Here is a 57,671-nt window from a genome sequence, read left to right on the forward strand (position 1 = left end):
CGGACAGGACCCTCACGGCCAGGACCCCGAACCCCGCCGCGGCCGCCCCCGCAGCGCAGCCGCCGAGCGGGCGATCCTCGACGCCGTCGTGGAGCTCCTGGAGGCCGGTGAACCCCTCGCCGGCCTGTCCATCGAGCGCATCGCCCGCACCGCGGGCGTCGGCAAGGCCACGATCTACCGCCGCTGGAGCGGCAAGGAGGAGCTCTTCGTCGACGTCCTGCGCGACATCGAACCCGCCGACCCCACCGTCTCCGGCACCGAAGGCCTCGCGGACCTCCGCCTCCTGCTGGAATCCATGCGTACGCGTGGCCTCGCCCAGCGCTCCTCCGTACTCCTGCACAACGTGTTCGCGCAGATGAAGAGCCACCCCAAGCTGTGGACCGAGTACCAGTGCACGGTGATCGCGCCGCGCCGCGTCGCCATGCTGGCCGCCGTGCAACGGGCCGTGGACGCGGGCGAGCTCCGCGACGACCTCGACGCGGAGCTGATGGACGACCTGTTCCTCGGCCCCATGCTCGTACGCACCGTCCACCGCCCCGACGCACCCCTGCCCGAGGACCTCGCCGACCGCATCATCGGGATACTGCTCCAGGGCCTCGCACCGAAACCGCAGGTCACAGCAGGGAAGCCGACGACGGCTCCTGTGTGAGCGTTCTGTCACAAGCCACCACAACCACCCTTCCGGCCGGAACCCACGACGCCACATCCGTCGTCCTGATGGCAGTACGGCCGTCGTCGACGGCACGAATAGCGTCGCCCATCGCCTAGGGTCGTGAGGCGCGGCGATGTGTACGGCAAGGCAGTGAGGACAGCGCAATGGTGCAGGCGTACAGGGCGGACACCGAGAACGCCGGCACGGGTCCGCAGGGACCCGGGCCCCGCCTCCGAGCACTGCGCCACAGACTGGCGGCGGACCCCGGAATCTGGCGGCGCGGCATCCTCCTCGCGTTCTGCTCGGTCCTCCTGACCCTGATGATGATCTTCCACGCGGAGATCCCCAACACCATCGGCAACACGGGCAGCCTCATCGAGACCTTCCTGCCCTGGTTCGGCCTCCTCGTGCCGCTGCTGCTGCTCCTCGGCCTCGTCCGGCGTTCGGCGACCGCTCTGATCGCCGTGCTCCTGCCGGCCGTGGTCTGGCTCAACCTGTTCGGCGGCCTCCTGTTCGCCGACAAGTCGGGAACCGGCGGAGACCTCACCGTCGCCACGCACAACGTGAACGCCGGCAACCCCGACCCCGCGGGCACCGCCCAGCAGGTCGCGGGATCCGGCGCGGACGTCGTGGCCCTGCAGGAACTGCCCGGCGGCAAGGTGGCCGCGTACGAGAAGGCCCTCGCCGCCCGCTATCCGCACCATTCGGTACAGGGCACCGTCGGCCTGTGGAGCAAGTACCCGTTGACGAACGCCCGCCCCGTCGACATCAAGCTGGGCTGGACCCGCGCGATGCGCGCCACGGTGACCACGCCGGACGGCCCGATCGCGGTGTACGTGGCACACCTCCCGTCCGTACGGGTCAAGCTGCACGCGGGCTTCACCGCCAACCAGCGGGACAAGAGCGCCGACGCCCTGGGTGAGGCGATCGCCGACGAGCGGATCGAGCGGGTGGCCCTGCTCGGCGACCTCAACGGCACCATGAACGACCGGTCCCTGAACGCGGTCACCGCCCAGATGCGCTCCACCCAGGGCGCGGCGGGCGACGGCTTCGGCTTCAGCTGGCCGGCGTCGTTCCCGATGGCCCGAATCGACCAGATCATGGTGAGGGGCGTCGAACCCCTGTCGTCCTGGACCCTCCCGGCCACGGACAGCGACCACCTCCCGATCGCCGCACGCGTGGAACTCTGAGCCCCGGCGGGTACTTTCTCCCCATGCCCAGCCCCGAGTCCGACAGACTCCCGCCACCGGTCCGCCGGTGGCCGACCCGCAGCGCCGAAAGGCTCTGACCTCAGCGGTCGGTGAGCCTTCCCCCTGTCGCGTCGTCGACCACCGCCGGATTCCGCGGCGGTGTGGGCCGACTCCCCTGTCCGTGAGAACACCGGGCATTCCACCGCGTTGCCGTTCCACGCGCCCCTGCGCGCACGGACGGGCGCGGCCCGCACCCCCGACGAACACCGCTCGTTCCTCCGACGGTTCCGTACAAGGGGTCTTCTTCCCATGCCATTTGCTGTCCACGTGCTCGGGCTGGCGGTCTTCGCCCAGGGCACATCGGAGTTCATGCTGTCCGGCCTGCTCTCGGGCATCGCCACCGACCTCGACGTCTCACTGGCCGCCGCCGGGCTGCTGACCTCGGCCTTCGCGATCGGGATGGTGATCGGCGCACCGCTCACCGCCCTGGCGGGCCGCACCTGGCCCCGGCGCCGTGCGCTGCTGTTCCTCCTCGGCGTGTTCATCGCCTCCCATGTGGTGGGTGCGCTGACCCCCGGCTACGGGGTGCTGCTGGCGACACGGGTGGCCGGGGCGCTGGCCAACGCCGGCTTCTGGGCGGTGGCCCTGGTCACCGCGTCGGCCATGGTCGAACCGCACCTGCGGGCGAGGGCCAGCGCCGTGGTCGTCGGCGGGGTGACCGTCGCCTGTGTGGTGGGGGTGCCGGCCGGTGCGATGCTCGGTGAACTGTGGGGCTGGCGCTCGGCGTTCTGGGCTGTGGCCCTCGCCTCAGTACCGGCGGTCCTCGCACTGTTGTGGACGATTCCCGGCGGGCGCCCGCACGACGTGGCGCAGGTGAGCGCCCGCAGCGAACTGCGTGCCCTGGCCCGCCCCCGTCTGCTGCTCACCCTGCTGGTGATGGCGCTCGTACAGGGGGCGACCTTCCGTACGTTCTCCTACCTGGAGCCGCTGGTCACCCGGGTCTCCGGCCTCGGCGCAGGCTGGGTCCCCGCCGTCCTCGCCCTGTTCGGCGTGGGCTCGTTCGCCGGCGTCACCCTGGCGGGCCGGATCGCCGACGCCAGGCCGGGCGCCGTCGTGGCCGTCGGCATGGTCGCGCCGGCCGCCGGCTGGGCGGCCCTCGCACTGACCGCAGGGAACCCGGTGGCCGCGCTCGCCCTGATCCTCCTCCAGGGCGCGTTCGCCTTCGGTACGGGTACGGCGCTGATCACCCGGGTCTTCCACCAGGCCCCCGACGCCCCGACCCTGGCGGGCTCCTTCGCCACGGCTGCCTTCAACGTGGGCGCCGCGCTGGGCCCTTGGCTGGGCGGCCTGGCCCTCGGAGCGGGCTTCGGCTTCCGCGCACCGGTCTGGGTGAGCGCCCTGCTGATGTGCCTGGCGCTCGCGGGGGCGGTGGCGGGGGGCGCTGTCGCGCGAGCGGTCCCGCTTCCTGCCCCGGACGCGGCACGACTCCACCCGTGATCTTCTTCACCGGGCGGACGAGGTCTCCTCGTTCCCGACCCGGGCAGGCAGGTCACCGCACGTATCCTGACCAGCCATGCCGACGTCACCGAGCAGCGGCGGGGGTGTTCGTTCCGCACCCCGCCGCAACGGCTCGTTCACCTCCGGGCACTAAAGGTCTGCGACACTTTGTTCCGGCTGAATACTTAATCCGGACCGGCAATGAAGCCGACGCTCCCTCCCTCGTTCCGAAAGGCCCCCTCCATGCCCCTGGCCCTGCTCGCCCTCGCTGTGAGCGCCTTCGGCATCGGCACCACCGAGTTCGTGATGATGGGCCTGCTGCCCAACGTCGCGGACGATCTGGGAACGTCCGTGCCCACCGCCGGTTACCTCGTCTCCGCATACGCGATCGGCGTCGTCCTGGGCGCCCCGCTGCTCACCGCCATCGGCTCACGGGTTCCGCGCAAGCGGATGCTCCTGCTGCTGATGGCCCTCTTCACCATCGGCAACCTCGCCTCGGCGTTCGCCCCCGACTTCGGCTGGCTGCTGGCAGGACGACTGCTGGCCGGACTGCCGCACGGGGCGTTCTTCGGGGTCGGAGCCGTCGTCGCCGCGCGGCTCGTCCCGGACGGGCGGCAGGCCCGCGCCGTGGCGACCATGTTCCTCGGCCTGACCGTCGCCAACATCGTCGGCGTACCGGCGGCGACCCTGCTCGGCCAGCACCTCGGCTGGCGCGCCACGTTCGTCGTGGTCTCGGTGATCGGGCTGGGTGCCATGGCCGCGCTCGCCCGGCTCGTACCGCAGATGCCCGTCGACTCCCACCAGGGCCTGGGGCGCGAGATGAAGGCCATGGGCAACCGGCAGGTGCTGCTCGGCCTGCTCACCGCTGTCCTCGGTTTCGCGGGTGTCTTCGCCGTCTACTCGTACCTCTCGGCCATGACGACCGAGGCGATGGGCTTCGGCGAGTCCTCGGTGACGCTCGTCCTGGCGCTCTTCGGCATCGGGATGACCCTGGGCGCCCTGGCGGCCGGACCGCTGACCGACCGGGCGCTGCGGCCCACGCTCTACGGATCACTGGCCGCCCTGGCCGTCGTGCTGGTGGTCTTCCCCTTCACCGTGCACGTGCAGTGGGCGGCGCTGGTGATGGTGGTGCTGCTCGGCGGGATCGGCTTCATGACGACCACGCCGCTGCAGATGCTGGTGATGAACAAGGCCAAGGACGCCCCCACGCTCGCGTCCGCGTCCAACCACTCCGCCTTCAACCTGGCCAACGCGGGCGGCGCATGGCTCGGCGGCGTGGCCATCGCGGCGGGCTGGGGCTGGACGTCACCGGCGCTGGTCGGTGCGGCGCTGGCGGTCGTCGGTCTCGCGGTGGCGGCCACGGCGGGTCTGCTGGACCGTACGCCGGAGGTCTCCCGTGTGGTGGCAGGCGGGTCCTCGGCGCACAACAAGCAGGAGGCCGAGGTGCGCTGACCGCGCACCCCGGCCCGTGGGGGGCGTACACCGGACCGACCCGGTGTACGCCCCCCACGCGCGTGGTCAGCTCGACTCGCGCCAGCGGTTCGTGATCGGCAGGCGGCGGTCCTTGCCGAAGCCCTTCGGCGAGATCTTCGTGCCCGGCGGGTACTGCCGCCGCTTGTACTCTGCGGTGTCCACCATCCGCAGCGTCTTCGCCACCAGCTCCGCGTCGAAACCGGCCGCCACGATCGCTTCCATGCCCTGGTCCCGGTCGACGTACATCTCCAGGATCCGGTCCAGCACGTCGTAGTCGGGCAGCGAGTCCGTGTCCACCTGGTCCGGGCGCAGTTCGGCGCTCGGCGGCTTGGTGATGGACGCCTCCGGGATCGGGGGGACCTGCCCGCGCTCCTCGGCGGCCCGGTTGCGCCACTTCGCGAGGCGGAACACCGACGTCTTGTACACGTCCTTGATCGGCCCGTACGCGCCGACGGAGTCCCCGTACAGGGTGGAGTAGCCGACCGCCAGCTCGGACTTGTTGCCCGGCGCGAGCACGATCTGGCCCTCCTGGTTGGAGACGGCCATCAGCATCGTGCCGCGCAGCCGCGACTGGAGGTTCTCCTCGGCGAGACCGGTGAGCCCCAGCGACCCCATGTACGCGTCGAACATCGGCTCGATCGGCACGGTGCGGAAGTTCAGCCCGGTACGCCGGGCCAGCTCGGCCGCGTCGCCCTTGGAGTGGTCCGAGGAGTACTTCGACGGCATCGAGATGCCGTAGACGTTCTGGGCCCCCAGCGCATCGCAGGCGATGGCCGCGACCAGCGCCGAGTCGATGCCGCCGGAGAGGCCGATCAGCACACTGCTGAATCCGTTCTTCGCGGCGTACGCGCGCAGCCCCACGACCAGTGCGGAGTACAGCTCCTCGTCGTCGTCGAGCCGCTCGGCGTAACCGCCTGCCAGCTCCGCCTCGTACGCGGGCAGGGGCTCCTCGGAGATGACCACGTGGTCGATGCGCAGTCCGTCGTTCACGACCCCGGACGGCGCCTCGGCCGCGGCGGCGGGCAGCTCCAGATCGAGGATCACGCTGCCTTCGGCGAACTGCGGCGCGCGGGCGATCACTTCGCCGTTCCTGTCGACGACGATCGAGTCGCCGTCGAAGACCAGCTCGTCCTGGCCGCCGATCATCGCCAGGTACGCGGTCGTGCAGCCGGCCTCCTGGGCCCGCTTGCGGACCAGCTCGAGCCGGGTGTCGTCCTTGTCGCGCTCGTACGGCGAGGCGTTGACCGACAGCAGCAGTCCCGCCCCGGCGGCGCGGGCGGCCGGCACACGGCCGCCGTCCTGCCAGAGGTCCTCGCAGATCGCGAGCGCCACATCGATGCCGTGGACCCGCACGACGGGCATCGAGTCGCCCGGCACGAAGTACCGGAACTCGTCGAACACGCCGTAGTTGGGCAGGTGGTGCTTGGCGAAGTTCAGCGCCACCCGGCCGCGGTGCAGCACGGCGGCGGCGTTGCGCGGGGACCCCGCGGGCTGCCCGTAGCGCGGTGCGGCGTGCTCGGAGCGGTCGAGGTACCCGACGACGACCGGCAGCTCGCCGAAGCCCTCCGAGTCGAGACGGGCGGCCAGTGCGCGCAGAGCCTCCCGCGAGGCCTCGACGAAGGACGACCGCAGGGCCAGGTCCTCGACGGGGTATCCGGTCAGCACCATCTCGGGGAACGCCACGAGGTGGGCGCCCTGCTCGGCGGCGTGCCGGGTCCAGTGGACGATCGACTCGCTGTTGCCGGCAAGATCACCGACGGTCGCGTCGATCTGATTCAGTGCGAGACGTAGTTGAGGCACGCCGCCCAGTGTAATCGTCTCTCTGACGCGATGTCCTTGAGGGCGGCCAAGAACCGCGACGTTCCGGAACCCGGCGAGCCGGAGGCCCGACGGCCCGACGGCCCTCGGGGGAGGGGCGCCGGGCCGGGACGCCCCGCCCCACGGCAACCGGGAACGGGCGGACGGAGGGCGGGGACGGGGCGCGACGGGGCAGGTACCGGGGTCAGGAACCGGAGTAGACCTGCTCCGCCCAGCCGGCCACCTGCTCGTCCGAGAGGTGCCGCGCCAGGTCCGCCTCGCTGATCATGCCGATGAGCTTCTTGTTCTCGATCACCGGCAGCCGGCGGATCCGGTGGCTCTGCATCTCCTCGAGCACCGCGTCGACGTCGGCGGTCGCCTCGATCCAGCGCGGTGTGCCGTCGCAGAGCTCGCCCGCCGTCAGCTTCGACGGATCGTGCCCCGAAGCCACGCACTTGATCACGATGTCGCGGTCGGTGATGATGCCGACCATCCTGTCCTGCTCACCATTGGCGGACACGGGCAGCGCCCCCACCTTGTGGTCGCGCATCATCTGCGCTGCGCGGTCGAGCGTCTCGTGTGCCGGGATCCAGTGGGCCCCGGTGTGCATGATGTCCTTGGCTGTGGTCATGGGGATTCCTCCTGCGTGCCGATGGGCACGGCCGTACGGCCCGAGCGAACCCATCGTCATGGGTCCGTTCGGAGTACGCGAGCGCTGTCACCCATTCGGGTGCACGCCGAGGGCGCCGGACGCTCAGGGACGGGGTGCCGACCCCCGTGCCGCGAGCATGTCCGCCATCAGGTCGAGCTCGGACTGCTGGGCCTCGGCCATGCCCTGGGCGAGGCGCTTCTCCACCGGCACCGTGCACTGCTCCGCGCAGCCGCGCGCCATGTCGACGCCGCCCTTGTGGTGGTCGGTCATCAGCTGCAGGAAGAGGATCTCGGCCTGCTTGCCACGGGCCGCGCGGAGCCCGTCGAGCTCGGTCCTGGTGGCCATGCCCGGCATGAGGGCCCCGTCGTGGGGCTCGAACCCGGTCTCCGAACCCTCCGTGTGGTGCGCGGAGTGCCGGTGGCCGGGCAGCCACGCCATCGGCTCCTGCCCGGCGGGTGCCGTCTTCGGCAGCTCCCACAGGTCCAGCCAGCCGAGCAGCATGCCCCGCTGGTTGGCCTGCGTGTTGGCGATGTCGTACGCGAGGCGGCGTACGTCCTCGTCCCGCGTACCGTCACGCACGATGAAGGACATCTCCACCGCCTGCTGATGGTGCACGGCCATGTCGCGCGCGAAGCCCGCGTCCGCCGACTCCGCCGAGGGGGTACGGGGGGCCGGGGCCGCCCCGTCGTCCCGGGCGGCGGCGACCGTCGCCGCCCCGGCGCACAGCAGGGCCAGCGCCACGGCGGAGCCGGCCACCCACCGCGTACGGCGCGTGCGTGCCGAGCTCACCCGTCGACCCCGCCCGTACAGGGCGCACCCGGCTCGGGCGTCTGCTTGCCCTGGACGTACTTCGCGAAGAACTGGGCGACCCGCCGGTCGTCCGCACCGTCCACCGTGACCTGCTTGCCCCACGCGCTCAGCATGATCGGGCCGGCCTGTCCCTCGTACGGGCTCATCAGCGAGAACGGGGTGCTCCCGACGCGGGCCGCGAGCTTCTTCACATCGGCGTCGGCCGCCTTGTCGTTGTACGTCACCCAGACAGCGCCGTGCTCCAGGGCGTGCACGGCGTTGACGTTCGGGACGGCTTTTTCGTATACGACGCCGTCGCAGTTCAGCCAGGCCGGATTGTGGTCACCGCCCACCGGCGGCTCCATGGGGTACGTGACCTCGGTCGTGACGTGGTTGCGGGTCAGCTTCTTCGCGTCCCAGGACTTCTCGCCCGCGACCGGCTCGGCGGCCAGCTTCTCCTTCTCCTGCTCGGTCTGCTTGGCGTCCTGGGCCCGCCTCTCCGAGTTCCGGTCGCTCGCCTCCGACCTCTCCAGCAGCATGTACGTGCCGAAACCGAGCAGACCGGTGACCACGACGGCGCTCAGGCCTACGGCGACGACACGGTTGCGGCGATCGCGCGCACGGTCGGCCTTGCGCATCTGCTCTATGCGGGTCCTGCGCTCGAAGCTCATGTCGTCGGGTCCTTCTGCCAAGGGGAGGGAGGGACGGAACGGGCCGGAAAAGCGGGTGCGCGCAAGGCTGTCGGAACGCCTCCGCGCCCCTTGCACACCCTGGCCGCCGATCGTAGTGGGTGGCCGAGTGCTCTCTCTCACACCGTGTGCGTAATCTGGGTGAAATCCCGGGTCGTGATACTGGAGTGTCTCCCCTACCCCGGGCGGTGGTGCACGGACCGTCTGAACTGCAAGGATGTGGCTATGGACAAGCAGCAGGAATTCGTCCTCAGGACGCTTGAGGAGCGAGACATCCGCTTCGTACGGCTGTGGTTCACCGATGTTCTCGGTTACCTCAAGTCCGTCGCCGTCGCCCCCGCCGAGCTGGAACAGGCCTTCGACGAGGGCATCGGCTTCGACGGCTCGGCCATCGAGGGCTTCGCCCGTGTATACGAATCGGACATGATCGCCAAGCCGGACCCCGGCACGTTCCAGATCCTTCCGTGGCGCGCGGAGGCCCCCGGAACGGCGCGGATGTTCTGCGACATCCTGATGCCGGACGGCTCGCCCTCCTTCGCGGACCCGCGCTACGTGCTGAAGCGCATCCTCGCCAAGACCTCCGACCTGGGCTTCACCTTCTACACCCACCCGGAGATCGAGTTCTTCCTGCTGAAGAACAAGCCGGTCGACGGCAGCCGCCCGACCCCCGCCGACAGCTCCGGCTACTTCGACCACACTCCGCAGAACGTCGGCATGGACTTCCGCCGCCAGGCGATCACCATGCTCGAATCGATGGGAATCTCGGTCGAGTTCAGCCACCACGAGGGCGCACCCGGCCAGCAGGAGATCGACCTGCGGTACGCGGACGCGCTCTCCACCGCCGACAACATCATGACCTTCCGCCTGGTCATGAAGCAGGTCGCGCTGGAGCAGGGCGTGCAGGCGACGTTCATGCCGAAGCCGTTCTCGGAGTACCCGGGCTCGGGCATGCACACCCACCTCTCCCTCTTCGAGGGCGACCGCAACGCGTTTTACGAGTCGGGCGCCGAGTACCAGCTCTCCAAGGTCGGCCGCTCCTTCATCGCGGGCCTGCTCAAGCACGCCGCGGAGATCTCCGCCGTGACGAACCAGTGGGTCAACTCCTACAAGCGCATCTGGGGCGGCTCCACCCGCGCCGCGGGAGCGGGCGGCGAGGCGCCCTCGTACATCTGCTGGGGCCACAACAACCGCTCCGCGCTGATCCGCGTCCCGATGTACAAGCCCGGCAAGACCGGCTCGGCCCGCGTGGAGGTCCGCTCCATCGACTCCGGCGCCAACCCCTACCTGACGTACGCGGTGCTGCTCGCCGCGGGCCTCAAGGGCATCGAGGAGGGCTACGAACTCCCGGCCGGCGCCGACGACGACGTCTGGGCACTCTCCGACGCCGAGCGCCGCGCGATGGGCATCGAGCCGCTGCCGCAGAACCTGGGCGAGGCGATCGCGCTGATGGAGAAGAGCGAGCTGGTCGCGGAGACGCTGGGCGAGCACGTCTTCGACTTCTTCCTGCGCAACAAGAAGCAGGAGTGGGAGGAGTACCGCAGCGAGGTCACGGCCTTCGAGCTGAAGGCGCTCCTGCCGGTGCTGTAGGGGCAGTTCAGCCCTGTTCCGGTGAACGCACGCTTCGGGCCGACGGTTTCGTACCGCCGGCCCGAAGCCGTTTCGGACGTGCTGGGCCGTCCGTGGGCCGTCCGGCGTTCCCGGCGGACGGCGTACGCCGGCCCGGTCGTACGGACCGGCGGTCGGGTACGGGGCGTCAGCGGAGTTCGTAGGCGACCGCTTCCCGGATCTCCTCGGGCAGGCCGTCGTACGCGGCGAGCCGGGCGAGGGCCGCGCGGCTCTCGGGCACGGACCTGGTGCAGCTGAGCGCGCCCACGGCCTTCTCGGCGGCCAGGCCGCGCTGGACGTAGAGCTCGGCGAGGTCCATGAGCCACGGTGTGAGGGCGGCCTCGTCGTCGACCATGAGGCCGCACCAGTACAGGGTCCGCTCGGCGATCCAGGCAGTGATGCGGCGGGTCCAGATCTCCTGGAAGCCGGCCGTGGCGAGCCCGCGACGGGCGCACTCGGCCTCGGCCCCGGCCATGCGTTCCGCCGTCACGTGGCGGGCGTAGGGCATGCGCTCGCGCAGGACGGCACGGATCTCGGTCCACTCGGGGTACGCGTCGTCGCCGGAGTCGTGGAGGACCGTCTCCTGCGGCGGCTCCGGATCGGCGAGCGGCTCGGACGGCAGGCAGGCTTCCAGCACGGCCCGCGCGTAGGCGAGGGTCTCCTCGTCCTCCTTCTCCGTGGTCCAGATGAAGCCGTTGTCCCACGGGTACGGGTAGGCCTGCAGCACCCCCGGCAGCAGCGGTGTTTCGTCGGTGGCGGTCACGAGACTCCCAGGTAATCCATCGCGCTCTTGGGGTCGTTCATCTTGCCGGAGTCCAGCGCCGCCCGCTTGTCGGCGTCGCTCTTGGCGTTCCACGCGTCGTCCATGGCCTTGATCTGCTGCGGCGTGAAGTCCTGGCCGGCGATACGGACGTCGAGCCCGTTCTCGGCGAAGGTCTGCGCCGGAGTGCCTCCGGGCGTGACGTTGTTCTTCTTGTCCGTCTGGTAGCCGTCGAAGATCTTGTGCCAGTCCTTCTTCTGCTCGATCTCGTAGCGGGCGGCCCTCGGCGGGGTGGCGCCGTCCTCCTTGGCCCAGTCCGCGAGCCGCTTCGCCTGGGCCGGGACGGTGTACTTGGTGGCGGCGTTGGCGGTGTTCTTCACCTCGACGGCGTGGATGTTGCCGTCCTTCCCCTTGTAGAGGACGTCGACGTCGTCCACAGCACTGACATCGACCGTGGTGCCGTCGCCCATGTCGACGGTCTGGCGGCCCTTCTTGCCGCCGACCGCGCCGTAGACCTTGGTGCCCTCGGCGGCCTCGGATGCCGCGCGCCGGGCGGCGCGGACCTCGGCCATCGACTCGGCCAGCTTGTGCCGGTCGCCGGCCTTGAGCACCTCGGACGCCAACGAGCCCCGGGTCTGGGTGTCGATGGACGGGTCCTTGAGCATGTCGTCGAGGTCCTTCAGCGCGGCTGCCAACTCCTCCTTGCTGTACTCGCCCCTGCTGTAGTCGGGATCGTCCTTGGCCTTCGCGACCAGGTTGTCGATGCCCTTCTCGTTGAGGTTGAGGCGCTCCGACTTGGGCGTCTTGCTCTTGTCGCGGGCATCGAGGATCGTCTTCTTGACCTTGTCGGCCACATCGCCGAGCTCGGCCCCGTCGGCCACCCTGTCCGCCTCGTCCGCCTGCTCCTGAGCCTCGCGGGCGTCGTCCGCCTCGGCACCCTTGCAGGGTTCGGGTCCGCCCTCCGCGACGAAGCCCACCGGAACGGCTGCGGGGGCGGCCGCGAGGACGACGGTGCCGCTGCCGGGCCCGCCGAGTGGGCGTGGGACGCCTCCGCCGTACGGGACGAGGCGCGCGCCGCCCAGAGCGGCGAGCGTGCACTCGCCCGCTTCCTCGACCTTCTTCTTCGCGTCGTCGGCGACGTCCTGGGCTTCGTCCGCAGCGTCCCGGGCGCCCTTGGTGTCACCGGCGCCCACGGCCTTGCGGGCGCGGCCCGCCGCGTCCTTGGCCTTGTCCACGGCCTCGGTGACGGCTCCGGCGATCTTGCCGAGGCGGCCGAGTTTGCCGAGTTTGGCGGCGGCCTTGACCTCGCCGTAGCCGGGGATGAACAGCGAGCCGACGTTCCATATGACGTTGCTGACCGCCTGGGTCTCCTCGCCGCGGTTCCAGCTGTCGCGTACGTCATCGCCGATGAACATGTCGTCCAGCGGCTTCAGGACGACGTCGACGCCGCTCCCGCCCCAGTCGGTGAGCGCATCCCAGTAGTCGCCCCTGTCCCACTTGTCGCCGGCTTCCTGGGTGCCCTCGTGCCAGGGGTCATCGAGCGTCTTGCCGTAGTCCCAAAGGCCGGTGACGCTGTCGATCGGGTGAATGATCGTGTCCCAGGTGTCGGTGACATCGCCCCACAGACCGTCCACGACGATGCCCTCGCCGACCTGGCCGAGCTGGTCCAGGGTGCAGCCCCAGAAGCCGGAGCATTCCTTCTTCTTGTCGCCGTCGCCGTCGCCGTCGCCGCCGTCGTCGTCGTCCTGCGACGCTCCGTCGTCCCCGATCGGCTCGTACGGGTCGGTCGGGTCGCCGCCCTCGTCGTCCTCGGTGCCGGGCGGGCCGCCGGTGGTGCCGCCTGTGTCATCAGTGGTGGTGCCGCCCGTGTCGCCGCCGGTGCTGCCGGCCGGTCCGCCGGTGCTGCCACCCGTGTCGCCGGTGGTGCCGCCCGTGCTGCCGGTGGTGCCGCCCGTGTCACCGCCGGTCACGCCTCCGTCGGTGGAACCGTCCGCGCCGTCGCCCGTTTCGTCGCCCGCCTGGGTCGTGTCGCCCCCACCGTTGTCGGCCGGGCAGGACTGGCCCACCACGGAGCAGATGGCCTCCTTCAGCCGGGCGGACATCTCTCCGCCGACGCCGCTCAGTATCAGCGCGATGATGATGGCGACCACCATCACGACCAGGCCGGTGTACTCCACCGCGGACTGACCGCGGTCCCGGCGCCAGGTGATCATGTGGGGGAGGGAGAAGGGCGGCCGCTCCTCCCGTTCGGACGACGCCGAACGGAACCACTCCCGCGAGTCCTTGGTGCACAGGAAGACCAGGATCACGACGGGCAGCAGGAGTTGGGTGAGGCCCTGGAGCGAGCCGTCCCGCAGGTTGGCCAGGCCGCCGGATATCAGCCAGGCCTGTACGGCGATCAGCCCCCAGCGGACCCCGTTGCCGCCCGTCCACGCCCGGCGTGCGAGCAGCCACCCGGTGACACCGGGCGCCGCCGCGTACAGCAGCATGCCGAACAACAGCCCGCCCAGCGCGTCAACCTGGGCGGCGGAGAGCAGCAGGCCGAAGCCACCCACGACCGTCGCCCCGAACAGCATGTACACGAGCCAGCGCGCGACCACCAGTTGCTGCGGCATCGCGCGTCGCGCGACCCCGCCCGCCCCGGCGACATCAGCATGAAAGGACATACTCATCCACCCCCCGCGGCGAGAGTAGGTCACCAGAGCGATTTCCCAGTGGGCCCTCGGGCCCAAATGGGGGCCCAACTCCCGTTCCACGGAACGTCCTCGGCCCAGGACCCGGGTGTCAGAGGGAGGTGCTACTTTCCGCCGACCGGGGAAAGGGGAGGGCCGATGGGGGCTTCGAGTTGGGACTACAGCGTGCCGTACCAGGAGGACCTGAACGCGGCGCTGCAACAGTTGCGGCGCGAGGTGTTCGACGCGGGGGACTACTACTGGGTCAACGGTGGTGACTGGCTCCCGGAGGAGGAACGGGAGCCCAGGCCCCGGACGCTGGAGGAACTCTGGCAGGACGAACTGGTGCAGGAGGCGGGCACCCACTCGATCCTCGACGTCCTCGAGGTGATCGGCCCCGACGACACCCCGGATCACCGGACCGTGGAACCCGTCCTGGCCGAGGAGGCGCGCGAACTACTGGGCACGGACACGCTGACCCGCGCTCACGTCAAGGACTTCGACGTCTTTCCCCGATCGCGATGGGTCGGCCGGTGCGCGGTGCTGCACGATGAACAGGGCCGGCCTCACGAGATCTGCTTCTGGGGTCACTCGGGCGACTGATCCGCAGGGCCACCGGGCCCGGGCCGGCATCGGCCGCTGAACGTACGCTTCGGGCCGACGGCTTCGTACCGTCGGCCCGAAGGCGTCTCACCGACTCAGCGCGTACGGATCAGCACAGGCAGGGATTCGTGTCCCAGCCCAGGCCCAGCACGTCCCTGTCCCGCAGCGCGCCGGAGTAGGCCTGTACCTCGTCCACGTCGCCGCGGAGGTACTCGCCCCAGCCGTCACCGGCTTTGGCCCGGCCGATCTGGAGGGCACCGGTGCTGTGCCAGCCGTCAGGGAGGCTCGCGGTCGCCCCGGCATTGGTGTAGCCGTCGAGGTAGAGCTTGATCGTGTCGGTCCCGTCGTCGTAGACCACGGCGAGAGAATGGCCTTGGCCCTCGCCGCCGTCCGCGCCCTCGATCTGGGACACCACCGTCTCGGGGGCTCCGGCCTCGTCCCGCTCCGGCATCACCAGTTGCCAGGTGAACGTGGACGGCACATAGCGCACCTTGAACGCGTCGGTGTGCTCGCCGGCCTGCGAGAGCACGGTCATCGGACGGACCGGCTCGGAGTCCGCGAGGCGTACGACGACGCCGAGGGTGAAGCTGTCCCCGGTGTCCACGATCGGCCCGTCGGACGCGGCAAACCCGGTCTCGCCGTCCAGGCGCAGATGCCCGTCGCCGACGAGCGGCGGCGGCACGTACGTGCAGTCGGGGTCGAGGTCCGGGATGCAGGAACTGTCGGAGCCCCGGTAGACGGAAGCTCCCGTGCCGAGCCGCAGCGGCACGCCGCCCGACTGCTCGGGGCTCGCGCCGTCCACCACGCCGTCCATCGACCAGTGGCCGAGCAGCGTCGGCTTGCGCCGTGCCAGTCCGGCCACCTCGTCCGGTACCACGACCCGGTCGTGGACCTGCACGTCACCGATGTCTCCGTGCCACCTGTCGCGATAACCGGTAGCCCCACGGGAGCGTCCGATCTGGAACGCTCCGGCCGTCCCGGCGGGAGTCGCCTCTGCGGCGGTGCCGACCTCATGGCCGTTGACGTACAGCTTCGCGCGACGCGTCTCCGCGTCGTACAGCCCCAGCAGATGGGCCCACTCGCCGGTCTCGGGCGCGCCTCCGGACACCCGCGCGCCCGCGATGGCGAACGACCAGACAGAGCCGGTGTCCTGGCTGCGCAGCCCAAGGCTGAAGCCTGGCTTCCCGTCCGTGTCCTGGCTGGCGACGGTCATGTTCCGACCGGTTTCGGCGGGCCGCACCCAGGCGTTGACGGCGAAGGTCCTGCGGCTGTCGACGGCCGGGGCATCCGTGGTGAGGAAGCCGTGGCCGCTGCCGTCAAGGCTGACCGTGGCGGTGGATCCGGTGCCCGCGGGCGCCGGGCCGCCGAAGGTCACGCCGGTGCCGGCACGGGCGACGGTCCCCGTCACGGCAGAGGCCGAGCGGGAGCCTGCCGGGTCGTCCAGCTTCCAGCGGGCGACAGGGGCACGCCCGGACTGCACGTTGAAGTCGTACTGCGACTGCCCGCTGCTTCGGCCCGACCGGTCGATCGCGCGGATCGTCAGCCACTTGGGCCCTGCGGTGAGCGGCAGGTACGGAATGGTCACAGCTGCGCCCGGCCGCTCGGCGGAGACGGTCCCGTACGGGCCACCAAGGAAGCCGTACGTGTACGACACCACGTCCTCGGAGGGCGAGTCCACGGTGAAGTGGCCGTACACGCCCACCCCGTCCACCCAGAACACGTCCTCGGGCTCGGGGTATTCGGGGGAGCTGATCGTCGCCTTCTCAGGGCTCGCGTCGTCGTACACGAACGTGCAGACCGAGCCGTCACCCTCATCACTCCACGCGGAGGTCGCCTCGCCGTCGTTCGCGCGGACGTGCCACGACACGACCGTGTTCGCCGGGATGTCGTCCGGCATCGTCCAGTACTGGCGCGACCCCGACGTCAAGGTGATGGTGGTGTAGGTGCGGCGCTCCTCCACTCCCGCGGAGTCCGTCCACCAGGCTTCGAACTCGCCCTTGACCGGGCTGCCTTCGGAGGGCTGGTTGTCCTCTTCCGGGTCGTACAGCATGGCGCTGAGCCTGGGAGGCTCCGGGACGTACGGCATGTCGTCGCCGGTCGCGCAGGCCTTGCCCTCCGACTGGAGGTCCTGGACCAGCGGCTGCTTCGGCGGCAGGTTGTCCACTGCGTACGCCGTACCGCCAGACGTGGCCAGCAACGCCGCCACGCAGCTCCCCACGACCATCCGTCTGCGTCTTGGCGTCCTTCCGAACCTGGTCAAGAGTCCCTCCCCTGTGAATGCTCGAGGCTCGTGGACGACACGAGCCGCACGAAGCTAAACAGAGATCACTGACAACGCCGAGCGGGTTTTCCGGCCAGGACGCCCCCGCCTGCCCTGTCGACGGGGATCTTTCGCCGAAAGGTCACTTCTCGTGCATCCAGGCGACGGTGGTCCGTGTCTCGCGGATTCGCCAGCCCGCCTGCGTCCGTACCGCGGTGCAGTCGAGTCGCAGGCCGCTCGTCAGGTGGGGTGCTTGGCCGTCGCGGAAGAAGTACACGAGGGAGTTCGCCGAGGCGGCCGCCCGGTCGCCGTTCACGTCCACCAGCAGGTCGGTCGTCAGGTGCTGGGTGTGCTCCCCCTCGACCTCGGATCGGCGCATGAAGCCGACGAGCTCGTCGAGGCCGCGGATCTCGCCCGAGCGCGGCGAGTGTCCCACGACATCGTCGGTGAAGACGGTGCCTGCGTCCTCCCACCGCTTCTCGTCGAGAAGGCGCGCGAAGCGGGTGAACAGGTCGGTGATCTCGATGCGGTCGGCGACCGGACCGTGCGTGGACATGGATCCCCATTTCGTTGGCGTGCCCAACATTGGCGTCGCCAACTATACAGAGAAATTCGTTGGCGGCGCCAACAATGTAGAGTGACCGTCGTGGAAGAGACCCCCGCGACCCCCGCGACCCCCGCACACCTGACCGCGAAGCCGAGCTGGCTGCTCACCCAGGCGGCCGTGCACGCACACCGGTTGGCGTCCGAGGGCTTCGGCGAGGTGGGCGCGCGCGGATACCACTACCGGATCCTGGCCGCGCTGGACGAGTTCGGGGTGGCCAGCCAGGCCGAGCTCGGCCGCCGGTGCAGCATGGACCGCAGCGACGTCGTGGCGGCGATCAACGAACTGGTCCAGCAGGGCTGCGTCGAGCGGACGCCGGACCCGGACGACCGGAGGCGGAACAGGGTGACCCTCGCCGCGGCAGGTCGTCAGCAGCTGCGACGCATGGACCGAGTGCTCGACAGGGTGCAGGACGACCTGTTGGAGCCGCTTTCGGCAGACGACAGGCAGACTCTGACCCATCTGCTCACCCGGCTGCTCGCGCACCACCAACGGCCCTAGGGCCTGTCTTCAAAGGCTGTTGATGGGGCATCATGTGACGCATGGTGCGGCGGCATGAGCTCTCGGACGACGAGTGGGACGTTCTGTCGGGGCTGCTTCCGCGGACGGGCACGGGGCGGCCCCGGCGGGACGACCGGGTGGTGCTGAACGGGATCGTGTGGAAGCTGCGGACTGGTTCGGCCTGGCGTGATGTGCCGGAGAGGTATGGGTCCTGGCGGACGTTGTACACACGTTTCCGCAGGTGGGCGCTCGATGGCACGTTCACGCGGATGCTTGAGGCCGTTCAGGCTCAGAAGGATGCGGCTGGGGACGTTGACTGGCTGGTATCGGTGGACTCCACGATCGCCCGCGCTCATCAGCACGCGGCCGGCGCCCGTAAAAAGGGGCAGGTCCCGCAGAAACGGCACACGCTCACGCCCTCGGACGATCCCGTGGCGGACTGACGACCAAGATTCACCTCGCCTGCGACGGCCGCGGCCGTCCGCTCGGCTTTGTCGTCACAGGCGGCAACATCAACGACTGCACGCAGTTCGAGCAGATCCTTGCGCAGATCAGGGTCTGCCGTCCAGGCCCAGGTCGACCGCGCAACCGGCCTGATCATCTCCTGGGTGACAAGGGATACAGCAGCCGAGGCATACGTAACTACCTGCGGAAACGCGGTATCCCGCACACCATCCCTGAACGGTCGGACCAGCAGGAGAACCGCCGCCGTCGAGGCAGCAACGGCGGCAGGCCGCCCGCGTTCGACAAGGAGCGCTACAAGCAGCGCAACGTCGTCGAGCGCTGCTTCAATGCGTTAAAGCAGTACCGGGCCATCGCCACCCGTTACGACAAAACCCGCGAATCCTACGAAGCGGCACTCACTATCGCGTCACTCCTGATGTGGATATGACCCTTTGAAGACAGGCCCTAGGCCCAGACATCGGTTCCGGGCCGACGGTTTCGCGCCGTCGGCCCGAAGTCCTCTCAGGCGCAGGTGAGGTTGCCGGGTGCGGTGGTGGGGCTGCCGGTGGCGGTGAAGCCGAACGTGGTCGTGCCGTTGGGAGCGGTGGTGGCCGACCACGGGGCGTTCCGTACCGTGACGGACCCGCTGGTCCCGGTGTTCACTGCGTTCCAGAGGCTGCTGATCGACTGGCCGACGGCCAGGGTCATCGGGTGCGGAGTGCGGATGCGGATTAGGTCTGGCGGGGGACCGCCGGGAGTGCCGTGACCGGGACGGCAGCGCGAGGACTCCCGGTGCGGGGCCGGGCGGACGCGGCACCAGGTGTGGGAGCGCTCCCGAGCTCAGGGAGGGGGTCAGGGCGAGACAGCGGGTGGACGTGAGGCACCTGTTGTTGGCCGTTCTCGCATGCTTCTGGGTACGCAGCGTGTTTGCCAAACCGGGACGCACAGGTGAAAGACGGTCACACGAACCGCCGTCGGGAGCCTGGCGCAACAGGGGCTTTCGGTCACTTTGGTAATTCCAAGCGAAACTTTCGAGTCGCGGAAGCGGCAGTAGCCGGGGGCGGGTGATCGTTCCGTTACCCCGCGGAGGGCAACCGCGCAGGCGGTTTCATGGTCGAACCGACGTGATCAGAAGACACCTCATCCCGCTGTGCGCCGCCGTCCTGTCGGCCACCCTGCTGATGACCGCCTGTGCCGGCGGCTCTGCGGACGACAAGCCCGCCCACCCGGTCTTCGGCGTGCCGGTCGAGCAGCAGCCCCGCCAGGCGCTGCTCGCGACCCAGGCAGCGCGTACCGCGAGCTTCACCCAGACCCTGACCTTCACCTCTCCGTCGGGTGACACGGTGCAGAAGACCTCGGGGCGGCTCGACTTCCCGGGCGGCCGGGCCGTCGGTTCGATCGACTGGGCGCTCGCCGAGGGCCTGCCGGACGAGGCCCAGGACGTGCTGCTGGGCGTCCGGCTGGGGGAGGACCGTTCCCCCGCGCTCACCCGGGTGGCGGTCGAGCCGGACACCATCCGGCTGCGTGCGGGCGAGGCCGGCTACTGGCTGCGTTACGAGGGTTCCTTCGACGCGTTCGGTACCGGCGCCGCGGTCGACTCGCTGCGGGGAACCGAGTCCGCGTTCGGTGGCACACTGCTGGAGATTCTCAGCGGGGCCCAGAAGGTGAAGGAATCGCCGGCGGCCAAGAAGGGCGGCCGCACCTACCTCGCGAGACTCACCGCATTCAACGCCCTGCGCCTGTTCCCCAAGGACCTGGGTTCCGAACTCACCGCCGACATCGATCCGAACGGTACGGAAACGCCTGTGGCGCTCACCCTGTCCACGGACGCCAAGGGGCGCATCACAGGGGCGGAGGCGGACTTCTCGGCCCTGCTCGACAAGAAGGACAGCGCACTGGACGGGGTGACCGGCTTGCGCGCCGTTCTGAAGGTGAGCGGTTTCGGGAAGTCCGCGCCGGTCATGCCGGCAGCGTCGGAGCGGACGCTCGACGCCAAGGGGGCCGTCACAGCGATCGGTGAGGTGAAGAAGGGCGGATGCGCCGATCTCACCACGGGCACCCGCACCCTCGACGTGGTGGTGTCCGTCCCCTGCGCACAGCCCCACGAGGCCCGCGTCTTCGCCCACGCACGCTTCGACGCCGCGTACCCGGGCAACAAGAAGGCGAAGCGGATGGCCGGCGACGCGTGCCGGGACGCGTACAGGTCGGCGCCCGCCGCCTGGACCCGGGAGGGAACCGAGAAGGGCCACTTCTGGTACACCTGGCCCGGTGAGGCCAGGTGGGGCGTAGGTACCGATCCGGTGGTCACCTGCTACGTCGAGACCCGGTGACGTACCGACCGTGCCGACGGTCGGCCGCAGAGGCATCCAACTGCGCTTCTGCCGCGCCCTGGTGCCGTCGGCCGACGACGTTCCTGTGACCACGGTGGCCGGCGCCTGCGGTGATCGTCCGCAGGCGCCTCCATCGACGACTTCCGCCGGGCTTGCGGGCACACGCCCGGTACGCACCGCCCCGGGAGCAGGGCGTGTGCTGAACGGCCCGACTCGGGTAATGTGACCCGTCCCGAGACCGGGACCGACCCAGGAGGTGAGACCCATTACCGCTTCAGCAGGCTGGGTGCTCACCACTCGCCGTCGCGTGCCCGACACGGCATAAGCGATCGCGGAGCGCCCATCGGTTTTCCCGAAAGGCTCCTCCGCATGCAGGAATTCGCTTCACCGCAGACCGTCTCCTCGATCGTCACCACGCTCCGTGCCGCCGGCTGTGTCTTCGCCGAGGACGAGACCGAGCTCCTTCTCTCCACCGCCGCCGGTCCGGCGGAACTCGCCGCCATGGTCGAACGCCGCGTCGCCGGTCTGCCGCTTGAACACGTGCTCGGCTGGGCCGAGTTCTGCGGACTGCGCGTCGCCGTGGACCCCGGGGTCTTCGTGCCCCGCCGCCGTACCGAGTTCCTCGTCCGCCAGGCCGTGGCACTCGCCGGGCGGAAGCCGGCCGTCGTCGTCGACCTCTGCTGCGGTTCAGGGGCGCTGGGTACGGCGCTGGCGGCGGCACTGCCGAACATCGAACTGCACGCCACGGATGTGGAACCCGCCGCCGTGCGGTGCGCGCGGCGCAATGTCGGTGAGCTCGGACAGGTCTACGAGGGCGACCTCTTCGAGCCGTTGCCCGGTTCGCTGCGCGGGCGCGTCGACGTTCTGCTCGCCAACGTGCCGTACGTGCCCACCGATGACGTCGAACTGCTGCCGGCCGAGGCGCGCATACATGAGCCGCGCGTGGCGCTCGACGGTGGCGGGGACGGCCTCGACGTCATGCGGCGCGTGGTCGCCGCGGCACCGGACTGGCTGGCGCCCGGCGGCAGCCTCCTCGTGGAGACGAGCGAGCGGCAGGCGGGGCGAGCCGCGGAGACGGTGGGCGGCAGCGGGTTGAGGGCGCGCGTGGTCGTCTCGGAGGAGCTGTACGCCACGGTGGTGATCGGGACCCGCCCCGTCCAGCCGGTGGCCGGGGCCCGCCCCGCGTAGCCGGTGGCCGGGGCCCGCCCCGCGCGTTCCCGCGCGGTGGGGGAAGCGCCGGGCAGTCAGGCGAAGCGCCAGCGGGTCTGGCCGTACGGGTCGCCCTTGGCGAAGCCGAAGGCCGTGCGGGGGGTCACCGCGAAGACCTCCGCACGGCCGCCGGCGCCGTTGGAGAACATGCCGTCGGTGACGCCGAAGTGCCAGTCGGCGCCGTACTTCGTCTCCCAGGCCTCGGCCAGCGCGATCAGGCGCTTCTCGTCCGTCACCCGGTCGGCCCGGCCCTCGACCACCACGTCGAAGCCCTCGTCGAGCGTGTTGGCGCCGGTGGTCAGGACGACCTCCGGATTGGCGGCCAGATTCTGCGCCTTGCGCTCCGCCGCGCCCGTGCAGAAGTGCAGGGCCCCGTCCGACCAGACCCCGATCAGCGGAGTGACGTGAGGGCGGCCGTCGGGGCGGACCGTGGAGAGCCAGTACAGCTCGGCGTCCGTCAGGAGGGCGACCGCTTCGGGCCACGGGCGGGCGGTGGCGTTCTCGCCGCTGTACCGGGAGTCCAGGGCGGTGTCCGGGGTGGCGTTCTCGTCCGGCATGACGGGCCTCCTGAGAGCCTTCGGCGTGATCGTTCCGTTCATCGTGCCTGCGAAGTACGGACTCCGCTCCCGCTCCGAATTCATCGGCGCACAGCTAGGCTCGAAGAGCGGACACGTGTGCGTCCGCGGGCAGGAGAACACGGGATGACGACGGTGCCTGGGCGCAGGAGCAGTAATTTCACCCGACTGCTGCGGCACGGTTTCACCGATCCGTCCGCAGCCGAACGGCTCCTGGAACTGCCCGAGCTCTCCTCCGTACGGTCCGATCCCGTCCTCTTCGACGCACTCGGTGCCACGTCCGACCCCGACCTGGCGCTGCACAGCCTCGTGCGGCTCGTCGAGGCGGAAGAGGCGGACGAACGACAGGTCCTGCTGGACACGCTCGTCACCGCGAAGCCGCTGCGGGACCGGCTCCTCGGCGTGCTCGGCGCCTCCGAGGCCCTCGGGGACCACTTGGCGCGGTACCCCCGCGACTGGCAGGTGCTCGTCACGTACGAGGCCATAGATCTGCACCCCGGCGTCGCCGAATTCGAACGCATGCTCGCCGACGCTGTCGACCCGGACTCGTTGCGCGTCGCCTACCGCCGTTCCCTGCTGTCGATTGCGGCCCGCGACGTGTGCGGCACCACCGACCTCGCCCAGGTCGCCGCCGAGCTGGCCGACCTGGCGACGGCCACCCTGCGCGCCGCGCTCGCCATCGCCCGTACCGCCGCCCCCGTCGACGCGGCCCGGTGCCGGCTCGCCGTCATCGCGATGGGCAAGTGCGGCGGGCACGAGCTGAACTACGTCTCCGACGTCGATGTGATCTTCGTGGGGGAGCCGGTGGACGGAGAGGAGGAGAACGGGGCCATGCAGGCCGCCACCCGCCTCGCCGCCCACATGATGCGGATCTGCGCCGACACCACCGTCGAAGGCACCATCTGGCCGGTCGACGCCAATCTCCGCCCCGAGGGCCGCAACGGGCCGCTGGTGCGGACCCTGAGCTCGCACCTCGCCTACTACCAGCGCTGGGCCAAGACCTGGGAGTTCCAGGCCCTGCTGAAGGCCCGGCCGGTCGCCGGTGACCCCGCGCTCGGCGCGGAGTACGTCGAGGCGGTGTCCCCGCTGGTGTGGCAGGCCGCCGACCGGGAGAACTTCGTCGGGGACGTACAGAAGATGCGCCGTCGCGTCGTCGACAACATCCCCGTCGACCGGGTCGACCGTGAGCTCAAGCTCGGGCCCGGCGGGCTGCGGGACGTCGAGTTCGCCGTACAGCTGCTCCAGCTGGTCCACGGGCGCAGCGACGCCACCCTGCACGCGGGCTCCACCCTGGCCGCCCTGCGGGCGCTCGCCGACGGCGGATACGTCGGGCGGGCGGACGCGGCGCAGCTGGACGAGGCGTACCGCTTCCTGCGCGCCATGGAGCACCGCATCCAGCTCTACAAGCTGCGCCGCACGCACCTGGTCCCCGAGGACGAATCGGACCTGCGGCGGCTCGGACGCTCCCTGGGGCTGCGCACGGATCCCGTCGCCGAACTCAACAAGGCGTGGCGGCGGCACGCCTCGGTGGTGCGGCGCCTGCACGAGAAGATCTTCTACCGGCCGCTGCTGGACGCCGTCGCCCAGCTGGCGCCCGGCGAGACCCGGCTCAGCGCGAAGGCCGCCGTCGTCCGGCTGGAAGCCCTCGGATACGCCGATCCGGCGGCTGCGCTGCGACATCTGGAGACCCTGTCGTCCGGGGTGTCCCGCAAGGCCGCCATCCAGCGCACGCTGCTGCCGGTCCTGCTCGGCTGGTTCGCGGACTCCGCCGATCCGGACGCGGGGCTCCTCGGCTTCCGGCAGGTGTCCGACGCGCTCGGCAAGACCCCCTGGTACCTGCGGCTCCTGCGGGACGAAGGCGCGGCGGCGGAGAACCTCGCCCGGGTCCTGTCCGCCGGCCGTCTCGCCCCCGACCTGCTGATGCGAGCCCCGGAGGCCGTCGCCATCCTCGGCGACCCGGAGGGGCTGAAGCCGCGCACCCGTGACCATCTGGAGCAGGAGGTGCTGGCCGCCGTGGGCCGAGCGGCGGGCGCCGAGGCGGCGGTCGCGGTGGCGCGCGGGGTGCGGCGCCGGGAGCTCTTCCGCACGACGGCCGCCGACCTGATCGGTTCGTACGGCACCGAGGAGAACCCCGCGGAACAGGACCCGGGCGCGCTCGTCGACCAGGTCGGCCCCGCGGTCACCGATCTGAACGCCGCCACGATCTCGGGTGCCCTGCGCGCCGCCGTGCGCGAGCAGTGGGGCGACACCCTGCCGACCCGCTTCGCGGTCATCGGCATGGGCCGCTTCGGCGGGCACGAGCTGAGCTACGGCTCCGACGCGGACGTCCTGTTCGTGCACGCTCCGCGGGAGGGCGTGAGCGACGAGGAGGCCGCCCGGGCCGCGAACACCGTCATCACGGAGATGCGCAGGCTGCTGCAGCTGCCGACCGCCGACCCGCCGCTGATCATCGACGCCGACCTGCGCCCCGAGGGCAAGAGCGGCCCGCTGGTCCGCACCCTGAAGTCGTACGAGGTCTACTACCGCCGCTGGTCGCTCGTCTGGGAGAGCCAGGCCCTGCTGCGCGCCGAGCCCATGGCGGGGGACGAGGAGCTGGGGCGCGCGTTCATCGACCTGGTCGATCCGTTGCGCTACCCCGCCGAGGGGCTGGGTGAGGACGCCGTCCGCGAGATCCGGCGGCTCAAGGCGCGCATGGAGTCCGAACGGATACCGCGGGGCGCCGACCCGACGCTCCACATGAAGCTGGGCCGTGGCGGGCTGAGCGACGTCGAGTGGACGGTGCAGCTGCTGCAGATGCAGCACGGCTGGGTGGAGCCGGGACTGCGGACGACGCGTACGCGCGAGGCACTGGCCGCGGCGTGCGCGGCGGAGCTGATCCCGGTGGAGGAGGCGCAGACGCTGGACGAGGCGTGGGTGCTGGCCACACGGGTGCGCAACGCGGTGATGCTGGTACGGGGGCGGCCGGGCGACACGTTCCCCTCGAACCCGCGGGAACTGACGGCGGTCGGGCGGTACCTGGGGTACGAGCCGGGGCACGTCGGGGACATGCTGGAGGACTACCGGCGGATCACGCGGCGGGCGCGGGCGGTGGTGGAGGAGCGGTTCTACGGGGCGGGGTGAGGCAGATCAAGCCCCTTGGGGGTCCCCCCGGACGAAGTCTGGGGGAGATCGAGGAGCGGGGTCCGGTGGGAGTCCCGGGAGGGGGTCAGCCGGAGTTCCGTGGGGCCGAGTGGGCAGGGGCCGGGCTCGGCTGGGCGGACGGGTGCGGCACGTCGGTGCGGGTGCGGGTGCGGCGTGCCAGGACCGGCCGCAGCGAGCGCACGCGCCCACGGCCCCCCGCGGTCGCCGGCCGCCGTGGCAGCCGGTGCGGCAGCCGCCCGTACCAGGCGTACGAGATCGCGTAGCCGAACGTCAGGCAGGCCATGCCGCCCACCGCGTCCAGCCAGAAGTGGTTCGCCGTCGCCACGATCACGACCAGCGTCGCCACCGGGTAGAGCAGGCCCAGGATCCGCGCCCACGGGGCGGTCGCCAGTGCGCAGATGGTCAGACCGCACCACAGCGACCACCCGATGTGCATCGAAGGCATCGCCGCGTACTGGTTCGACATGTGCTTGAAGTTGCCCGAAGCCATCGAACCCCAGGTCTGGTGCAGCATCACCGTGTCGATGAAGCCCCCGCCGCTCATCAGACGCGGAGGTGCCAGCGGGAAGAGGTAGTAGCCGAGCAGGGCGACGGCCGTCGTCGAGAAGAGGATCAGCCGGGATGCCGCATAGCGGCCGGGATGACGGCGGAACAGCCAGATCAGCACACCGACGGTCACGACGAAGTGCAGCGTCGCGTAGTAGTAGTTCATCGACACGATCAGCCATGTCACCGAATTGACGGCCCGGTTGACCGTCTCCTCGAAGGCGAGCCCCACCGTGTGCTCGAGGGACCAGATCCAGTCGGCGTTGCGCAGGGCCGCGGCCTGCTGCTCGGGTACGGCGTTGCGGACCAGCGAGTAGAGCCAGTAACTGACCGCGATCAGCAGGATCTCGAACCAGAGGCGGGGGCGGCGCGGGGACCGCAGCGAACGCAAGGACCACGATCGCGTCCGGCCGACGACCTGTGTCGATCCGGTGGCCGCCACCTCGTCAACGATGGGTGAGGGGTTGGCCGCCATGCGGTCTTCCTGTGTGGTCACGTGCGAATCACCCATAGGCGCAGAGTCTGCCAGATACGTCTCCCTCTGCCCGATGATCCTCCGGTCGGGTTCCGGTCGCACATTCTGCACCTCAACGACGAGGGTGGGATCCTGGGGCGGGGCCGGGCCCCGAAGCCGTCGAGCCGCGAACGACCAGCTCAGGCATGAAGACGAACTCGCTGTGCGGGGCCGGCGTACCGCCGATCTCCTCCAGCAGCGTACGCACCGCCGCCTGACCCATCGCTGTCACGGGCTGGCGGATCGTGGTCAGCGGCGGATCGGTGAACGCTATGAGGGGCGAGTCGTCGTAGCCGACCACCGAAAGGTCGCGCGGCACTTCCCGCGACATCCGGCGGGCGGCCCTGATCGCGCCGAGCGCCATCATGTCGCTCGCGCACACCACCGCGGTGCAACCGCGCTCCATCAGCGCCGAGGCGGCCGCCTGACCACCCTCCAGCGTGTACAGAGAGTGCTGTATGAGCTCCTCCACCGCTTCCGCGGTGAGGTCGAGCTGCTCCCGCATCGTGGCGTGAAATCCCTCGATCTTGCGGAGAACGGGAACGAAGCGCTTCGGGCCGACCGCGAGACCGATGCGCTGATGCCCCAGCGACACCAGGTGCGTCACCGCGAGCCGCATCGCGGCGCGGTCGTCGGGGGAGATGAAGGGCGCCTGCACCTTGGGCGAGAAGCCGTTGACCAGGACGAAGGGAACACCCTGGGCCCGCAGTTGTTCGTAGCGCTGCATATCGGCCGAGGTGTCGGCGTGCAGACCGGAGACGAAGATGATGCCCGAGACGCCGCGGTCGACGAGCATCTCGGTGAGCTCGTCCTCGGTGGAGCCGCCGGGCGTCTGGGTCGCCAGCACCGGGGTGTAGCCCTGCCGGGTCAGCGCCTGGCCGATCACCTGGGCCAGCGCCGGGAAGATCGGGTTCTCGAGCTCGGGCGTGATCAGGCCGACGAGGCCCGCGCTGCGCCTGCGCAGCCGGACGGGGCGTTCGTACCCGAGGACGTCGAGCGCCGCGAGGACTGATTCACGGGTGGTCGCTGCAACACCGGGCTTGCCGTTCAGTACGCGGCTGACCGTAGCTTCGCTGACCCCCGCCTGAGTTGCGATATCGGCAAGCCGTGCGGTCATGAGGGGACTGTACCGGGCGCGTGTCGTATTGCCCACCATGCGCAGTATTCGGACGACCCGGCCCGGGAGCCCGGGCCCGTGGGTGTCTCCGCAGCAACATCTTGCAAGGCCTTGCGGGCGCCGTCGGCTGCTCGCAGTCGGATCGTCGTACCGCGTGGAGACGGGCCCTGGCCTGGTGTGGGCAGGGATGCGAGGCTCCCGTCAAGAGGCTTGACGGCAACCTTGCGGACACGCCAATGTAACGATCGTCGGAGCTTGCAGAAATCTTCCGCAAAGTCTTTCGGTCGTCTTTCATCCTTGTTACGTTCACGTCGACCCGGCGCCGCGACGGAGCGGTACGGCAGTTGAAGGAGTTCAGATGCGACGTGGCATAACGGCCACCGCCCTGGTCGCGGCCCTGGCGCTTGCGGCAACCGCCTGTGGCAGTGACGACGAGACCGGCGGCAGCAAGAGCTCGGGCGAGCTCTCCGGCACGGTGACCTGGTGGGACACCTCGACGGTCGGCAGCGAGGACAAGGTCTTCAAGAAGATTGCCGAGGGTTTCGAGAAGAAGCACCCGAAGGTTGACGTCAAGTACGTCAACGTGCCCTTCGGTGAGGCACAGAACAAGTTCAAGAACGCGGCGCAGGCCGGCGCCGGTGCTCCCGACGTCATCCGCTCCGAGGTCGCCTGGACCCCCGAGTTCGCCGACCTCGGTTACCTCGCCCCGCTGGACGGCACCGCGGCGCTGAAGAACGAGAAGGACTTCCTCGAGCAGGCCGCCGCGTCGACCAAGTACAAGGACAAGACGTACGCGGTCCCGCAGGTCATCGACTCCATGGGCATCTTCTACAACAAGAAGATCTTCGCGGAGGCCGGTGTCGAGGTCCCCGCGAGCATCGCGGACCTCAAGACCGTCTCCAAGACGATCAAGGAGAAGACCGGCAAGACCGGCCTCTACCTGCGCGGCGACGACGCGTACTGGTTCCTCTCCTTCCTGTACGGCGAGGGCGGCGACCTGGTCGACGCCTCCAGCAAGTCCGTCACGGTGGACAAGCCCGAGGGTGTCAAGGCGTTCGAGACCGTCAAGGACCTCGTCGACTCCGGTGCCGCGAAGACCGACGCCACCGACGGCTGGGAGAACATGCAGTCGTCGTTCAAGGACGGCAAGGTCGCGATGATGATCAACGGCCCGTGGGCCGTCGCCGACACGCTGACCGGCAAGGAGTTCGCCGACAAGGCCAACCTGGGCATCTCCCCGGTGCCGGCCGGTTCGGCCTCGCAGGGCGCCCCGCAGGGCGGCCACAACCTCGCCGTCTACGCGGGCTCCAAGAACCTCGACGCCTCCTACGCCTTCGTCGAGTACATGACCTCGGTGGAGACCCAGGCGCAGACCGCCGGTGAGCTGAACCTGCTCCCGACCCGCACCTCGGTGTACTCCAAGCAGGAGGCCGTGGACAGCGAGATCGTCGGCTTCTTCAAGCCCGTCGTCGAGACCGCCGTCGAGCGCCCGTGGATCCCGGAGACCGGCAGCCTCTTCGCGCCGCTCGTCACCGAGTACACCAAGGTCCTCACCGGCCAGACCACGCCGGAGAAGGCCGCGTCCACGACCGGCGACTCCTACCGCAAGCTCCTCAAGGGCTGGAAGTAACTCAGGAAGGCAGGCCGACTGATGGCTGTCCACACCAGCCAGTCGGTGGCGAAGGCCGCGGGCGACACTGTCGCCCGCGGCCGGAGCCGCGGTACTGGTAACCCCCCGCCACCGAGCAGGCTCCGGCGGGCCATGTCGGTCCACTGGTACGCCTGGACCATGGTCGCCCCCGTTGTGATCGTCATCGGCGTGATCATCGGCTATCCGCTGGGTCGCGGCATCTGGCTGTCGCTGACCGACGCGAACGAGCGCAACGTCGCACGGTCCATCGGTGTCAACGAACTGCCCGCCACCTACAAGTTCGTGGGCGTGGACAACTACGTCGACGCTCTGACGGGTACCCAGTTCCTCGGCACGCTCGGCTGGACGCTGGTGTGGACGGTCTCCTGCGTAGGCATCACGTTCTGCCTCGGCATGGGCCTCGCCAACATCCTCAACCGCCGTATCGCGGGGCGCTCCGCCTACCGCATGGCCCTGATCCTGCCCTGGGCCATTCCCGGCTTCGTCTCGGTCTTCGCCTGGCGCTTCCTCTACAACGAGGACCGCGGGCTGCTCAACAAGATCCTCGGCGGCGGCGGCATCGACGGCATACCGTGGCTCAACGACCCCACCTGGGCCAAGTTCTCCGTCATCGCCGTCAACGTCTGGCTCGGCGTGCCGTTCATGATGGTCGCCCTGCTCGGCGGACTGCAGTCCATACCCTCGGAGCAGTACGAAGCCGCCGAGATGGACGGTGCCACCGCCTGGCAGCGCTTCCGGCACATCACGCTCCCCGGCCTGCGCCCGGTGTCCACCACGGTGATCCTGCTCTCCACCATCTGGACCTTCAACATGTTCCCGGTGATCTTCCTGCTGACCCGCGGCGGACCCGGTGAAGCCACCCAGATCCTGGTCACCCAGGCCTACAAATTCTCCTTCGAGATCAGCCCGCGCGATTTCGCGCAGTCCTCCACCTGGGGCGTGCTGATCCTCGTACTCCTGATGCTCTTCGCCATGGTGTACCGGCGAGTGCTCCGCACGCAGGGAGACAACTGGTGACCACTTACACGGAAACCTCCGCCCGGCACGCCGCCCGCAAGCCCAGGAAGCGCGGCGACCGCTCCCCGGCCGCGTCCGTGGCCCTGCACGTCACCCTGATCGTCGCGTCCGTGATCGCGGTCTTCCCGGTGCTGTGGGTCCTGCTGACCTCGCTGAAGCCCGCCAAGTTCGCCACGACGACGGACTTCTTCAAAGAGACGACGTTCGAGAACTACACGAACCTGATCAAGGACACCGAGTTCCTGAGCTGGTTCGGCAACTCCGTGGTCGTCGCGGGGCTCTCCACGGTCATCGGTGTCTTCGTCTCCGCCACCACCGGGTACGCCGTCAGCCGCTTCCGCTTCCCCGGCAAGCGCGGGCTGATGTGGACACTGCTGATCACCCAGATGTTCCCGGTCGCCGTCCTGATCGTGCCGATCTACAACATCATGGCGGGCATCGGTCTGCTCAACCAGCCGGCCGGACTCGTCATCACCTACCTCACCATCTCGGTGCCGTTCTGCGCCTGGATGATGAAGGGCTTCTTCGACACGATCCCGCACGAGATCGACGAGTCGGGGCAGGTCGACGGCCTCACCCCGTTCGGCACGTTCTGGCGGCTGATCCTGCCGCTCGCCAAGCCCGGCCTCGCCGTCACCGCCTTCTACTCCTTCATCACCGCCTGGGGCGAAGTGGCGTACGCCTCCGCCTTCATGGTCGGCGACGAGAACCTCACACTCGCGGGCGGACTGCAGAAGTTCGTCAACCAGTACGGAGCCCAGTGGGGCCCGATGACCGCGGCGTCCGTGCTCATCGCCATCCCGGCCGCGCTGGTCTTCCTCTTCGCGCAGAAGCACCTCGTCACCGGCATGTCCGCCGGAGCCGTCAAGGGCTGACGCGCCCAGTCCGCACGACCGCACGCAACGTCACGGCGGCGCCGGCTCCCCGACCCGGTCCCGGCGCCGCCCCCCACCCAGACACCCCAGGGACGACATGACCCAGCACCTCGCTGCCCCCTCCACCGGCACGTCCGACGACGCCCCGGGCCACCGCACCGGCTGGTGGCAGGACGCGGTGATCTACCAGGTCTATCCACGGAGCTTCGCCGACGGCAACGGCGACGGCATGGGCGATCTCGCGGGCATCACCGCACGGCTCCCGTACCTCAGGGACCTCGGTGTCGACGCCGTCTGGCTCAGCCCCTTCTACGCTTCACCGCAGGCCGACGCGGGCTACGACGTGGCCGACTACCGGGCCATCGACCCGATGTTCGGCTCGCTCCTGGACGCCGACGCGCTGATCCGCGAGGCCCACGGCCTGGGCCTGCGCATCATCGTCGACCTGGTTCCCAACCACTCGTCCGACCAGCACGAGTGGTTCAAGCGCGCCATCGCCGAGGGCCCCGGATCCGCCCTGCGCGAGCGCTACCACTTCCGTGCGGGCAAGGGTGCCGACGGCGAACTCCCGCCCAACGACTGGGAGTCCATCTTCGGAGGACCCGCCTGGACCCGGACCACCGACCCGGACGGCACCCCCGGCGAGTGGTACCTGCACCTCTTCGCGCCCGAGCAGCCCGACTTCAACTGGGAGCACCCGGCCGTCGCCGACGAGTTCCGCTCGATCCTGCGCTTCTGGCTCGACATGGGCGTCGACGGCTTCCGCGTCGACGTCGCCCACGGCCTCGTCAAGGCCGAGGGACTGCCCGACCTCGGCACGCACGATCAGCTCAAGTTGCTGGGCAACGATGTCATGCCGTTCTTCGACCAGGACGGTGTGCACGAGATCTACCGCAGCTGGCGCACCATCCTCGACGAGTACCCCGGCGAGCGGATCGCCGTCGCCGAGGCATGGACCCCCACCGTCGAGCGCACCGCCAACTACGTGCGCCCCGACGAGATGCACCAGGCCTTCAACTTCCAGTACCTGTCGACCGCCTGGGACGCAGCGGAACTGCGCAAGGTCATCGACTCCTCGCTCGACGCGATGCGTCCGGTGGGCGCCCCCACCACCTGGGTGCTCTCCAACCACGACGTCACCCGCCACGTCACCCGCTTCGCCAACCCGCCGGGCCTGGGCACCCAGATCCGTACGCCCGGTGACCCCGTCACGGGGCTGCGCAGGGCCCGCGCCGCGACGCTGCTGATGCTGGCGCTGCCCGGCTCCGCGTACGTCTACCAGGGCGAGGAGCTCGGCCTGCCGGACGTCACCGACCTGCCCGACGAGGCGCGCCAGGACCCGTCGTTCTTCCGCGCGGAGGGCCAGGACGGCTTCCGCGACGGATGCCGGGTGCCGATCCCGTGGACCCGCGGAGGCAGCTCGTACGGCTTCGGCGACGGCAGCAGCTGGCTGCCGCAGCCCACCGGGTGGGGCGAGCTCTCCGTCGAGGCGCAGACCGGTGTGGAGGGCTCCACGCTGGAGCTGTACCGCGCCGCGATCGCCGCCCGCCGCGAGCAGCCCGGGCTCGGCGCCGGCACGGACGTGGACTGGCTGGACGCCCCCGAGGGCGTGCTCGCGCTGGGCCGCTCCGGCTTCGTCTGCACGGTCAACACCACGGGCGCCCCGGTACGGCTGACGGCCCCCGGCACGCTGCTGCTCGCCAGCGCCCCGGTCGCCGTCGACGGCGACACGGTGGAACTGCCCGCGGACACCGCGGTGTGGTGGACGGTGTGACCGTCCCCGCACCCAGGACCGGACCGGCGCTGCGGCTCTCCGACATCGCCGGTCAGGCCGCGGTCAGCGAGGCGACCGTCAGCAGGGTGCTCAACGGGAAGCCGGGCGTCGCGGACACCACGCGTCAGCGGGTGCTCGCGGCCCTCGACATCCTCGGCTACGAACGCCCCGTACGGCTGCGGCAGCGCAGCGCAGGGCTGATCGGGTTGGTGACCCCCGAGCTCACCAACCCGATCTTCCCGGCGTTCGCGCAGTCCGTGGAGCAGGTCCTCGCCGGGCACGGCTACACGCCCGTGCTCTGCACCCAACTGCCCGGCGGCGCCACCGAGGACGAGCTGGTCGAACAGCTCGTCGAGCGTGGCGTCGGCGGGATCGTCTTCCTCTCCGGGCTGCACGCCGACACGTCGGCGGACCCGGCACGGTACGCCGCGCTCAGCGACCGCGGCGTGCCGTTCGTGCTGATCAACGGCTACAACGAGCGCATCAGCGCCCCGTTCGTCTCGCCCGACGACACGGCCGCCGTACGGATGGCCGTCGGGCACCTCGCCGAACTCGGGCACCGGAAGGTCGGCCTGGCGATCGGACCGCTGCGCTACGTGCCCTCCCGGCGCAAGCGCGACGGGTTCGTCGACGCGGCCGTCTCCGTGCTGGGCATGGACCGGAGCGAGGCCGAACTCATGGTGTGCTCGACGCTGTTCAGCGTCGAGGGCGGCCAGGTCGCCGCGGGCGCCCTGCTCGACCGGGGCTGCACCGGCATCGTCTGCGGCAGCGACCTGATGGCACTGGGCGTGGTCAGGGCAGCCCGGGGCAGGGGACTGGACGTCCCGCGCGACGTCTCCGTCGTCGGCTTCGACGACTCGCAGCTGATCGCGTTCACCGACCCGCCGCTGACCACGGTGCGCCAGCCGGTGCAGGCGATGGCCGCCGCGGCCGTGGGGGCACTGCTGGAGGAGATCGCCGGAAGTCCCGTGCAGCGCACGGAGTACGTGTTCCAGCCGGAGCTCGTGGTGCGCGGGTCCACCGCGGCGGTGCCGGTCGTCTGAACGAGCGGGAAGCGGGGCCGGGTCCGGAGGGGGGACCCGGCCTTTCCCGTGCCAGGTCGGAGCGCCGGTTCAGCCCGGCAGCGCGTCCGCGAGCTGCGTCAGCTCCTCCGGGCCCAGCTCGAGATCCGGGGCCCGCGCCGAGTCCCTGACGGAGGCCGGGCGGCTGGCTCCCGGCACCGGGACCACCGTCGGGGATCGGCTCAACAGCCAGGCCAGGGCGATCTGCTGCGGGCTCACGCCGCGCTCGGCCGCGATGCGCTGGAAAGCGGTGCCGGCGGAGGTCGGGCCCGAGGGGCCGTCCAGGGAACTGCGGGAGATGCCACCGAGAGGGCTCCAGGGCAGGAACGCCAGGCCCAGCCGGGCGCTCAGGCGCAGTTCGGGCTCGGTGTCACGGACGGCAGGCGAATACCGGTTCTGTACCGAGACGAGTCCGTCGCCGAGGATCTGATGCGCCCGGCGGATCTGGCGGGTGGTCACGTTCGAGATGCCGGCGGCACGGATGGTGCCGGCGTCGAGCAGTTCGCGCAGGGCGCCGACGGACTCCTCCCAGGGTACGGCCGGGTCCGGCTTGTGCAGTTGGTACAGGCCGATGGCCTCGACCCCCAGGCGCTCGGCGGAGGCTTCGGCGGCGCGCTTGAGGTGGGCGGGGGTGGCGTCGGCGGTCCAGCTGCCGTCGCCGGGCCGGCCGCGGCCGCCCTTGGTGGCGATCAGGACGCCGGACGTGTCGCCGCCGTAGCGGGCCAGGGCCCGGGCGACGAGGAGCTCGTTGTGGCCCACCTCGCCGGCGTGCCAGTGGTAGCTGTCGGCGGTGTCGATGAGCGTGACTCCGGAGTCCAGCGCGGCGTGGACGGTGGCGATCGCCCGAGACTCCTCCGGGCGGTTCTCGATGGACAGCGGCATGGCGCCCAGACCGATGGCGCTGACGGCGGTGCCGGCGATGCTGCGGTACTTCATGGTGGGCGGTTCCCTACGCGGCGGGGGTGGCGGACGTGCTGACGGTCTCCGCGACGGCGCCGGGCAGCCAGTCGGAGACGGCGGAGAAGGTGAAGCCCAGCCGCTTCGCACGGGTGTTGCTCATCGCGTAGTGGCGGTCGACGGAGAACGGCGAAGCCGTCCCGCCCGCCGGGGCGGTCCGGTAGACGGGCTCCCGGCCGGTCTGCGCGGCGACGACCGCAGCCAGTTCACGCACGTCGAGCAGGCCGTCGGAGCAGGCGTTGACCGGACCCGTGAAGTCGGCGGCGGTGGTCGCCCACAGCAGCAGGTCCGCCAGCTCCCGGTAGTGGATGAACACCGTCGGCTGCGCGTTCGCGTGCACAGCGATCTCTTCGCCCCGGCGGACCCGCTCGGTGTAGTGCGCCAGCCGCCCGGTGAACTCCCGCGCACCGCCGCCGAGTACATGAGCGCTGCGCACGGAGGCGAACGCGAAGCCGCCGTCCCGGGAGAGGACGGCCTCCGCCTGGCGCTTGCCCTCGGCGTAGTGCGTCTCCAGGTACGCCTCGTCCTGCCAGGGCAGGTCCATGGCCACCAGCCAGGTGTTCGGGTCCACGTTCTCCTCCGGCACCGGGGTTCTCGCCGGCACGGCCGGCAGCGCGGCGGTCGCCGGGTCGTAGACCTCGATCGTGGACGTCATCACGTAGCGACGGGTACGGCCGGCGAAGACCCGGGCGGCGATCGCGGCCTGCACCGGGGTGTAGCAGACCTGATCGACGACCGCGTCGAAGGTGCGCGAGCCGAGCGCGGCTCCGAGAGCGGCCTCGTCGTCGCGGTCGACGACGAGGTGCTCGACGCCGACAGGCGGCCGGGTGGAGCCGCGATTGATCACAGTGACCTGATGGCCGGCCGACCGCAGGCGCTCGGCCAGGAGCTTTCCGAAGTACCGGCTTCCGCCGATGACGCAGATCCTTTGCATGCCCCCATCCTGGAGACCTATCGTCATCAGCAGAAGTGCTGACCTCCTGATGACGTATTAAGGAAAACTGTTGATCGATGTGCAGCGGCTCCGCGTCCTGCGTGCGGTGGCTGACCACGGCAGTTTCAACAGGGCAGCCGTGGCGCTCCGCCTCACCCCTTCCGCCGTCTCCCAGCACGTCGCGGCGTTGGAGCGCAGCCTCGGTGCCCAGGTCGTGACACGCAGCACGCGTGGGGTGACCCTCACTCGGGCCGGCCAGATCATGGTCGGGGCGGCCGAGTCCGTGGCAGCCGAGCTCGAACAGGCGAAACAGCAGGTCGAGCGGCTCGGTACCGGCCGCGTACAGCTCACCGTCGCCACCTTCACCAGCGGCGGCAGGCACTTGCTGCCCGGCGCTCTTCCCCGGCTCACAGCAACCCATCCGTACACGCTGCTCCACGTCAGGGAGGGCGAGCCCGAAGACACCTTGCCCCTTGTCCGCCAAGGCGCCGTCGACGTCGCACTCGCCTACCACTTCGACGGGCCGCTGCCCGTGGGGACGGGTACGGGTTCCAGCCTGCACTGGACCCCGATCCTGGATGATCCCCTGCACGTCGTCATGCCGGAGGGGCATCGACTCGCCGACCACCAGTCGCTCGACATCGCCGAACTGGCAGCGGAGCCCTGGGTTCTCGGCTGCCTCAAGACCGAGGCGTACCTGCGCCGTTACGCCCAGCGGGCGGGTTTCGAACCGGAAGTGCGCGGCACCACGACCGACTACTTCTTCGCCCGGTCGCTCGTCGCCGCGGGAATGGGAATCTCCCTCATCCCCTCCATCGCGCTCGTCCCGACGGTGCCGGGTGTGCGCGCCGTCCCGATCACGCCACCGGCTCCGGCCCGGCACATCGGCGTGGCCACGCTCGGCCGCCGCCGCGACCACCCACACGTCGCGACGTTCATCGAGGCCCTCCGCGAGCAGGTGAGGCATCACCAGGGCACCGACGAGTTGTGCCGACGGCCTGTAACGTAGCGATCTTCGGTCGGTGCGACCTTCCGGAGTCACGAAGGCGACAGCCCATGACCCCTACCGACCGGACACCGGCACGACTCCGCCTCGATGCCGCGCTGCACGGCCTCACCGGAACCTTCCGGGGGATGACGGCCGCCCCGGACGAGGACAACTGCGAGTGCCACTGGGGCAGCGCCGAAGACCTCGCCCGGCTCAAGACACCGGACGTGGTACTCGACCCGGACCTGCTGCGGCGCACGTGGCAGGCGATCGACTGGCGCGATCACGGGGCTGTCCTGCGCCGCATCCTGCCTCAGTTCGCGACAGCTCTCGTCGGTGGCCAGGTGGAGCCGATCTTCGACATGGGGGACGTCGGGCAGTCCTTCGGGCGCGGCAGGTGGCAGCGATGGCCTGGAGATCAGGCCGCTGCCGTCCGGGAATTCCTGCACGCATGGTGGGCCGACAGCCTCACGGCGCCCGACACCGTCGTTCCGGCGCACGACGTCTTCGCCCTGTGCGCCGAGGCCTCGGGCACGGTGACTCCCTGGCTGGCCGTATGGGACAGGGAGAACCGTCCCACGGCGGACCGGCGGCTGGTGGAAGCCGTGGATCAGTGGGAGTTCGACCTGCTGGGAGGCAAACTCCCTTGGTACGCCTGGGATCACGACGAGAAGAGGATCATTGAGCTGAGCAACTGGCTGGCCGACCGTGCCCCCGCACGTCTCAGCTCGCAGGGCGCTCCCGAAGAGATGCACCACTGGGTACGGTTGCTCGGCCTTCCCGGGCCCGCCCGCTGGGAGGACCCGCACTGGCCGGGGTACACCTACTGATCCGGGCGGCCGGTGAACGGGCGGTTCCGCACGGGAGAGGCCCCGGCATCGGCCCGGGATGGGCCGGCGGGGAAGCGATGTCGGGGCCTCTCCACGGCGTGACCGGCCCGGCCGGCCGGGCGCGTGGGGCCCGGCGTACCAGGACCCCCGGCCGACCGGGCCGGAGTCGGGATGAATTTAACAGTCCCGCAATATCTTGCGAAAGACCTTGCAGGAAGAAATCTCCAAGATTTCGCGGATGTGAGCAGGATGTAATCGCGCCATGTCCAGGGGGTTGACCCGGCCAGGTCAGGCTCGTACCGTCTGCTCGCACGCAGGTTTTGCATTCTTGCTGCAAGAACCTTCATGAGCCTTTAGGGCACGGCGCGTTGCCATGTGAGGCTGCTCCGCCATCCCCGCATTTCCCCCACCGCAGGAGGAAAGACATGGCACGCAGACCACTGTCTGCCACGCTCGCCCTGGTCACAGGTGCTGCCGTTCTCGTCATCCCCACCGGGCTCGGCGCCGCAGGTACCGCCCAGGCCGCGCCGCCCGGCGACAAGGACGTCACCGCAGTGATGTTCGAGTGGAAGTTCAACTCCGTGGCCAAGGCCTGTACGGACAGCCTGGGTCCGGCCGGCTACGGCTTCGTCCAGGTCTCGCCGCCCCAGGAGCACATCCAGGGCGCCCAGTGGTGGACCTCGTACCAGCCGGTCAGCTACAGGATCGCCGGACGGCTCGGTGACCGTACGGCCTTCGCCAACATGGTCAGCACCTGTCACGGCGCGGGCGTCAAGGTCATCGCCGACTCCGTCATCAACCACATGTCGGCCGGTTCGGGCACCGGCACGGGCGGCTCCTCCTACAGCAAGTACGACTACCCGGGCACCTACTCGGCCGGCGACATGAACGACTGCCTATCGCAGATCAACAACTACGGCGACCGGGGCAACGTCCAGAACTGCGAACTGGTCGGCCTGGCCGATCTGGACACCGGCGAGGACTACGTGCGCGGCCGGATCGCGACGTACCTCAACGACCTGCTCTCCCTCGGCGTCGACGGCTTCCGCATCGACGCCGCCAAGCACATACCGGCCGGCGACCTCTCCCACATCAAGTCCCGGCTGAGCAACACGGGCGTCTACTGGAAGCACGAGGCGATCTACGGAGCGGGCGAGGCCGTGTCGCCCTCCGAGTACCTCGGCAGCGGTGACGTCCAGGAGTTCCGCTACGGCCGCAGCCTCAAGCAGGTCTTCAACAACGAGAACCTCGCCAACCTGAAGAACTTCGGCGAGGGCTGGGGCTTCATGCAGTCCGGCAGGTCCGCCGTCTTCGTCGACAACCACGACACCGAGCGCGGCGGCGACACCCTCAACTACAAGGACGGCGCCAACTACACCCTGGCCAACGTCTTCATGCTCGCCTACCCCTACGGCTCCCCGGACGTCCACTCCGGCTACGAGTGGTCCGACAAGGACGCGGGCCCGCCCAACGGCGGCCAGGTGACCGCCTGCTACAGCGGCGGCTGGAAGTGCCAGCACGACTGGCGCGAGATCTCCTCCATGGTCGGCTTCCGCAACGCCGCCCGCGGCCAGGCCGTCTCCAACTGGTGGGACAACGGCGGCGACCAGATCGCCTTCGGACGGGGCGCCAAGGCGTACGTCGCGATCAACCACGAGGGCTCCTCGCTGAGCCGCACGTTCCAGACGTCGCTGCCCGCCGGCGACTACTGCGACGTCCAGTCCGGCAACGGCGTCACCGTCAACGGCTCGGGGCAGTTCACCGCCACCCTCGGCTCCAACACGGCGATCGCTCTGCACGTCAACGCCCGTACGTGCGCCGGTGGCGGTACGACCGACCCGGACCCCGGTACCGGCCAGTCCGGCGCCTCCTTCGGCGTCAACGCCACCACCCAGCTCGGCCAGAACATCTACGTCACCGGCAGCCAGGCCGCCCTCGGCAGCTGGGCCCCGGCAAGCGCGCTCAAGCTCGACCCGGCGACGTACCCCGTCTGGAAGCTCGACGTCAGCCTGCCCGCAGGCACGGCGTTCGAGTACAAGTACCTCCGCAAGGACGCGAGCGGCAACGTCACCTGGGAGAGCGGCGCGAACCGCACCGCCACCGTGCCGGCCTCCGGCAAGGTCACGCTGACCGCCGACGTCTGGCGCAGCTGACTTCACCGCTCGGCGGGCCGGGGACGCGCGGCGGTGCGTCCCCGGCCCGCACCAGCTCCACCAGGACCCACCCCTGAAAGTCGAGGAGAACCCGCCCGTGTCCCGAACCACCCTCCGGCGGGGGGCCGTTGCCGCACTGTGCGCGGCGCTGCTGCCCGTCGTACCGGCGGCCACCGCAGCCGCCGCACCCAGACCCCCGGCCCCGCCCTCGGACGCCGCGCTCGCCAAGGAGCCGGCCAGGCACGACCTGACCCGTGAGCAGTTCTACTTCGTGATGCCCGACCGGTTCGCCAACGGCGACACCTCCAACGACCGCGGCGGGCTGACCGGCTCACGGCTGGAGACCGGCTACGACCCCGCGGACAAGGGCTTCTACCAGGGCGGCGACCTCAAGGGGCTCGCCGACAGGCTCGACTACATCAAGGGCCTCGGCACCACCGCCATCTGGCTCGCCCCGATCTTCAAGAACCGCCCCGTCCAGGGCACCGGCGACAACGCCTCGGCCGGCTACCACGGCTACTGGATCACCGACTTCACCCAGGTCGACCCGCACTTCGGCACCAACGCCGACCTGACGAAGCTCATCGACAAGGCCCACGGCAAGGGCATCAAGGTCTTCTTCGACGTCATCACCAACCACACCGCCGACACCGTCGACTACGCCGAGAAGAAGTACGGCTACAAGCCCAAGGGCGCCTTCCCGTACCTCGACGAGGACGGCCGCCCCTTCGACGACACCCAGGGCGTCGCGAAGACCGACGAGGACTCCTTCCCGTACACGCCGGCGAACACCGGCAAGAAGGTCCCGTCCTGGCTCAACGACACCACGATGTACCACAACCGGGGCGATTCGACCTACGCGGGCGAGTCCACCGAGTACGGCGACTTCTCCGGCCTCGACGACCTGTGGACCGAGCGCCCCGAGGTCGTGTCCGGCATGGAGAAGATCTACGAGAAGTGGGTCCGCGACTTCGACATCGACGGCTTCCGCATCGACACCGTCAAGCACGTCGACCTCGACTTCTGGACCCAGTGGGCCACCGCCCTCGACGACTACGCGGCGAAGCACGGCCGTGACGACTTCTTCATGTTCGGCGAGGTCTACTCCGCCGACACCGCCATCACCTCGCCCTACGTCACCAGGGGCCGGCTCGACTCGACGCTCGACTTCCCCTTCCAGGAAGCCGCCCGCCAGTACGCCTCCCAGGGTGCCCCCGCCTCGAAGCTCGCCGCGGTCTACGGAGACGACTACCGCTACACCACGGACAAGGCCAACGCCTACGAGCAGGTGACGTTCCTCGGCAACCACGACATGGGCCGGATCGGCACCTTCCTGAAGCAGGACAACCCGAAGGCCTCCGACGCCGAACTCCTCGACCGCGCGCGCCTCGCCAACGAACTGATGTTCCTCGGCCGCGGCAACCCGGTGATCTACTACGGCGACGAGCAGGGCTTCACCGGAGCGGGCGGCGACAAGGACGCCCGCCAGACGCTCTTCGCCTCGAAGACCGCCGACTACCTCGACGACGACCAGCTGGGCACCGACCGCACGCACGCCTCCGCCGCGTACGACACCCGGCACCCGATCTACCGGTCCATAGCGGCCCTGTCCGAGCTCACCCGGGAACACCCGGCGCTGCGTGACGGAACCCAGACCGAGCGGTACGCGGAAGGGTCCGTGTACGCGTTCTCGCGTACCGACACCAAGCGGCCGTACGAGTACGTCGTCGCCACCAACAACGGTGGCGAGGCGAAGACCGTCGAGCTCGCCACCGGGTCGGCCGGCATGAACTTCCGTACGCTGTACGGCGGTTCCGCAACGGTCCGCAGCGGCAGCGACAAGACGATCAGCGTCACGGTTCCCGCGCTCTCCAGCATCGTGCTCCGCGCCGACAAGCCGGTGGGCGCCCCGGCCACCAAGCCCTCACTCACCCTGAAGGCCCCGGCCGCCGGAGCCACCGGCACCGTCGAGATCACCGCGGACGTGGACGGCGGCAGGCTCAACCGGGTCGTGTTCGCCGCACAGACCGGCAACGGGAAGTGGCGCACCCTCGGCTCCGCCGACCACGCGCCGTACAAGGTCACCCAGCACCTGGACGACTCGGTCGAGGCCGGGACCCCGCTGCGCTACAAGGCCGTGGTCGTCGACCGCGCCGGCCGCACCGCGAGCGCCCTCGCCACGACGACCGCCGGACAGGCACCGCCCGCGCCCAAGCCGGTCGCCGTCGAGCGCGACCAGGTCGTCGTCCACTACAAGCGCGCGGACGGCGACTACGAGGGATGGCAGCTGAAGTCCGGCGACAGCACCGCCGACTTCATCGGACGCGACGCCTACGGCGCCTTCGCCTGGATCGACCTCGCCGAGGGCACATCGTCGGTCCCGTACACGGTCGAGAAGGCCGGCACCGCCGACGGGCCCGAGCGCACCGTCGACCTCGCGAAGACCGGCCAGGTCTGGGTCGAGCAGGGCAAGGACGGGCAGGCCACCGAGGCGCCCGACGGAGCCAACCCGCCGCAGGACACCTCCAAGGCCGTCCTGCACTACCATCGCGCCGACGGCAACTACGACGGCTGGGGCCTGCACACCTGGACCGGGGCCGCCGCGCCCACGGACTGGGCCAAGCCCCTGCTGCCCGTGAAGACCGACGCCTACGGAGCCACCTACGAGGTGCCGCTCACCGACGGTGCCACCTCGCTCAGCTACATCCTCCACAAGGGCGACGAGAAGGATCTCCCCAGCGACCAGTCCCTGGACATCGCCTCGTACGGACACGAGGTCTGGATGCTCGGCGGGAAGCCCGGCTACCTGCTGCCCCAGACCGGTGGCGCGCCCACGCCCGACCTCACCAAGGCCGAGGCCCAGTGGATCGACGCGGACACCGTCGTCTGGAAGGTGAAGGCCACCGACGCCACCAGTCAGCAGCTCGTGTACGCGAAGAACGGCGGGATCTCCGTCGTCGACGGCGCCCTGACCGACGAGGGCCAGTGGCTCCGGCTCAACTCCGCCGAGCTCACCGACGCGCAGAAGGCGAAGTACCCGCACCTCAGGGACTACCCGGCCTTCACCGTCGACGTCCGCGACCGGGACCGGGTCCGGGAGTCCCTGCGCGGCCAGCTCGTCGCCACCCAGCGCGCCGCCAACGGTGCCCTGCTCGCCGCCACCGGGGTGCAGACCGCCGGAATCCTGGACGGCCTGTACGGGAACGCCGCCAGTGGTGCCGACCTCGGCCCGGTGTTCCGCAAGGGCAGCCCCACGCTCTCCGTCTGGGCACCCACCGCAGTCAAGGTCTCGCTCGAACTCGACGGCAAGAGCGTCCCGATGCGGCGCGACGACCGCACCGGCGTCTGGTCGGTCACCGGGAACAGGAGCTGGAACGGCAAGCCCTACCGGTACGCCGTGGACGTCTGGGCGCCCACCGTCCAGAAGATGGTCACCAACAAGGTCACCGACCCCTACTCCACCGCTCTGACCGCCGACTCCGCCCGCAGCCTCGTCGTCGACCTCGACGACCCGAAGCTGGCCCCGAGCGGCTGGTCCGGCCTGAGGAAGCCCGCCGCGGCCCCGCTGCGCGACGCCCAGATCCAGGAACTGCACATCCGCGACTTCTCGATCGCGGACGGGACGTCGAAGCACCCCGGCGAGTACCTGGCCTTCACCGACACCCGCTCCGACGGGATGAAGCACCTCAAGGAACTCGCGGACTCCGGCACCGGCTACGTCCACCTGCTGCCCGCCTTCGACATCGGGACCATCCCGGAGAAGAAGTCCGACGAGGACAAGCCCGCCTGCGACCTGTCCGTGTACGCCCCCGACTCCGAGGAGCAGCAGGCCTGCGTGGCGAAGGCCGCGGCCAAGGACGGCTTCAACTGGGGCTACGACCCGCTGCACTACACGGTCCCCGAGGGCAGTTACGCCTCCGACCCCGACGGTACGAAGCGCACCGTCGAGTTCCGGCAGATGGTGCAGGGGCTCAACGGCGCCGGCCTTCGGACCGTCATGGACGTCGTCTACAACCACACCGTCGCCTCCGGCCAGGACGACAAGTCCGTACTCGACCGGATCGTGCCCGGCTACTACCAGCGGCTCCTGGAGGACGGCACCGTCGCCACCTCGACGTGCTGCGCCAACACCGCGCCCGAGAACACGATGATGGGCAAGCTCGTCGTCGACTCGATCGTCACGTGGGCCAAGGAGTACAAGGTCGACGGCTTCCGCTTCGACCTCATGGGACACCACCCGAAGGCCAACATCCTCGCGGTCCGCAAGGCACTCGACGAGCTGACCGTCGCCGAGGACGGTGTCGACGGGAAGAAGATCATCCTGTACGGCGAGGGCTGGAACTTCGGCGAGATCGCCGATGACGCCCGCTTCGTCCAGGCCACGCAGAAGAACATGGCCGGCACCGGCATCGCCACCTTCTCCGACCGGGCCCGCGACGCCGTTCGCGGCGGCGGCCCCTTCGACGAGGACCCCCGTGTCCAGGGCTTCGCCTCCGGCCTCTACACCGACCCCAACACCTCACCCGCCAACGGCACCGAAGCCGAGCAGAAGGCCCGGCTGCTCCACTACCAGGACCTGATCAAGGTCGGCCTGACCGGCAACCTCGCCGACTACACCTTCACCGACACCCAGGGCCGCACGGTCAAGGGCTCGGCCGTCGACTACAACGGGGCCCCCGCCGGATACGCGGCGGTGCCCGGCGACGCGCTCGCCTACGCCGACGCCCACGACAACGAGTCGCTGTACGACGCCCTCGCCTTCAAGCTCCCCGCGGACACCCCGGCCGCCGACCGGGCCCGCATGCAGGTCCTCGCGATGGCGACCGCCGCACTCTCGCAGGGCCCGTCGCTCTCCCAGGCCGGCACCGACCTGCTGCGCTCCAAGTCGCTCGACCGCAACTCGTACGACAGCGGCGACTGGTTCAACGCGCTGCACTGGGACTGCCGCGAGGGCAACGGCTTCGGCCGCGGACTTCCGCCCGCCGCCGACAACAAGGACAAGTGGGCCTACGGGAAGCCGCTGCTGACCGCTTCCGCGCTCACCCCCGGGTGCGCACAGATCACCGGCGCCTCCGCCGCGTACCAGGACCTGCTCACCATCCGCACCACCGAGAAGGAGTTCGACCTCGCCACCACCGAACAGGTACAGGGCGCTCTGTCCTTCCCGCTCTCCGGGAAGGACGAGACACCCGGGGTGATCACGATGCGCCTGGGCAAGCTGCTCGTCGTCATGAACGCCACCCCGGGTACGCAGAGCCAGGACATCCCCGAGCTGGCCGGCAAGGCGTACGCGCTGCACCACGTCCAGGCGGCGGGCGCGGACGCCGAGGTCAAGAAGTCCTCGTACGAAGGGAAGTCGGGCAGCTTCACCGTCCCGGGACGCACGGTCGCCGTGTTCTCCCAGCGCTGACGCCCCCGCTTCCCCCTGGCCGGTCTCCGGCTCCGCGCCCCCATCGGCGCGGAGCAGGAGGCCGGCCGGTCCCGTTCCACGGGGATTCCCTTGTGCGGATGGCCCGATCACGCGAAGCTGAAGGCGTACACGTCCGTGCACGCTGTACATGTATGCGTACACGCCCGCACTCGCAATCAGGAGCGCTTGATGCCGCAGATCACCGTCGACTACTCCGCCGAGCTCGACGACACCTTCGACCGCCGCGGCTTCGCGCTGGCTCTGCACCCGCTCGTCGCCGAGACCGTGTCCACCAAGGTTGCCGCCTGCAAGACCCGGTTCCGCCGGGCCGAGGACTCCGTCGTCGGCGACGCCGCGACGGGCGACACCATCGTGAACGTCTCGATCGCGATGCTGCCCGGCCGCACCCCCGAGATCAAGGCACAGCTGACGGAAGCCGTTCTGGAGCTGCTGGCCGGACACCTGAAGCCCGTCGACGGCCTCACCGTCCACGTCTCGGCAGAGGTCCGGGACCTGGATGCGTCCTACCGCAAGGGTTAGGGCCTAAGGCCTTTCGTTCGGATCATGCCGGGCTCGCGGGGTCCGGTGCACGCTCCCCCAAGGCCTTAAGGGCCAGGGGGGACCCCCTCCGGCGTTGTCGTCGGTCGCCGACCTCCCCGAGCTCTCGGCTTCGCTCGAGCAGGGGAGACCCCATCGCGTGGGCTCCCTCCTCCGCCTTGCGGCGGCACGCACCGGACCCCGCTCCCTGATCCGGCCTGATCCGAACGAAAGACCCTAGGGCTGCCGCTGCGGCGGGACGGCGGGTGCGGCGGGCGCCAGGACGGAGAGACGCGTCAGGAGATCTCCGAAGGGGCCGTCCGCCGGCTCCTGCGCGAACACCCGCAGCATGATGCCCGCCATCTCCTGGTCGTACGCGGCGCTCACCGCGGCCAGTGCCGCGAAGTCGTGCACCAGCTGCAACTCCAGTTCGGCACGCGGAATGCGCCGCCCGTCCAGCCAGAGCAGGGCCGTCGACTCGGCCAGCGACACCCAGGACCGCACCACGAGCTCGAGCCGGGCGGGCGGGACCTTGACGCCGAGGTGGGCGATGATCTGCTCGTACGCCGCCTGCCGCACCCCGTCGATCAGGACGTCGGCCGTCGACGAGCCGCCTGCCGGGCCGCCCCGCATCAGCGCGGCGAAGCCCGGCCCGTGCTCCTCGACGAAGTCGAAGAACCGGCCCATCACCCGCAGCAGCCTTGCCCCCAGGGGCCCTTCGTGCGCCTCCAGGAAACGGCCGGCCAACTCGTCGGCGGCACGCCCCAGCGCCGCCTCGTACAGGCTCTGCTTGCCGGGGAAGTAGTGGTAGACGAGCGGACGCGAGATGCCGGCCGCAGCCGCGATCTCGTCGATCGACACGTCGTCGGGGGAGCGGTGGCTGAACAACTCCAGCGCGACGCCGATCAACTGCTGCCTGCGCTCGTCGACGCCCATCCTGCGCCGCACTCCGGTCGTCATACCCACAGCCTAACGGGGGCCGGACCACGCCCGCTCAGCGCAGGGCCCTCACCCGGCTGCCGTCCGTCAACACCCCGTCGAGCCGCGCCCGGTCGCCCGCCCGGGCCCGCACAGCCAGCAGACGCCCGTCCGCCCGGCCCCTGACCCCGCCCGTCGCGGACAGGGACGCGAACTGCCGGGAACCGGCCGCGAGTACGTACCAGCGCCCGCCGTCCGACTTCCACAGCACGCCCGCGAGAACCTGCGGTCGGCGCACTCCGCAGTCGGGGGAGTCCTCGGATCGCGCCGCGACCGCGCCCGGCGTACCGGTTCCGCCCGAAGGCCCGGGCGGCGCCTGGAACTGGGCCAGCACCCTGCTGCCCGTGCCCCGCCAGGTCTCCGCCCGGGTGCAGAGCCACAGGGCGGCCCCCTCGCCCTCGGGCAGCGGCTGTTTCGCGTACGGCCAGGAGTTCACCGACCGGACCCCGCGCGAGCGCACGGCCGGCAGCAGACAGGCGGTGCGCGCCCAGCTCTCCCGTTCGGACCGGCCCGACACATCGTGCGGGGCCGACGGCGCACCCGAGGTGAGGCGGACCGGTGTCAGCTCGCCGAGATCCGACAACAACCGGACCGCTGTGCCCTCCCGCACCTCCAGGGCGTCCCAGGAGTGGCAGCCCGCCGAGGCCGCGGGGCCGGTCAGCGCAGCCGTCACCCCGTGCCGGTCGCGGCGCAGGGGCCGCGCGGCGCCGTGCGGCGCGAGCAGATCCCGTACGGCGGCCTCACGCACCCAGGGCGCCGTCAGATAGCGGATCCGGCCCTTGCGGCGCTGCACGACGAGGGCGCCCGCGGTCACCGAGTCGGCGCCGTCCACCCGGGCGAAGTCGAGCGCGGCACCCCCGGCCGGATCGGCGTTGCGCGGCTCGGCGTAACGCACGATCCGCAGCCCGTCGTGGAACAACACCACCGCCGCCGCGTCGACCTCGCCCGCGTACAGGAGTTGCGGGGGGCCCATGGGCGGGCCGACAGGTGTCCCGGGTGTCGCCGACGAGGCCACCGCACGGCCCGGGCGCGCCCAGGTGGCGAGGGCGCGGCCCAGCAGCCGGGTGTCATCGGTCCGGTCGCCCCGGGCCGGCCAGGCCGTGAAGTCCCTGCGGGCCGAGCTCCGCCAGAACCCGGCGGGCACCCGCCGCACAGCGGCCGGATCCAGAGCCTGTTCGGCGGCGGCGCCACGGGTGTGGGGCGGCGCGGAGGCGGAGCCCGGGCCCAGGCCGTCGCCCGGCATCAGCAGCAGCGTCCCGCACACCAGCAGCGCGCCGAGCCCGGCCGCGACGGCCCGCCCGCGCCGTCGGCGGCGCGGCAGATCCGTCGGACGGGCCTGCAGGGAGCACGGGTCGAACTCGGGCGAGGCGAGCAGTGCGGGGGACCCCGCGAGCCTGTCCGCCTCCAGCAGGGCGGCCGGGGGGTCGGCGACCCCCGCCGCACCGAGGACCCGGCACACCTCCGCGTCCGCGAGCCCTTCGAGGCCGCGCAGCACATGGGCGGCCCGGCAGGGTCCCGAGACCTCGGCCAGGGACTGCTCCAGGGCCAGTTCCTCGGCACCGCAGGAGTGCGGGAAGAGCCGCAGTCCCCACGCCTGCGGCAGCAGGGGCGGCAGCTGCACGCGCCGGGGCCGGGCGAACCGCCGCAGCGGCTGTCCCGCCTCCAGCGCGGAGCGCACCACCCGGAGCCGCAGATATGCGTAACCCCGCTCGGCCGAGTCGGCTCCGGCAGCATGGCGCGGCCCCGGAAGAGCCGCCTCAGGCGGCGCGCTGCGTGACCGGGGCAGGGAGCGCTGGGCGAGCCAGTGTGCCGTCAGTACCCGGCGGTTGCGGCCGAACGAGGGCGGCAGCACGAGATATCCGATCCTGACCAGCCGCGCGTAGTGCTCGACGAGTGCGGCCTCGGCCCGATCCGTATCGGCCTGTTCCGCGCAGGGGCGGCCGGCGGACGACGGTACTGCTCGTAGTGGGGGCACATTCAGCAGAACGAGCGAATGGTGCGATGGTCACTCCGGTACGCCCGGGGGCGCACGCCCCGGCCGGCCGTCGCACGCAGTTGAGCCCTTGGCCGCAATCCGTAGTTCCGCCGCACCGGGAGGGGACACCGGGGCACGATGGCCGGATGGTGAAGCAGCTTGAGTGGCGACGAGGACGAGGCCGGGGCCCCCGGGCCGCAGCGGCCGTACTTGCGGGGCTTGCCCTGCTTGCCGCCTGCGGCGAGGGAGCGGACGGCGACGACAAGCCTGCCGTGCCGCCGACCGCGACCGGGACGTTGGAGCAGCTGGCGACGAAGGCGCGCTGCGAGCCGAACCTGCAGACCGACGCCCAGGAGATCCGGCAGGCCAACTGCACCACCGGTGACGGGCGTTATGTGCTGGCCACCTTCGCCACCGACCGCGGCCAGCGGGAGTGGATCAACGAGGCCAACGACTACGGCGGTTCGTACCTGGTCGGCCGCAGGTGGGTCGCGGTCGGTGACGCGGAGGTGGTCGCAGCACTGCGCGGCCGGCTCGGGGGGACTGTGGAGACCGCCTCGCCTCACCACTCGGGGAGCAGTGGCAATGGGGGGAGCGAGGGCGGGCACTCCGGTCACCACGGGAGCTGACCGCGCAGGAACGGGGGGAGGTGCCGCTGCGTGTGGGGGGAACGGGGGCGTCAGGGCCGCGTCAGCGGCACTTGCGCCCGCCGTTGACGCAGCTCACCACCTTCTTCATCAGCTGGTCGTCGAACACGTTGATGAAGTCACCGTGATCGGTGACGGGCTTGTGCAGCTGCTCCGGGAAGGAGTCGACGGCGAAGCCGGGGCCCGGCGGCACGTCGTACACGATGCGCTGCACCAGTTGCGGAATGGCCCGGAAGCCGTTCGGGCACCGCCCGTCGTCCTGGGCGAACGCCACGTGGGTGCGGTGGTTCGCACTGTCGGTGTTCTGGCCGTCCCAGCAGCTCTGGAAGGCGAAGGAACGCACCACCTGACTGCCTTCCGGGCAGATCGGATACTTGTCCTTGAGCTGCCTGTCCTCGAATCCGGTGCAGCTCCAGGACGCGTTGGCGTTGGCGTCGCCGTTGACGAATGCCTTGGCGTCACCGGTGATGATCCGCAGGAAGCGCGGCATTGCCGTGACCTTCCCGGCCGGGGAACCCACGAATTTCAGCGTGACCTGCGACGGGGTCTGAATCTCTCCGATGTTCTGGTCCTTGCCGCCGCCGTCGGCGCCCACGTCGTTCTCGTCCTGTCCGTTCTGCAGGCGCAGGACCGGCCAGTAGTACGTGGATTTGTCGCCCTGATTACGGCAGGTCGATTCACCGCCGGCCAGATCGTCATCGCTGGAGAAGGCATCCGTGGCCTGATTTCCGACGTAATCGTGCATGTGGTGAGCACCGTTGCTCACTCCGGGTGCGGCAATGACGTTGTCAGGGTTGAATTTGCCGTTCTCGTTCCGACCGCAGTCGGTGGTGAACGTACCGCGGGAGGCGCCCCGGCGGTTTCGGGGCCTGTCGACATTGGGCTCGATGGACTGGATGTCGACAAAGTCGGAGGCTTCGGGGCCATTCCCTTGCTGGCCGCCGTCCCCGCCCTGGTCGTCGCCGCCGTCCTGGCCACCGTCCTGACCCTGGTCGGCCCCTTGATCGGCTCCCTGGTCGCCGCCGCCCTGGTCCTGGCCGCCGTCCTGGCCGCCGTCCTGACCCTGGTCCGCGCCGTCCTCGCCCCCCTGGCCGCCGCCCTGGTCGTCGTCGTCATCGGCGCGCAGACTGCACGGCGCGAGGCCGTTCAGACCCTGCGGCCGCTGCGCCGCATTGCGTTCGATGGCGATGCCGATCCGGTCGAGACTGGCTGCCCGCTTGTTCTTCAGCGGGCCGAGCACCGAATTCTCGGCAAGGTTCGGGTCCTGTGCGATCTGCTCCTTCCGGTCCGCGAATTGCCTGTAGGCGTCAGTGATCTGTGTATCCATTGCCGCGAGTTCGCGGTCGACCTCCGGGCGTGCCTGTTCGGGCACGTCGGGGAGGGCGATTCCCGCGTCGGGGCAGTCGATGGTGGACATCTGCCGGCCGGCGTTCCGGGTGCGGTCGGGGGGTGAGCCCCACGACCCTTCTCCCGCGCTTGCGTAGACATTGACGGCGACCAACCCACCTCCGCCCAGAACGAGAGCGACCGAAGCGACAATCGCCCGGTTGGCGAGTGTCGAACGTTTCTTGCGCGATGTGCGTCCCATGGAACTCCTCTGCTTCGAGGGAGAAGCGTGACGTCCCATACGGAGCGGGCACCCGGCCCGTTCAGAACACTGTGGAATTCGTGGGAATCTCCATGCCCAAATCGACCCGAACACCCGGAACGGTCCATACTCGACTCTCAGGCGAAGGCGGCCAATCGGTCATCCACCGGTGCTCCCGTCATCCGGTTGGCCAGCGTCGACATCGTGTAGGCGCCGATGCCGAGGACCACTTCCAGGGCATTGCGGGGGGTGTGGCCCAGCGACAGGAAGTCCTGCAGCGCGTCCTCGCCGACCGCGCCGGCCGTCGCGAGGACGGCGAGGGTGAACCGGCGTACGCCTTCCAGTCGTTCGTCCGGCAGGGTCTGCGGCTCGGCGGCGCGCAGGGCCGTGATGAGTTCCGGGGCGGCGTCGAGTGCTGTGAGCCTCGCCGTGTGCATGGCCACGCAGATGTGGCACGCGTTGCGGGTTGCCATCGTCATGACGACGACCTCGCGCGCCAGCGGATCCAGCGTGCTCGCCTCGAAGGTCGCGCTCGCCTGGAGGAAACCGTCGAGCAGCTCCGGCGAGGTGGCGAGTCGGGCGACGGCGGACGGGAGGTGGCCTCCCTGCTTCTTCGCCACGGCCTCCATCGTGCGCCGGGCGGCGGGCGGTGCGGAGTGGAGGGTGTGGTCGGGGAACGAGGGTACGGGCATGGCGGTCCTCTCGCGGTAAACTCGACAATGTGATTGACGAAAAGGTAAACCAGGTTGTCGAAGTGCGCAATGGCTGAGCCGGAGGAGGAGAGGGCGGGAGCCGGTTTCGAACTGCCGATATTGCTGTTCGCCGGATTCCGTTCGATCATCGACGAGTTGCACCACGGGCTGGCCGCGCACGGACACCCGGACGTACGTCCCGCCTACGGCTTCGCACTCCAGGCAGTCGGGCGCGACGGGGCGAGCGCCAGCGAGATCGGCCGGCGGCTGGGGGTCTCCAAGCAGGCCGCGGGCAAGACCGTCGAGAAGCTGGAGGGCCTCGGATACGTGGAACGGGTCGACGATCCCGAGGACGGCCGGCGCAAGCTGGTCAGGCTCACCGCGCGCGGCATCGACATGCTGGCCAGGTCCGCCGAGGGATTCGACCGGCTCCGCGCCGAGTGGGTCCGGGCGCTGGGCGCCGAGCGGGTGCGGGCGCTGGAGGCCGACCTGCGCACCATGGCACCGGCGAACGCGTTCCGGCTGGACGCGGAGAGGTGGTTCGCGGGCTGAGCAGCCGGCGGCAGGTCGGTTCGCGCGGTCGGTTCGCGCGGTCGCGGGGCGGGGTCAGCCGCGGTCCAGATAGGCGAGCACCGCGAGAACCCGGCGGTTGTCGTCGTCCGACGGCGGCAGGCCGAGCTTTCCGAAGATGTTCGAGGTGTGCTTGGCCACCGCCCGCTCCGTGATCACCATCTGCCCCGCGATCGCCGCGTTCGAACGGCCCTGCGCCATCAGCTCCATGACCTCGCGCTCCCGGGGAGTGAGCCCGCCGATCGGCTTGTCCTGGGACCGCCGCGACAACAGCTGCGAGATGACCTGCGGATCCATCGCCGTGCCGCCCGCCGCCACCCGGCGGACCGCGTCGATGAACTGGTCCGCGTCGAAGACCCGGTCCTTCAGGAGGTAGCCGATGCCGCCGTTGCCGTCGGCCAGCAACTCCCGCGCGTACAACTGCTCCACGTGCTGCGACAGCACCAGGACCGGCAGGCCCGGCCGACTGCGGCGGGCGGCCAGCGCGCACTGCAGGCCCTCGTCCGTGTGCGACGGCGGGAGCCGGACATCGACGACGGCGACGTCCGGCTCCAACTCGGCCAGGGCCCTGCTCAGTTCGGGCCCGGTCTCCACGGCTGCCGCGATCTCGAAGTCGTAGGCCTCGAGCATGCGCACCAGGCCGTCGCGGAGCAGGAAGAGATCTTCGGCTAGGACAACGCGCAAGGGATCTCCATGGTCACCATGGTGGGGCCGCCCGCAGGGCTGCTGACGGCCAGTACGCCGTCGAATGTACCCAGTCGGCGTTCGATTCCGCTCAGTCCCGAGCCGGTTCCGACCGCCGCGCCGCCCCTGCCGCTGTCCGTGACGGAGATCCGCAACATTCCCTCGGCGTGGTGCATGTCCACCCAGATGCGTTCGGCGCCCGAGTGCTTCACCGCGTTGGTGAGGGCCTCGCTGACCGCGAAGTACGCGGCGGACTCGACGGGAGCCTCGGCCCGCCCCACGAGCTCCACGTTCACCTCGGACTCGACGGGCAGCCGCAGGGCCAGGGCCTTCACCGCGTCCCCGAGCCCTCGTTCGGCGAGGACCGGCGGGTGGATGCCCCGTACGAGATCGCGCAGCTCCGTGAGGGCCTCCGCGGAGGACGCGCGGGCCATCGCCAGCAGCTTCTTCGCCTGCGCCGGGTCCTTCTCGACGAGTGCCTCGATGGTGCCCAGATTCATGCCCATGGCGACCAGCCTGGCCTGCGCCCCGTCGTGCAGGTCCCGCTCGATGCGCCGCAGTTCGGACGCGGCCGTGTCCACGGCCTCGTGCCGGGTCTCGGTGAGCCGGTCGATCCGCAGAGCCATCTCCTGCTCGTGCGTGGGCGCCAGCACCGACCGGGCGAGGACGAAGTGCAGACGCAGCAGCGGCCGGCTCGCCCACAGGCCGAGGTGGAAGATCGCGATGCCCAGCGCCGCGGCCGCCAGCCCCGTCGCCTGGCTGCTGACCGGCACGAATCCGTACCAGTACGTGCTGTCCTCGAACACCCGCCACAGGCCCGCCGCCAGGACGAGGCCCTCCACCGGGTAGACCATCAGCGCGAAGGACACGGCCAGCAGCACGTAGCCGGCTGTCATGTCGACCAGCAGCCACCGCAGGTCCCGCCAGGTCGCCGGGTCCTTCAGCATGAACAGGGTCCGCTCGACCTGTCCGGTGAAGCCGGAGCGCAGGTCCGGCGGGAACCGCCGGTAGGGGACCGGGATGCGGACGTCGGACCAGGTCACCGCGAGGAGCCGGCGCTGGTTGGCGTGCCTGCGCACCAGATGCAGCACATACGGGGTGGTGATCAGCCCGATGCCCAGCAGGACGAAGGCGATGGAGAGCACCGACAGCACGAAGAGCGTGATCGACCCGGCCGTCGCTGCGAACCCCAGGACGAACGACCGCCCGGCCGCAAGCATCGAGCCCCTGATCCGGCTGCGTGACGCGTACATCGTGCTCTCCCCTCGCCGGGGCCCGGTCGGATCCCGTTCGCACACCAGTCTCGCCCGCATCCCGTGAGGACCGTCAGCCGTTCCACCACCCGGTGGGGGTGTACCCAGCACCACCCTCACCACCTGGTCCTACGGCTCCACGAGTGGGGGCTTCGGCGGCTGGGGCGGCGGACCTCGTGTTCCTAGATTCGGATGCATCCTGTCCGACGCTGTTTCTGGGGGCGATACCGCATGAGGCGCAACCTCGCGGCAAGCATCGGTGTGTGGAGCGCACACCACCGTAAGACGGCCGTTCTCGGCTGGTTGCTCTTCGTCGTGCTCGCCGCCGGGATCGGTGGTGCGTCCGGCATGGTCGAGATGTCCGAGTCGGAGAACGGTGCCGGCGACTCCGCCCGGGCCGAGCGGATCCTCGACGACGCGGGTCTCGGCCACCCTGCCGGGGAGCTGGTCATGGTGTCCGCGGCCGGTGCCGGTGACTGGCGCACGGCGGCCGGTGAGATCTCCGCCGCTCTGAGCGCGACCGGAGAGGTCCGGAACCTCGCGGCTCCGGTCCCCTCGAAGGACGGGAAGGACGCGCTGATCACCTTCGAGATGAAGGGCGACGCGGCGTCCTCCGCCGACCGGGTGCAGCCGGTACTGGACGCGGTGTCCGGTGTACGTGAGCGCCACAGCGATGTCGCGGTCCACCAGTTCGGCGAGGCCAGTGCGGGGAAGTGGCTCGGCGATCTGCTGTCCGAGGACTTCCGCAAGGCCGAGTTCACCGCCGTACCCCTGGCGTTGGGCATCCTGCTGGTCGCCTTCGGTGCCGTCGTGGCCGCGCTGCTGCCGGTCGGCCTCGCGCTGACCGCCTGCATGGCCGCGTTCGGGCTGCTGTCGCTCGCCAGTCACCAGCTGCACCTCTTCCAGACCACGTACTCCGTGATGTTCCTGATGGGTTTCGCCGTCGGCGTCGACTACTGCCTCTTCTACCTGCGGCGCGAACGCGACGAGCGGGCCGCGGGACGCGACGCCGAGACCGCGCTGCGCATCGCCGCCGCCACCAGCGGGCGGGCCGTCCTCGTCTCCGGGCTGACCGTCATGGTCGCGATGGCCGGCATGTTCCTGTCCGGCCTGCTGCTGTTCAAGGGCTTCGCGCTCGCCACGATCATCGTCGTGTTCATCGCGATGCTCGGCTCCGTGACCGTGCTGCCCGCGCTGCTGTCCTGGCTCGGCGACCGGATCGACGCAGGACGGGTACCGCTCCTCAACCGGGGCGGCAGGCGGGGCGCGAAGGCGAGCGGCGGCATCGCGGGCAGGGTGCTGGGGCCCGTCCTGGCCGCGCCGAAGGTCTTCGCCGTGGCGGCGGTCCTCGTCCTGCTCGCCCTGGCCGCGCCCGCAGTCGGCATGAAGACCGAACAGCTCGGCCTGGAGGAGCAGTTCGGCTCGGACTCACAGCTGGCGATCGACTACGGGCGCATCTCCGACAGCTTCCCGGGCGGCCCCGCCCCCGCCCTCGTCGTCGTCAGGGCCGACGACATCGGCGCACCCGAGGTCCGTACCGCACTCGCGTCCTTCGACCGGGTGACCGTTCACGCGGCGCAGAACGTCGCGGAGATCGAGGTCCCGCTGCCCGGCGGCAAGGACGACCTGGCCGAACTGCGCGACCGGCGGGTGCCGGAAGCCTTCGACGGGACGGGTGCCGAGGCCTACGTCACCGGTGAGGTGGCCTCATCCGCCGACTTCAACGACCAGCTGAAGCGCGGCATCGTCCCGGTCTTCGCCTTCATCACCGCCGTCACCTTCCTCCTGATGCTCTTCTGCTTCCGCAGCTACGTCATCGCGGTGACGTCGATCCTGCTGAACCTGCTCTCCGTCGGCGCCGCCTACGGGGTCATGACCGCCGTCTTCCAGCACGGCTGGGGCGCCGAACTGATCGGCTCGGAGGGTGTCGGCGCGATCGAGTCCTGGATGCCGCTGTTCGTCCTGGTGGTCCTGTTCGGCCTCTCGATGGACTACCACGTGTTCGTCGTCTCACGGATCCGTGAAGCCCGTGACAGCGGGCTGGACACCCGCGCCTCGATCGACATGGGCATCCGGCGCACCGCGGGAGCGGTGACGGGCGCCGCGGCGATCATGGTGGCCGTCTTCGCCGTCTTCGGAACCCTGTCCATGCAGGACATGCAGCAGATGGGCGTGGGCCTCGCCGTCGCGGTACTGCTGGACGCCACAGTCGTACGGATGGTCCTGCTGCCCTCGGTCATGCTGCTGCTGGGCGAGCGGAACTGGCGGGTTCCGCGCGGGCTCTCCCGGCTGCCGAGCCTGGAGCACAGCGAGCCCGCCGAGTCCGCCGCCGGCCAGGTGACGGCGGGAGCGCCCGGCTGACCGAAAAGGACAGGAGGGAGGCCCCGGAACCCGGGGCCTCCCTCCTGTCCGTCAGGGTGCGTACTTGTAGCCCACGCGCCGGACGGTCTGGATCGAACGGCGGTGCTCGGCACCCAGCTTGCGGCGCAGCCGTGCGACATGGACATCGACGGTGCGCCCGTCGCCCACGTGCCCGTAACCCCAGACCGTCGTCACGAGCTGATCGCGGGTGTGCACCCGGTGCGGATGCGCCACCAGGTGCGCCAGCAGCTCGAATTCGAGGTACGTGAGGTCGAGGGTCACCCCGTCCACGGCCGCGGTGCGCCGGGTGGAGTCGATCCGGACGGGCCCGCCGGCCGGAGCCTCGGAGACCGGCTCCGGCACGAACTGCCGCTGCTGGGAGGAGGCGACGGCCCCGGCGAGCGCCGGCTGCTGGTCCGCGGGGACGAGCACCAGGTAGCCGATCATCGGCGGCCGGCCGGGCAGTGCCGGAAGCGTGTGCTGCGGAGCGGGCAGCCAGGTCGCGCCCGGCGGCAGGAAACCGGCGACATCGGCGAGCTCCACGACTTCGTCACGGTCGACGGCACGCAGCCGGTGTCGGTTGGGGGAGAGGGTGTTGCGGGCGGTGGTGGTGGCCGCAGCGGACACCGCGGAGGCCGCGGTGGCAGCCGAAGCGGTGGAGAGGGTACGAGTGTTCGCCATGAGGGTCAGCTCTTTCGCGCGAGGAGTCGTCGAGGGACGTACGTCGTGCGCGCGGGCCGAAGACCGGGGTGAGCGGCTTTAGAGGGCCTGCGCGTTCCACGCGCGGCAACACACCCGGTCGAAGTCATGATGCTGACGAGAGGGCCAGAACGGCTCGAGGTCGCTGCGACCCGACGAGGTGTACTGGAAGCTGGCCATGCCCCCATTGAAGCAGAGATTGCGGCTGTGTAGCAGAGCCCTCTCACCCGTCGATACGGTCCCGCCGAGTTACCTTCCTCACCTGCGACTTCCGCCCCACCGGCACCTCAGCCCACGAGGCGCTTGCGCCAGTCCTTGACGGGCACCAGGATCGACGAGTCCGGCGAACCGTCCCACTCCACCGGGAGCCCCGACGCGCGCAGGGACTCGGCGACCTCACGGCCCACCGCCGCGGTG

General features: G+C 70.4%; 46 protein-coding genes (2 of these 46 cut by a window edge). 24 read left to right on the forward strand and 22 right to left on the reverse strand.

The genetic code is table 11. The features are described from left to right. The 4 genes from OG844_RS35230 to OG844_RS35245 all read left to right on the forward strand — a co-directional run. On the forward strand, positions 1-649 hold the 3' portion of the coding sequence (locus OG844_RS35230; protein ID WP_406395876.1) for a TetR/AcrR family transcriptional regulator. It extends 62 nt beyond the left edge of the window; 649 of the gene's 711 nt are visible here — the last part of the coding sequence; its start codon lies beyond the left edge, outside the window; it ends in the stop codon at positions 647-649. Positions 650-816: 167 nt separating this feature from the next. Further along, positions 817-1,842, forward strand: coding sequence for an endonuclease/exonuclease/phosphatase family protein (locus tag OG844_RS35235; RefSeq protein WP_406395878.1), 1,026 nt, complete (start codon positions 817-819; stop codon positions 1,840-1,842). Positions 1,843-2,151: 309 nt separating this feature from the next. Then, positions 2,152-3,339, forward strand: a complete 1,188-nt coding sequence (locus OG844_RS35240) for a Cmx/CmrA family chloramphenicol efflux MFS transporter (RefSeq protein ID WP_406395880.1) — start codon at positions 2,152-2,154, stop codon at positions 3,337-3,339. Between the two features lie 243 nt (positions 3,340-3,582). After that, positions 3,583-4,791: an MFS transporter gene (locus OG844_RS35245; protein ID WP_406395881.1), complete on the forward strand. Its 1,209-nt coding sequence runs from the start codon at positions 3,583-3,585 to the stop codon at positions 4,789-4,791. A gap of 66 nt (positions 4,792-4,857) precedes the next feature. Here OG844_RS35245 and OG844_RS35250 read toward each other — a convergent pair whose 3' ends face one another. The 4 genes from OG844_RS35250 to OG844_RS35265 form a co-directional block, all read right to left on the reverse strand. Continuing rightward, complete coding sequence (locus OG844_RS35250) at positions 4,858-6,612, reverse strand: NAD+ synthase (RefSeq protein WP_406395883.1); 1,755 nt, start codon at positions 6,610-6,612, stop codon at positions 4,858-4,860. A gap of 202 nt (positions 6,613-6,814) precedes the next feature. Further along, complete coding sequence (locus OG844_RS35255; protein ID WP_351181821.1) at positions 6,815-7,240, reverse strand: CBS domain-containing protein; 426 nt, start codon at positions 7,238-7,240, stop codon at positions 6,815-6,817. 123 nt (positions 7,241-7,363) lie between these two features. Continuing rightward, complete coding sequence (locus OG844_RS35260; RefSeq protein ID WP_406395885.1) at positions 7,364-8,050, reverse strand: DUF305 domain-containing protein; 687 nt, start codon at positions 8,048-8,050, stop codon at positions 7,364-7,366. Beyond that, positions 8,047-8,721 carry a DUF3105 domain-containing protein gene (locus OG844_RS35265; protein ID WP_406395887.1) on the reverse strand — a complete coding sequence of 225 codons (675 nt, stop codon included), beginning with the start codon at positions 8,719-8,721 and terminating at the stop codon, positions 8,047-8,049. Before OG844_RS35265 ends, OG844_RS35260 begins: the two co-directional genes overlap by 4 nt. 243 nt (positions 8,722-8,964) lie before the next feature. Between OG844_RS35265 and glnA the strand changes: the two genes are divergently transcribed. Continuing rightward, the gene (gene glnA / locus OG844_RS35270; protein ID WP_406395889.1) at positions 8,965-10,326 is read left to right on the forward strand and encodes a type I glutamate--ammonia ligase; all 1,362 of its coding nucleotides are present in this window, start codon (positions 8,965-8,967) and stop codon (positions 10,324-10,326) included. Between the two features lie 166 nt (positions 10,327-10,492). Here the strand turns inward: glnA and OG844_RS35275 are convergent, their stop codons facing one another. Both OG844_RS35275 and OG844_RS35280 read right to left on the reverse strand, forming a co-directional pair. Beyond that, positions 10,493-11,107, reverse strand: a complete 615-nt coding sequence (locus OG844_RS35275; RefSeq protein WP_406395890.1) for a hypothetical protein — start codon at positions 11,105-11,107, stop codon at positions 10,493-10,495. Beyond that, positions 11,104-13,770, reverse strand: a complete 2,667-nt coding sequence (locus tag OG844_RS35280) for a hypothetical protein (protein WP_406395891.1) — start codon at positions 13,768-13,770, stop codon at positions 11,104-11,106. Before OG844_RS35280 ends, OG844_RS35275 begins: the two co-directional genes overlap by 4 nt. 165 nt (positions 13,771-13,935) lie before the next feature. Here OG844_RS35280 and OG844_RS35285 point away from each other — a divergent pair, with 165 nt between their 5' ends. Further along, positions 13,936-14,379 carry a hypothetical protein gene (locus OG844_RS35285; RefSeq protein ID WP_406395893.1) on the forward strand — a complete coding sequence of 148 codons (444 nt, stop codon included), beginning with the start codon at positions 13,936-13,938 and terminating at the stop codon, positions 14,377-14,379. A gap of 109 nt (positions 14,380-14,488) precedes the next feature. Here OG844_RS35285 and OG844_RS35290 read toward each other — a convergent pair whose 3' ends face one another. Further along, positions 14,489-16,603, reverse strand: a complete 2,115-nt coding sequence (locus OG844_RS35290) for a LamG-like jellyroll fold domain-containing protein (protein WP_406396367.1) — start codon at positions 16,601-16,603, stop codon at positions 14,489-14,491. 178 nt (positions 16,604-16,781) lie between these two features. Then, the gene (locus OG844_RS35295; RefSeq protein ID WP_406395895.1) at positions 16,782-17,195 is read right to left on the reverse strand and encodes a nuclear transport factor 2 family protein; all 414 of its coding nucleotides are present in this window, start codon (positions 17,193-17,195) and stop codon (positions 16,782-16,784) included. A gap of 90 nt (positions 17,196-17,285) precedes the next feature. On the opposite strand from OG844_RS35295, the gene OG844_RS35300 reads away from it, so the two are divergent. Then, positions 17,286-17,744, forward strand: a complete 459-nt coding sequence (locus tag OG844_RS35300; protein WP_406395897.1) for a MarR family winged helix-turn-helix transcriptional regulator — start codon at positions 17,286-17,288, stop codon at positions 17,742-17,744. Positions 17,745-17,785: 41 nt separating this feature from the next. Beyond that, positions 17,786-18,636, forward strand: a protein-coding gene (locus OG844_RS35305) for an IS5 family transposase (protein WP_406387540.1) whose coding sequence is annotated in 2 segments (ribosomal slippage) — positions 17,786-18,137 and positions 18,137-18,636 — 852 coding nt in all. Because the reading frame shifts where the segments join, the coding sequence is not laid out codon by codon here. Positions 18,637-18,710: 74 nt separating this feature from the next. Here OG844_RS35305 and OG844_RS35310 read toward each other — a convergent pair. Then, positions 18,711-18,896: a cellulose binding domain-containing protein gene (locus OG844_RS35310; RefSeq protein WP_406389584.1), complete on the reverse strand. Its 186-nt coding sequence runs from the start codon at positions 18,894-18,896 to the stop codon at positions 18,711-18,713. 416 nt (positions 18,897-19,312) lie between these two features. On the opposite strand from OG844_RS35310, the gene OG844_RS35315 reads away from it, so the two are divergent. Beyond that, on the forward strand, positions 19,313-20,518 hold the full coding sequence (locus OG844_RS35315; RefSeq protein ID WP_406389583.1) for a septum formation family protein: 1,206 nt from the start codon (positions 19,313-19,315) through the stop codon (positions 20,516-20,518). Between the two features lie 369 nt (positions 20,519-20,887). After that, positions 20,888-21,706, forward strand: a complete 819-nt coding sequence (locus OG844_RS35320; RefSeq protein WP_406389582.1) for a putative protein N(5)-glutamine methyltransferase — start codon at positions 20,888-20,890, stop codon at positions 21,704-21,706. Between the two features lie 56 nt (positions 21,707-21,762). Here the strand turns inward: OG844_RS35320 and OG844_RS35325 are convergent, their stop codons facing one another. Further along, entirely contained in the window at positions 21,763-22,284 is a 522-nt protein-coding gene (locus OG844_RS35325; protein WP_406389581.1) for a pyridoxamine 5'-phosphate oxidase family protein, read from the reverse strand. Between the two features lie 144 nt (positions 22,285-22,428). Between OG844_RS35325 and OG844_RS35330 the strand changes: the two genes are divergently transcribed. After that, entirely contained in the window at positions 22,429-25,422 is a 2,994-nt protein-coding gene (locus tag OG844_RS35330; protein WP_406389580.1) for a bifunctional [glutamine synthetase] adenylyltransferase/[glutamine synthetase]-adenylyl-L-tyrosine phosphorylase, read from the forward strand. An 85-nt stretch (positions 25,423-25,507) separates the two neighbouring features. Here the strand turns inward: OG844_RS35330 and OG844_RS35335 are convergent, their stop codons facing one another. Together OG844_RS35335 and OG844_RS35340 are read right to left on the reverse strand one after the other, a co-directional pair. Then, positions 25,508-26,500, reverse strand: a complete 993-nt coding sequence (locus OG844_RS35335; RefSeq protein WP_406389579.1) for a phosphatase PAP2 family protein — start codon at positions 26,498-26,500, stop codon at positions 25,508-25,510. Between the two features lie 76 nt (positions 26,501-26,576). Further along, positions 26,577-27,620 (reverse strand): LacI family DNA-binding transcriptional regulator, encoded by a 1,044-nt coding sequence (locus OG844_RS35340; RefSeq protein ID WP_406389578.1) that lies wholly within the window; start codon positions 27,618-27,620, stop codon positions 26,577-26,579. Positions 27,621-27,978: 358 nt separating this feature from the next. Here OG844_RS35340 and OG844_RS35345 point away from each other — a divergent pair, with 358 nt between their 5' ends. The 5 genes from OG844_RS35345 to OG844_RS35365 all read left to right on the forward strand — a co-directional run bounded on the left by OG844_RS35345 (position 27,979) and on the right by OG844_RS35365 (position 33,980). Continuing rightward, complete coding sequence (locus OG844_RS35345) at positions 27,979-29,250, forward strand: extracellular solute-binding protein (RefSeq protein ID WP_406389577.1); 1,272 nt, start codon at positions 27,979-27,981, stop codon at positions 29,248-29,250. Between the two features lie 21 nt (positions 29,251-29,271). Then, positions 29,272-30,288 (forward strand): sugar ABC transporter permease, encoded by a 1,017-nt coding sequence (locus tag OG844_RS35350; protein ID WP_329211756.1) that lies wholly within the window; start codon positions 29,272-29,274, stop codon positions 30,286-30,288. Next, a complete protein-coding gene (locus OG844_RS35355; protein ID WP_406389576.1) occupies positions 30,285-31,163 on the forward strand; it encodes a sugar ABC transporter permease in 879 nt (292 codons plus the stop codon). Before OG844_RS35350 ends, OG844_RS35355 begins: the two co-directional genes overlap by 4 nt. Before the next feature lie 97 nt (positions 31,164-31,260). After that, positions 31,261-32,937 carry a glycoside hydrolase family 13 protein gene (locus tag OG844_RS35360; protein WP_406389575.1) on the forward strand — a complete coding sequence of 559 codons (1,677 nt, stop codon included), beginning with the start codon at positions 31,261-31,263 and terminating at the stop codon, positions 32,935-32,937. Beyond that, positions 32,922-33,980, forward strand: a complete 1,059-nt coding sequence (locus OG844_RS35365; protein ID WP_406389574.1) for a LacI family DNA-binding transcriptional regulator — start codon at positions 32,922-32,924, stop codon at positions 33,978-33,980. Before OG844_RS35360 ends, OG844_RS35365 begins: the two co-directional genes overlap by 16 nt. 69 nt (positions 33,981-34,049) lie before the next feature. Here OG844_RS35365 and OG844_RS35370 read toward each other — a convergent pair whose 3' ends face one another. Together OG844_RS35370 and OG844_RS35375 are read right to left on the reverse strand one after the other, a co-directional pair. Further along, a complete protein-coding gene (locus tag OG844_RS35370; protein ID WP_406389573.1) occupies positions 34,050-34,934 on the reverse strand; it encodes an aldo/keto reductase in 885 nt (294 codons plus the stop codon). 13 nt (positions 34,935-34,947) lie between these two features. Next, positions 34,948-35,889 (reverse strand): NAD-dependent epimerase/dehydratase family protein, encoded by a 942-nt coding sequence (locus OG844_RS35375; protein ID WP_406389572.1) that lies wholly within the window; start codon positions 35,887-35,889, stop codon positions 34,948-34,950. A 70-nt stretch (positions 35,890-35,959) separates the two neighbouring features. On the opposite strand from OG844_RS35375, the gene OG844_RS35380 reads away from it, so the two are divergent. The 5 genes from OG844_RS35380 (at position 35,960) to OG844_RS35400 (ending at position 45,810) form a co-directional block, all read left to right on the forward strand. Continuing rightward, on the forward strand, positions 35,960-36,898 hold the full coding sequence (locus OG844_RS35380; protein ID WP_406389571.1) for a LysR family transcriptional regulator: 939 nt from the start codon (positions 35,960-35,962) through the stop codon (positions 36,896-36,898). Between the two features lie 47 nt (positions 36,899-36,945). Then, complete coding sequence (locus tag OG844_RS35385) at positions 36,946-37,707, forward strand: hypothetical protein (RefSeq protein ID WP_406389570.1); 762 nt, start codon at positions 36,946-36,948, stop codon at positions 37,705-37,707. Between the two features lie 425 nt (positions 37,708-38,132). Then, a complete protein-coding gene (locus tag OG844_RS35390) occupies positions 38,133-39,860 on the forward strand; it encodes a carbohydrate-binding module family 20 domain-containing protein (RefSeq protein WP_406389569.1) in 1,728 nt (575 codons plus the stop codon). Between the two features lie 97 nt (positions 39,861-39,957). Continuing rightward, positions 39,958-45,270, forward strand: coding sequence for a pullulanase-type alpha-1,6-glucosidase (gene pulA, locus OG844_RS35395; RefSeq protein WP_406389568.1), 5,313 nt, complete (start codon positions 39,958-39,960; stop codon positions 45,268-45,270). 189 nt (positions 45,271-45,459) lie between these two features. Next, a complete protein-coding gene (locus tag OG844_RS35400; RefSeq protein ID WP_406389567.1) occupies positions 45,460-45,810 on the forward strand; it encodes a 5-carboxymethyl-2-hydroxymuconate Delta-isomerase in 351 nt (116 codons plus the stop codon). A gap of 234 nt (positions 45,811-46,044) precedes the next feature. On the opposite strand, the gene OG844_RS35405 is transcribed toward OG844_RS35400, so the two are convergent. After that, the gene (locus OG844_RS35405; protein ID WP_406389566.1) at positions 46,045-46,767 is read right to left on the reverse strand and encodes a TetR/AcrR family transcriptional regulator; all 723 of its coding nucleotides are present in this window, start codon (positions 46,765-46,767) and stop codon (positions 46,045-46,047) included. A 34-nt stretch (positions 46,768-46,801) separates the two neighbouring features. After that, complete coding sequence (locus tag OG844_RS35410; RefSeq protein WP_406389565.1) at positions 46,802-48,760, reverse strand: hypothetical protein; 1,959 nt, start codon at positions 48,758-48,760, stop codon at positions 46,802-46,804. 146 nt (positions 48,761-48,906) lie between these two features. Here OG844_RS35410 and OG844_RS35415 point away from each other — a divergent pair, with 146 nt between their 5' ends. Beyond that, positions 48,907-49,389, forward strand: a complete 483-nt coding sequence (locus tag OG844_RS35415; RefSeq protein WP_406389564.1) for a hypothetical protein — start codon at positions 48,907-48,909, stop codon at positions 49,387-49,389. A 61-nt stretch (positions 49,390-49,450) separates the two neighbouring features. Here OG844_RS35415 and OG844_RS35420 read toward each other — a convergent pair whose 3' ends face one another. Next, positions 49,451-50,995, reverse strand: a complete 1,545-nt coding sequence (locus tag OG844_RS35420) for a DUF1996 domain-containing protein (protein WP_406389563.1) — start codon at positions 50,993-50,995, stop codon at positions 49,451-49,453. 137 nt (positions 50,996-51,132) lie between these two features. Then, entirely contained in the window at positions 51,133-51,687 is a 555-nt protein-coding gene (locus OG844_RS35425) for a carboxymuconolactone decarboxylase family protein (RefSeq protein WP_406389562.1), read from the reverse strand. Positions 51,688-51,756: 69 nt separating this feature from the next. On the opposite strand from OG844_RS35425, the gene OG844_RS35430 reads away from it, so the two are divergent. Next, positions 51,757-52,239: a MarR family winged helix-turn-helix transcriptional regulator gene (locus OG844_RS35430; protein ID WP_406389561.1), complete on the forward strand. Its 483-nt coding sequence runs from the start codon at positions 51,757-51,759 to the stop codon at positions 52,237-52,239. Between the two features lie 54 nt (positions 52,240-52,293). On the opposite strand, the gene OG844_RS35435 is transcribed toward OG844_RS35430, so the two are convergent. Next, complete coding sequence (locus OG844_RS35435; protein ID WP_351176050.1) at positions 52,294-52,941, reverse strand: response regulator transcription factor; 648 nt, start codon at positions 52,939-52,941, stop codon at positions 52,294-52,296. Beyond that, complete coding sequence (locus tag OG844_RS35440) at positions 52,926-54,194, reverse strand: sensor histidine kinase (RefSeq protein ID WP_406389560.1); 1,269 nt, start codon at positions 54,192-54,194, stop codon at positions 52,926-52,928. Before OG844_RS35440 ends, OG844_RS35435 begins: the two co-directional genes overlap by 16 nt. A gap of 231 nt (positions 54,195-54,425) precedes the next feature. Between OG844_RS35440 and OG844_RS35445 the strand changes: the two genes are divergently transcribed. Then, positions 54,426-56,555 (forward strand): MMPL family transporter, encoded by a 2,130-nt coding sequence (locus OG844_RS35445; RefSeq protein ID WP_406389559.1) that lies wholly within the window; start codon positions 54,426-54,428, stop codon positions 56,553-56,555. Between the two features lie 51 nt (positions 56,556-56,606). Here OG844_RS35445 and OG844_RS35450 read toward each other — a convergent pair whose 3' ends face one another. Both OG844_RS35450 and OG844_RS35455 read right to left on the reverse strand, forming a co-directional pair. After that, positions 56,607-57,236 (reverse strand): winged helix-turn-helix domain-containing protein, encoded by a 630-nt coding sequence (locus OG844_RS35450; RefSeq protein ID WP_406389558.1) that lies wholly within the window; start codon positions 57,234-57,236, stop codon positions 56,607-56,609. Positions 57,237-57,541: 305 nt separating this feature from the next. Next, positions 57,542-57,671, reverse strand: partial view of a DUF6891 domain-containing protein gene (locus OG844_RS35455; RefSeq protein ID WP_406389557.1) — the 3' portion only. The gene runs 782 nt beyond the window's last position; the window shows 130 of its 912 coding nt (coding positions 783-912); the start codon falls outside the window, past its right edge — the gene reads right to left on this strand; its stop codon occupies positions 57,542-57,544.

The organism is Streptomyces sp. NBC_00887 (genome assembly GCF_045207585.1).

Bases quoted from the DNA above. Each gene is read 5' to 3' on its own strand.
- OG844_RS35235 (WP_406395878.1), top strand. From the start codon at position 817: ATGGTGCAGGCGTACAGGGCGGACACCGAGAACGCCGGCACGGGTCCG.
- OG844_RS35240 (WP_406395880.1), top strand. From the start codon at position 2,152: ATGCCATTTGCTGTCCACGTGCTCGGGCTGGCGGTCTTCGCCCAGGGC.
- OG844_RS35245 (WP_406395881.1), top strand. From the start codon at position 3,583: ATGCCCCTGGCCCTGCTCGCCCTCGCTGTGAGCGCCTTCGGCATCGGC.
- OG844_RS35255 (WP_351181821.1), bottom strand. From the start codon at position 7,240: ATGACCACAGCCAAGGACATCATGCACACCGGGGCCCACTGGATCCCG.
- OG844_RS35265 (WP_406395887.1), bottom strand. From the start codon at position 8,721: ATGAGCTTCGAGCGCAGGACCCGCATAGAGCAGATGCGCAAGGCCGAC.
- glnA (WP_406395889.1), top strand. From the start codon at position 8,965: ATGGACAAGCAGCAGGAATTCGTCCTCAGGACGCTTGAGGAGCGAGAC.
- OG844_RS35280 (WP_406395891.1), bottom strand. From the start codon at position 13,770: ATGTCCTTTCATGCTGATGTCGCCGGGGCGGGCGGGGTCGCGCGACGC.
- OG844_RS35285 (WP_406395893.1), top strand. From the start codon at position 13,936: ATGGGGGCTTCGAGTTGGGACTACAGCGTGCCGTACCAGGAGGACCTG.
- OG844_RS35290 (WP_406396367.1), bottom strand. From the start codon at position 16,603: ATGGTCGTGGGGAGCTGCGTGGCGGCGTTGCTGGCCACGTCTGGCGGT.
- OG844_RS35295 (WP_406395895.1), bottom strand. From the start codon at position 17,195: ATGTCCACGCACGGTCCGGTCGCCGACCGCATCGAGATCACCGACCTG.
- OG844_RS35310 (WP_406389584.1), bottom strand. From the start codon at position 18,896: ATGACCCTGGCCGTCGGCCAGTCGATCAGCAGCCTCTGGAACGCAGTG.
- OG844_RS35320 (WP_406389582.1), top strand. From the start codon at position 20,888: ATGCAGGAATTCGCTTCACCGCAGACCGTCTCCTCGATCGTCACCACG.
- OG844_RS35325 (WP_406389581.1), bottom strand. From the start codon at position 22,284: ATGCCGGACGAGAACGCCACCCCGGACACCGCCCTGGACTCCCGGTAC.
- OG844_RS35330 (WP_406389580.1), top strand. From the start codon at position 22,429: ATGACGACGGTGCCTGGGCGCAGGAGCAGTAATTTCACCCGACTGCTG.
- OG844_RS35335 (WP_406389579.1), bottom strand. From the start codon at position 26,500: ATGGGTGATTCGCACGTGACCACACAGGAAGACCGCATGGCGGCCAAC.
- OG844_RS35340 (WP_406389578.1), bottom strand. From the start codon at position 27,620: ATGACCGCACGGCTTGCCGATATCGCAACTCAGGCGGGGGTCAGCGAA.
- OG844_RS35345 (WP_406389577.1), top strand. From the start codon at position 27,979: ATGCGACGTGGCATAACGGCCACCGCCCTGGTCGCGGCCCTGGCGCTT.
- OG844_RS35350 (WP_329211756.1), top strand. From the start codon at position 29,272: ATGGCTGTCCACACCAGCCAGTCGGTGGCGAAGGCCGCGGGCGACACT.
- OG844_RS35360 (WP_406389575.1), top strand. From the start codon at position 31,261: ATGACCCAGCACCTCGCTGCCCCCTCCACCGGCACGTCCGACGACGCC.
- OG844_RS35370 (WP_406389573.1), bottom strand. From the start codon at position 34,934: ATGAAGTACCGCAGCATCGCCGGCACCGCCGTCAGCGCCATCGGTCTG.
- OG844_RS35375 (WP_406389572.1), bottom strand. From the start codon at position 35,889: ATGCAAAGGATCTGCGTCATCGGCGGAAGCCGGTACTTCGGAAAGCTC.
- OG844_RS35385 (WP_406389570.1), top strand. From the start codon at position 36,946: ATGACCCCTACCGACCGGACACCGGCACGACTCCGCCTCGATGCCGCG.
- OG844_RS35390 (WP_406389569.1), top strand. From the start codon at position 38,133: ATGGCACGCAGACCACTGTCTGCCACGCTCGCCCTGGTCACAGGTGCT.
- OG844_RS35400 (WP_406389567.1), top strand. From the start codon at position 45,460: ATGCCGCAGATCACCGTCGACTACTCCGCCGAGCTCGACGACACCTTC.
- OG844_RS35405 (WP_406389566.1), bottom strand. From the start codon at position 46,767: ATGACGACCGGAGTGCGGCGCAGGATGGGCGTCGACGAGCGCAGGCAG.
- OG844_RS35415 (WP_406389564.1), top strand. From the start codon at position 48,907: ATGGTGAAGCAGCTTGAGTGGCGACGAGGACGAGGCCGGGGCCCCCGG.
- OG844_RS35420 (WP_406389563.1), bottom strand. From the start codon at position 50,995: ATGGGACGCACATCGCGCAAGAAACGTTCGACACTCGCCAACCGGGCG.
- OG844_RS35425 (WP_406389562.1), bottom strand. From the start codon at position 51,687: ATGCCCGTACCCTCGTTCCCCGACCACACCCTCCACTCCGCACCGCCC.
- OG844_RS35430 (WP_406389561.1), top strand. From the start codon at position 51,757: ATGGCTGAGCCGGAGGAGGAGAGGGCGGGAGCCGGTTTCGAACTGCCG.
- OG844_RS35440 (WP_406389560.1), bottom strand. From the start codon at position 54,194: ATGTACGCGTCACGCAGCCGGATCAGGGGCTCGATGCTTGCGGCCGGG.
- OG844_RS35445 (WP_406389559.1), top strand. From the start codon at position 54,426: ATGAGGCGCAACCTCGCGGCAAGCATCGGTGTGTGGAGCGCACACCAC.
- OG844_RS35450 (WP_406389558.1), bottom strand. From the start codon at position 57,236: ATGGCGAACACTCGTACCCTCTCCACCGCTTCGGCTGCCACCGCGGCC.